The following is a 57,671-nucleotide window of genomic DNA, read 5'->3' on the forward strand; positions in this document are numbered from 1 at the left end:
AATAGAGAAATCCGAATTTGAATGAATTCAAATTCGGATTTCTCACTAATTGAAGCTAGTTATGTCCCAGCCTCTTTCATGTTGATTAAGTATTGCTCTTTGCAAAACGAGTGGTTGATTTCCATTCCGACTGAGCGCTTTGTAGCTGCCGCTACGCTTTCGCACAGTTAAAACATTTGCCGCTGACGCTTCGCTTTCGCGCAGAAAAAACATTTGCTGTTGCTGTCGCTACGCTTTCGCACAGAGCAGAGTTTCCTGGGGGCGTCCGGTGAGCCGCTTGGGCCGACACGATGTTGGTCACGAAGGCGTTATCACAGGACGTGATGGTTTTAGCCTTCGTTCCTCTAACGCTAATCCCCGAGGAGTCGCTCAGTCTCCACTTCAATTAAGGTGAGTAGCCATAGCCTTCGCTGCATAAAATTTATAAAAATTCTACGCTAACGCTGACTTGTTCCTTAAATGTTCCTTCTTCTGTATTTTTAAATAGCGTCTACTATTTATTAAACATATCAAATAAACCGCCGATGCCACCTTCGCCTTTAGATTGACCGCCACCGCCTTGTGAAATTGGTGCTGCAGCGAAGACGCGGCTTGCTAATCGGCTAAATGGTAAGGATTGAACCCATACTTTACCCGGCCCCTTTAACGTAGCGAAGAAGATACCTTCACCACCGAACAATGCTGTTTTTACGCCCCCAACCATTTCGATATCGTATTGTACATCAGATGTCATGGCTACTAAACAGCCTGTATCCACACGCAATACTTCGCCATGTTGTAAAACCTTTTCGTGAATAGCGCCACCTGCATGTACAAATGCCATGCCGTCTCCTTCAAGTTTTTGCATAATGAAGCCTTCACCACCGAAGAAGCCAACGCCGATTTTCTTTTGGAATTCAACGCCAACTGAAACTCCTTTTGCAGCAGCTAAAAAAGCATCTTTTTGACAAATAATTTTCCCGTTTAATTGACTTAAATCCATTGGAATAATCTTACCTGGGTAAGGAGAAGCAAAATAGACGTGACGTTTACCTGAACCAACGTTCGTAAATGTCGTCATAAATAAACTTTCACCAGTAATTAGGCGTTTTCCGGCTCCAAATAATTTACCCATAAGACCACTTTCTAGGCTTCCTTTCGAACCATCGCCAAAGATTGTTTCCATATGGATAGCATCATCCATCATCATTAAAGCACCAGCTTCAGCTACTACTGTTTCTTGCGGGTCAAGCTCGACTTGCACATATTGCATATCGTCGCCATGTAATTTGTAGTCAATTTCGTGATTATTCATTATGGGATTCCTCCAAAATTCAATTTAGTATTATATACGATTATATGTTATGTAAGTTTCAATGAATAATTATTTATTTAAGAAAAAAAAGGAATAAGATAGAAAATGTCGAATATAAAAAACTAGTATGAGTATTTTTTATTTTCTTTCAGCTGAAAATTTGTGATTGTTTTTTCAATGATCACAAAAGATTTTCATTTGTAACGTAGCTAAAAGGAAATAAAATCTCTGGTGATTGTCACCAATATCATTGTACCAAAAGCATGCTTTACAGATTGTTATATATTGAAGATTCGGAATTTTGACATATTTGATTCTGCATAGAGATTAATAGATGACAGCTGTCTAAAAGCGATGCGACTGGTAACGATGATATAGAGGCAACATAGATACTTCAGGGGGTGTTTGTAGTGGAAATCAAAAACTATATCGGTGGTAAATGGGCAACATATTCCCATTTACAAAGTATAGTAGTGACCAATCCTGCAAATGGGGAGCAGCTAGCTACGATTCCGCGTTCTACGGCAAGTGAGGTAGATGAAGCGGTAGCGGTTGCAAAACAGGCACAAAGAAGCTGGGCATTAGTACCTGCGCCTAAACGTGCTGACTATTTATATGCCATCGGTCAAAAAATGAAGGAGAAGAAGGAGCATTTAGCGACCGTTTTAACAAAAGAGATGGGAAAGGTTATTGAAGAAGCTAGAGGTGAAGTACAGGAAGGAATCGATATGGCCTATTATATGGCTGGTGAAGGGCGACGGTTATTCGGGGAGACAACACCGTCTGAGCTAGCCAATAAATTTGCCATGAGTGTACGGGCACCTATTGGCGTAGTAGCTTTAATAACTCCGTGGAATTTCCCTGTAGCGATTGCCACTTGGAAGTCGTTCCCGGCGATTGTTGCTGGCAATACGTTCATTTGGAAGCCGTCGAATGAAACACCGATGATGGCGTATGAAATGGGTAAAATTTTTGAAGAGGTTGGCTTACCAGATGGAGTAGCAAATATCGTCTTCGGTACAGGGCCAACAGTTGGAACAGCATTAATTGAACATCCAGGCGTTAAGGTCATTTCGTTTACTGGCTCTACAACAACAGGAAGTAAAGTAGCGGAGCTAGGTGGTAAACACCTGAAGAAAATTTCATTAGAGATGGGCGGAAAAAATGCAGTCATCGTAATGGATGATGCCGATCTACAACTAGCGACTGAAGGAATCCTATGGAGTGCATTTGGAACTGCAGGTCAAAGATGTACAGCATGTAGTCGCGTGATCGTGCATAAAGATGTAAGAGAGGAACTAGAAAAACGTCTATTAGACGAAATGCATAAGCTAACAATTGGTGACGGTCTAGATGAAAGTGTGAAAATCGGACCTGTCATTAATAAAGCTGCATTGGAAAAGATTAATCACTATGTGCAAATCGGTAAACAGGAAGGGGCAACGTTGTTAGCTGGAGGTAGAATTTTAGCTGAGCCTCCTTATGACAAAGGGTTTTATTATGAGCCTACACTATTTACGAATGTGAAGCCTGACATGATTATTGCACAGGAAGAAATCTTTGGTCCGGTCGTTTCTCTTATTGAAGTAGCAAGTTTGGATGAAGCAATCGAAGTAAACAATGGCGTAAAATTTGGCTTATCCAGTTCAATTTTCTCACAAGATGTGAATACGATTTTCCGCGCACAACGAGATTTAGATACAGGTATTGTTTATGTGAATGCTGGCACAACAGGTGCTGAAATCCATTTACCATTTGGTGGGACAAAGGGTACGGGGAATGGTCACCGTGACTCGGGTGTAGCTGCCTTAGATGTCTATACAGAGTGGAAAAGTATTTATGTGGACTATAGCGGGAAATTACAAAGAGCACAAATCGATACAGAATAACAGATCAATGAAAGGGGATGTTCTTGATGAAAGTTGTTGTATTAGGTGCAGGTTTAATGGGTAAAGAGGTAGCTCGCGATTTAATAAAAAATAACAAAGTGGAGTGTGTATTTTTAGGGGATATTGACGTAAAAATAGCGCAGGACTTTGTAGACTCGTTAAACACAGATAAAATTCAGGTTGTAGAGCTTCATGCTGAGCGCGATGACTCGTTAATGGAGGTTATTTCAAAGGGCGACGTAGTCGTTAATGCATTGTTTTATGCCTTTAATGAGCGTGTAGCAAGAGCAGCCATCGCGGCGGGTGTTCATTCTGTGGATTTAGGTGGTCATATTGGCGGCGTCACAGAAAAAATATTAAATCTCGACGAAGAAGCAAAAGCAAAAGGTGTAACTATTATTCCGGATTTGGGTGTTGCTCCTGGTATGGTCAACATTTTAGCGGGTTATGGTGCTTCGAAATTAGATGAGGTTGAATCTATTAAACTATTTGTAGGCGGTATTCCTACAGAGCCGAAGCCACCTCTTCACTATACACGCGTATTTTCTTTAGATGGTGTCTTTGATCATTATACGGAGCCATCAAAAGTTATTCTAAAAGGTAAACTTCAAGAAGTTCCGTCATTATCAGGCGTTGAACCTATTTATTTCAAAGATTTTGGTGTGCTTGAGGCATTTTATACATCTGGCGGTATATCGACGTTGGATAAGACATTCCCAAATGTCCAAACATTAGAATATAAAACAATTCGTTATAAAGGCCATGCAGAGAAATTTAAGCTATTAGCAGATTTAGGATTCCTCGATGCTAGCAATAAGGTAGAGGTAGAAAATCAAGAGGTTTCTGTACGTCCAGTTGTTCGTGAAGCGCTTAAAAAGAAACTTGAGCTTGGTACAAAACCAGATGCCGTGCTATTGCGTGTTATTGTAGCGGGTGAAAAGGCACAGCAACAAGTGACGTATGAGTACGAAATGGTCGTAACTAAAGATATGACGATTAATGAAACAGCTATGGCTCGCTCAACAGCCAATACAATTTCTGTCGTTGCTCAAATGATTGGAGAAAATAAAATTACAGAGCGCGGTGTATTTGCACCTGAATCAATTGTACCGGGCGACATTTATATTGAAGAAATGGCTAAACGTGGTGTAGTTATTAAAGAAACGTCTCATACGTCTGCAATGATCGTGAAATGGTAGGTGCTCGGTCATGAATTTCGAATTTACCACTGAGCAGGAAATGTTACGTAAAACAGTACGGAAGTTTGTGGATGATGAAATACTTCCATATATTGCGAAGTGGGATGCTGAAGGTGGCTTCGATCCGAAGATTTGGTTAAGACTAGCTGAGCTTGGCTTAATGGGCGTTTGTGTCCCAGAACAATACGGTGGCAGTGGTATGGATTACAATGCACTCGCCATCGTTTGTGAAGAGCTTGAACGTGGAGATACAGCATTTCGTACAGCTGTTTCCGTTCATACAGGCCTGAATAGTATGACCTTAATGCAATGGGGAACAGAGGTTCAAAAACAGCGATATCTTATTCCGCAGGCGAAAGGTGTTCGGATTGGTGCGTTCGGTTTAACAGAGCCTGGAGCGGGGTCAGATGTAGCTGCTATGTCTACGACCGCTATAAGGGATGGAGACTTTTACGTATTAAATGGGCAGAAAACATGGATTTCCTTATGTGATATAGCTGACCATTTTATCGTTTTTGCCTACACGGATAAATCGAAGAAGCATCATGGCATTAGTGCATTTATCGTAGAGCGTTCTATGGCGGGCTTTACGTCGAAAGCGATTAAAGGTAAATACGGTATTCGTGCTGGTAACACTGGTGAGCTCTTTTTTGAAAATCTACGTATACCTGTAGAGAATCGTCTAGGAGAAGAAGGAGAAGGCTTTAAAATTGCAATGTCCGCGTTAGATAATGGACGTTTTACCGTAGCTGCTGGCGCTGTTGGTCTCATTCAAGCGTGTCTCGAGGCGAGTGTTAAATACTGTCATGAACGCGAAACATTTGGAAAGCCTATCGGTGAGCACCAGCTAGTAGGGCAAATGGTTGCCAAAATGGAGGCGGGCTATCAAATGAGCCGCTTGCTTGTCTATCGTGTTGGAGAATTAAAAAACAAAGGTGTACGTAATACGCGAGAGACATCATTAGCAAAGTGGCAGGCTTGTGATTTTGCCAATAAAGCTGCGGATGATGCCATGCAAATTTATGGAGCATATGGTTATTCGGATGAATATCCAGTCGCCCGTTATTTGCGTAATTCGAAAGCACCTGTTATTTATGAAGGCACGCGGGAGATTCATACAATTATGCAGGCGGACTATGTATTAGGAACTCGCCAAGATAAGCCATTAGCGAAAATGCTACCAAAATGGCCATTTGAAGAGTAAGTGTTTTATTAAAAATTAAACAAAAAAAGAATCCGAATTTCGGGTTCTTTTTTTATGTCCAAGTAAAATATTCCATTTAGTTACAATCGTACCTATTTTCATGCTCCAATTGTGTCCTAATGTTCAAATTATACTAGAAAATATTGTTATAATATAACATTTAATGTTGCTTTGCTCTCATAATATGGTATTTTTAAAAAGGTGATATAGTTCTAAATAATCAACGTATTACCGAGTTGTTAATATAGTACAATAGGAGGATTTGTTATGAAGAAAAAATTAAAACTAAATCAAGTGTTACTTGGAGTAAGTACAATGGCACTGTCGTTCGGAGCGTTACAAGCAGAGGCATCAGCAGCAGAAAAAACGCCTTATAATGTATTACAAATGAAGCCTGCCGGCATAGTGACTTCGAATGATGAAGTTACACATTCTACAACGGCTGATGAAACATTGTCATTTGAAAAACGATTGGAAATTGGCGATTTTTCGGATCAACCAGCTCCAACTATAAAGCTTGCTGAAACGAAGCAATTGCAAGAGCAGTACTCAATGGCAGAGCTTAATAAAATGAGCGATAGTGAGTTAATTGATACGCTAGGAAATATTCGCTGGAATCAAATTACAGACTTATTCCAATTCAATGAGGACTCAAAAGCTTTTTATCAAAATAAAGAACGTATGCAAGTGATCATCGATGAATTAGGGAAAAGAGGAAGTTCATTTACGAAAGATGATTCAAAAGGTATTGAAACATTTGTTGAGCTATTGCGTTCAGCTTTTTATGTAGGCTTTTATAATAACGAACTAGGTTATTTAAACGAGAGAAGTTTCCAGGATAAGTGTTTACCAGCATTAAAAGAAATAGCTAATAATCCGAACTTTAAACTTGGTACAGGTGAACAAGATAAAGTAGTATCCGCCTATGGTAAATTAATAGGTAATGCTTCTAGTGATGCGGAAACAGTTCAAAATGCTACGAAGATTTTAAAACAGTATAATGAAAATCTTTCTACATATGAACGCGAGTATTCAAAAGGACAAGCTATATATGATTTAATGCATGGGATAGATTTTGACTTGCAGTCGTATTTGCATGATGAACGTAAAGAAGCTAATACGTCGATATGGTATGGAAAGATTGATGGTTTCATAAATGAAGTGAATAAAATTGCACTTTTACATAATATGACAGATGACAATGGTTGGTTAATCAATAATGGCATTTATTATGCAGGGCGTTTAGGAAAATTCCATAGCAATCCGAATAAAGGTTTAGAAGTTGTTACACAAGCGATGCATATGTATCCATATTTAAGTGAAGCTTATTTTGTGGCAGCAGAACAAATCACTACAAATTATGATGGAAAAGACAATAATGGAAATACAGTAGATTTACAAAAAGTACGTGAAGAAGGAAAGAAGGAGTATTTACCGAAAACATATACATTTGATAATGGATCAATTGTATTTAAGACGGGAGATCAAGTAACAGAAGACAAAATTCAAAGATTATACTGGGCTGCAAAAGAAGTAAAAGCACAATATCACCGTGTCATTGGAAATGATAAAGCATTAGAACCAGGCAACCCTGACGATATATTAACAGTTGTCATTTATAACTCTCCAGATCAATATTCATTAAACCGTCAATTGTACGGATATGAAACAAATAATGGTGGTATTTATATTGAAGAGACTGGAACATTCTTTACATATGAACGTACGCCAGAGCAAAGTATTTATAGTTTAGAAGAGTTGTTCCGCCATGAATTTACTCATTATTTACAGGCAAGATTCGAGGTTCCTGGTTTATTCGGAAGAGGAGATATGTACCAAAATGAGCGACTAACATGGTTCCAGGAAGGAAATGCAGAATTCTTTGCAGGATCAACGCGAACAAATGATGTTGTTCCACGTAAGAGTATTATTAGTGGATTATCAGATGACCCATCACAACGTTATACAGCAAAACAGACATTGTTTGCTAAATATGGATCATGTGATTTCTATAATTACTCATTTGCGCTACAGTCTTATATGTATACTCATCAATTTGATACATTTGATAGAATTCAAGATTTAATTCGTGCGAACGATGTGAAAAATTATGATGTGTATCGTGACTCTTTAAGTAATGATCCGCAACTGAATGCGGATTACCAAGCCTATATGCAGCAATTGATTGATAATCAAGAAAAATACGAGGTGCCACAAGTAGCAGAAGATTATTTAATGGAACATGCACCAAAACCGTTAAACGAAGTGGAACAAGAAATTGTCGATGTTGCTAACGTAAAAGATGTAAAAATGACAAAACATAAGTCCCAATTCTTTAATACATTTACACTCGAAGGTACGTATGTAGGTAGTGAAACACAAGGTGAATCTCAAGATTGGAAAACGATGAGTAAGCAAGTGAACCAAGTACTAGAGAAACTGTCGCAAAAAGAGTGGAGCGGCTATAAAACAGTGACAGCGTATTTTGTAAACTACCGTGTGAACGCGGAAAACCAGTTTGAATATGATATTGTTTTCCACGGCGTTGCGACGGATGAAGGAGATCATCAAGCACCTATTGTAAATATCAATGGTCCATATGCTGGGGTCGAAAATGAAGAAATCCAGTTCAAGAGTGATGGTTCAAAAGATAAGGATGGAGAAATTGTTTCTTACCTTTGGGATTTTGGTGATGGTAAAACAAGTGACGAGGCAAACCCTACTCATGTATACGAAAAAGAAGGCACATATAATGTGACATTAACAGTGAAAAATGATAAGGGAATAGAAAGTAAAGATCGTACAATTGTATCTGTACGGAAAGGCGCACAAACAGAGAATCCTCAACCAGAAGAAGCGAAGAACATTCCATTTAATACGCCTCTAAAAGGTGATTTGGTTGGTGATGATGATTCGGATGCATACACATTCGAAGTTACGTCTCCAGAAGAAATCGATATTTCTGTCTTAAATGAAAATCAAATCGGCATGACATGGGTGCTTTATCATGAGTCTGATAAGCAAAATTATGTAGCATATGGACAGGAAGATGGAAATAGTATAGAAGGCAAACTTCATGCAGAGCCAGGAAAGTATTATTTATATATTTATAAATTTGATAAAGAAAATGGGACATATACAGTAAACGTACAAAATAGTGCACAAACAGAGCTAGAACCAAATAATCGTCCAGAAGAAGCGAATATGATTCCATTTAATAAGTCTTTAAAAGGTAGCTTGATGGATGATGATCATACGGATGTATACACATTCGATGTTACGTCTCCAAAAGAAATCGATATTTCTGTCCTGAATGAAAATCAAATTGGCATGACATGGGTGCTTTGTCATGAGTCTGATATGCGAAATTACGTAGCATATGGACAGGAAGACGGAAATAGTATAGAAGGTAAATATAATGCGAAACCAGGCAAATATTATTTATACATTTATAAATATGATAATGAAAATGGTGCATATTCAGTAACAGTACAATAGTAGAAGCTAATTTGAAAACGAGAGGGATTCACGTCCTCTCGTTTTTTATTAAGAAAAAATTTCAGAATAATGTAACTCTTCTGCTCTTAAGTAGTCTAAATAATAAACAACTTTATGAAAGGTAGGAAAAATAATGAAAAGTAAGTGGCTAGCATTGCTAATCATCTTCTTACTAGCTATTTTGCCAGGAATTTTTACGCTCATGTCGACCCCAAAAGTGGAGGCACGGACTGCAAGTGAAAGTAATACAACTCATAGCTGGCAAGTATCCTTTACGAAGGCACTAAAGGCAAGCAAAATAACGGAAGACAATGTTTACGTAACAAATAGCAAAAATCAAAAGGTAACAGCAACTGTCTCATTGGCAGAGGATAACAAGACAGTTCTCATTAGCGATTTAGTACCCGGTAGCTATAAATTACATGTGAAGAAAGAAGCTTTTGTACTAGGTGGTCCTAAAATAGCATCGCAAGAAATAGCGTTCACCATCATTGAAAAACTGGAAGCCATCAAATCAGAAAAAGAACTACAACAATATTTTGAAACACTTTTAGCTAATTCAAAAAAAGAGCGGGAATATGAAGTAACTACAGAAGTTTCGGCGAAAGATGAGAAATCTAGTGCGAACGACTCCTCGACAACGAATAATCAGGTCGAAGGCGTGGAGGAGGGTGATATAGTCGTTGTCAAAGATGGCTATATTTACGCTGTCAAAGATCAGAACATTACGGTAGTGGATGCTAAAGATCCGAAAAATTTAAAGCTAGCAACAACGATCAAGATGAAGGAAACTCAATATATTTCGAAGCTAGCAGTATACGACCATTTATTAATAGCAATCAGCGATGAATATTTAGAAAAAATAGGCACGAGCATGACGAAAGCCTCTTTATATGATATTTCAAATCCAAAAAATCCAAAGCTTATACGTGAAGTGGGGCAAGAGGGGTATTTACAAGATATTCGAATTACAAATGACACATTATATTTAATCGGTAATATGCATCCGAATTATTGGATGCTTAGAGAGGAAAAAGCGCCAGATTTAAAACCGAAAACATATGATAGTGTAGAAGGAAAAGAATATAAAAGTTTACCTCTAGAGAAAATTTCTATTTTACCAAATACAATGGATGGAACATATAGCTTAATGACAGCGTTGGACTTAAAAAATGGTGCTCAGAAAACGGCGAATACGAAAGGATACTTAGGTGGTAGTAGTGGACTTTATATGTCGGAGAATGCACTTTATTTAACAACACCTATTTATGACGGAAATATCGTGCCTGCTGCTGGCATCCTTATGGATAGAATCTGGATGCCAAGAACAACGAATACCCAAGTTTTTAAATGGAATGTTGATGGAACTGACATGAATTTTGTAGGTACTACGGAAGTAAAAGGATCCGTGTTAAATCAATACTCGATGGATGAATATAAAGGTAATTTCCGTATCGTTACAACGGAAGGAAATGCATGGGATGAACAACAAATATCAAAAAATCACCTATTTATTTTAGATAATAAATTACAGCAGCTCGGTGCTGTAAAAGATTTAGCTCCTGGTGAAAAAGTGTATTCTGCACGCTTTATAAGCGAAAAAGCATATGTCGTAACATTCAAGCAAGTGGATCCACTGTTTGTAATTGATGTAGCAAACCCGAAAAAGCCAACTGTGCTAGGAGAGCTAAAAATTCCAGGCTTTAGTAACTATTTACACCCATTAGACGATACCCATTTAATCGGCATTGGTTATGATACGGAGCAACGCTATGATGCCTATACGAAACGTAATTTTACGGTGACAACAAATATGAAAATGTCATTATTTGATGTCTCAGATTTCAAACATCCAAAGGAACAATCAACCGTAAAAATCGGTGGCAAAGGCTCGTACTCCGATGTTCAATACAACCCTAAAGCGTTATTCCGCAACAAGGAATACAATTACTTTGGTTTCCCAGTTGTCCTGTATGATGCAGGAAAGGGCGATGAAATTGTCTACAAAGGTCAAGGCGCACAAATCTATGAAATCACTGCAGATAAAGGCATCGATCTTAAAGGAAATATCATTAATAAAAGTAAGGGCGATCCATATGAAAACTGGGAGCAGCTTGTACAGCGAGTAGTCTATATAGACGACGCGCTTTACACAGTAGCTCGCAATGAAGTAAAGAGTTACCAACTAAAAGACTTCAAACCGCTTGATACATTAACAATTAAATAATGAAAAGAGTCCAATAAACTTAAGGTGAGTTTATTGGACTTTTCATGTTGTTGAAAAACTAGTAGAAAAAACTGAAATTGTTCCGATAAAATGAGATTTTGTTCCGATAAATCTTCGATGTATTCATATAAACATTCCGGCTAGGCGCTTCGCTTTCGCGCAGAAAACATTTGTCGCTGGCGCTTCGGTTCGAGACTTTAGTTTGATTGGGACATTTTCAGGAGTTTTCACCCAACTTTGAAAGTTTATCGACCAACTTTCATGTTTTATCAACTAACTTTTAATTTTTATCGACATCCACCTTCTACAGCTCGCCCCCAGGAAGTTTTGCTCTGTGCGAAAGCGAAGCGTCAGCAACAAAGCGAGTAGCCCGAAATTAACCCCTCGTTTTGCCAAAGAGCCTCACTTTTTATTGAAATTAAGTTTTTCAACACAAAAAAGTCCAATAAACCTTGAGTTCATTGGACTTTTTCTTTAATTATTTTTGGCGGTATGGAAGAATTTCCGATACTGTCACGAATTCATAGCCTTGCCCTTGTAAATAAGCAAGTACGGCATCAAGACCGTCGGCAGTCGATTGATGAATATCATGCATTAAGACAATGGCGTTATTGTGTAAATTATTTTTAACATGAGGTAGAAGCTGTTGCGCATTGCGATGCTTCCAGTCTAATGTATCGATTGACCATAAAACAACAGGAATTGGAATTTGAGCGTTAATCGTATCGTTCGTTGCGCCATACGGTGGTCTAAATACAGTTGGCTTGTGATTAATGGCCTTCTCAATTTCCCCAAATGTAGATGTATATTGATTCACTGCCTGCTCTAGAGACAGTTTTGTTAATACAGGATGGTCCCATGAATGATTACCGATTTCATGTCCCCTTGCAAGTACATCTCTTGCGATATCAGGGTAATATTGTACGCGACTACCAAGCATAAAGAAGGTAGCTTTTGCATTATATTTATCGAGCGTATTTAAAATCTGTTCAGTAACCTTTGGATGTGGACCATCATCAAAAGTTAAGGCAATACGTTTTTTGTTTGGATCACCTACATTAACTGGCTTCGTCGGTTTTTCCATAGCAATCTGGAATTCAGATGCTAACAACGGATTGATTAGTGAAAGGGGAAGCTTCACAGTTTGTGGGCCAGCTGCTCCACTAGCAATCTCATACTCATCAAAATAGAATTGTAACGAATTATCAACGATAGCGAAGCGATGGAAGTTAGACCACTTCGGTTCAGTTGACTTGATTACATCATCCTTGAAAAGCTCTTCCTTTAATTTAGGATTTTGTTGTAAGTCCTTACGTACATAAGTAGCTAATGCAGATAAGTTGTTTTCGTCGTTATTTAACAATGTTTCAATGGAAATTAATTTACCAGTTTCATGATTGATAAAGAATGTTTTTGTTGAAATATCGGGATTGGCTCCACCTGTATACAACGTTTTTGTTAGCACAAAGGAATAGTAGTGCTTCTGGTATGGGAAAGTATTCAAACTAATATTTAGCTCTCCCATGGCCTCTTTATCTTTATTTTTTTTCATAGATGACAGATAGTTTTCTTTTGAATCTGTTATGTACTGTAGTACAGCTTCATTAAAAGCTTTATTATCTGTTTCTGGATAGTGAATAGCAAAAGGAGTTCGCTTATCATTTGAAACATCGGTTACAATACGTATACCTGGAAACGCAGAGCTTTCAGTGGATAGGTTACTCGTTATTGAATCTGAATTTGTCTCTGTCTCTTTTGAGGCACTGATTTTTTGAAACTTAAAGTCATCCTTTGATAGGATAATGACTAAAATAATAGTCGTTAATGAAATGATGAGGCCAATTAATAGGAAATCAATCATTGGGCCGCGTTTTTTTCTGCGTTCCGGCATTTTGATGGATACGCTCCTTTCCTTATTTATTTTTCTATACAATCAGACGTGTTAGTCGTTGAAAAAGTTATACGAATCTACGAAGTTTTGCTATTAATTTGTGGGAATCAATCCTCATGAATAAATGACTCATTAGCTTATCGTTTTCATCATATGAAAGCTAAAATACTTTTGTGTTAATAGTTGAAATTTTAGTTGAGTTTTTATTTGCAGTTCGATACTATTGGCAAGGAACCTTAACTTTTTTCAACAGGTGCCAAACACCGGTTGAAAGAAGTTAAAGCCTCCGGCGGATGTCACGGAATCGCACAAAGCCGATTCTGGACGCAATTATGCCGAGGCATAATTGAGGGAGGTAGTTAACTGTAATGGTTTTACATGAAGTGGATAATGAATTTACGATTGACTGCTTATTGCTTGCGGGGCGAATTATGATTGAAAGTGGTGCAGAAACATATCGTGTGGAGGATACAATGCTACGTATGGCACATTCTCAGAACATGCTAGATGCGCAATGTTATACCACACCCACAGGGATCATTTTTTCGTTAGGCAAGACACAGCCAACGAGAATTACATCGATTTCCAACAGGGTAACAGATTTACAAAAAATAGCCTTGGTAAATTCAGTATCTCGGAGACTCACATCTCACATGATAACATTAGAAGAAGCTTATGACGAGCTAAAGTCGATACAAAAAACAAATTATTTTTTACCCACATATATTCAAGTCATATCAGCGGCTCTTGCGAGTGGTTGTTTCCTTATAATGTTTAAGGGGGGATGGTCTGATTTCCTTTTTGCCTGTTTGGCAGGGGGGGTAGGCTTCCTAGTGCTTTTATTGATAAATGACTTAACAAAAGTGAAATTTTTCGCAGAATTTACAGCTTCATTAGTAGTAGGAACGATTGCTGTCTTTTCAGTGAAATATGGCCATGGTACGGAAATAGATAAAATTGTTATTAGTTCCGTTATGCCACTAGTACCAGGTATTTTGATTACGAATGCAGTTCGAGATTTAATAGCAGGTCATTTTATGTCAGGGATGGCGAAGGGTGTAGAAGCCTTTTTAACAGCTTTTGCAATCGGTGCAGCTATTGCCGTCACTCTATCGTTTTAGGAGGCAGTCGACATGGATTATATCATACAGTTGATTCTTAGCTTTTTTGCGACAGCGGGTATCGGAGTTATTTTTAATGTTCCTAGAAAAAACCTCATTTATTGTGGTTTTGTTGGGGTAGTAGGCTGGATGATTTACTTCGTCCTAACAGAGCATGGAATGGATGTAGTAAATGCCTCATTCTTTAGCGCTTTCGTCATTGCAATCGTTTCCCATTTGTATGCTCGGCGCTTCAAAATGCCAATGATTATTTTTATTGTCGGTGGGATTATTCCGTTAGTTCCGGGAGGCATGGCTTATAATGCAATGAGAAATGTTGTAGAAGCTGATTATATACAAGGGCTACAGTATGGATTTAAGGCATTTTTAATTACAGGTGCCATCGTGATTGGACTTGTATTTGCAGAGGTGCTGATACAGCTTATTTTCCGTTCTGTCCGTACTAGTAAGGCGACATTCAAAAAGGTCTATAAGAAATAAGGCTTTACATCAAATGTAAGGAACAGCATGCTAGATATAACAAATAAAAAGAAGGAGGTTACGTTTTACACGTAACCTCCTTTTTAAATTAACTATTTTACGAATAATGCTTCAATTTCCTCAGCATGAATTGGCTTACTAATATAGTAACCTTGAATCGCATCACAGCCATAAGAAATCAAAAGATCTGCTTGTTCAGCTGTTTCGACACCTTCTGCGACAACTTTAAGTTCCATAGATTTTCCGAGTTGCACCATACCGTTCATAAGCTTTTGGGTTTTCTCAGATTTTAATAGAGAGCTTGTAAATGTTTTATCGATTTTTAACGTATCAATTGGTAGAATTTGCATATATCTAAATGAGCCATATCCGGTACCGAAATCATCTAGAATAAAGGCGATTCCTTCATTTTCAAGCTTACGCATTTGCTGTGTAATAAAGCTAGCAGCTTCTGCTTCGAGGGCAAATTTTTCGGTAATTTCGATTTGAATAAGGTTCGCTGGACAGCCAGTTTTCGCTAACGTGTCAAGAACTGATTTTGCCATGTTTTTATCACGGAATTCGCGTACAGAAGAGTTAATAGATACTTTTAAATTAAGACCAGCTTTTTTCCAGATGAGTGCCTGTTCACAAGCTTTTTCTAGCATAAAGGAACCGATGTTATTAATAAGACCTGTTTCCTCCGCAATTGGAATAAGCTCATCTGGTGAGACAACGCCTATTACTTCATCTTCCCAACGAACTAATGCTTCTACAGCTGTGATTTTACCAGAAGTAACATCAATTTGCGGCTGATAGAGGACTTTTAGGTTTTTTTGGTCAAGAGCCTGAAGTAAACGTTTTTCAATTAAAGCTTTACGATTTAATGCTTTATGTGTTGCTTTTGATAGGGAGACGATTTTATCGCCACCGGCCTCACGGACAGTTGTAATAGTAGCAATAGATGCTTTCATTAGTTGGGAGAATGTAGTTTGATCCTCTGGATAACGTGTAATCCCGCCACTAATAGAAATAGGGACAGCTACATTACTGTTATAAATTGGATGTTGTTGTAAGTAAGACAGGAAGCCTTGAATGAACCATTCACTTAATGGTGTAATCACGACAAAATCATTTTCGTTAATACGTGCCATTGTGCTATCTTGGAAGTACATTTTTATACGATTTGTAAACTCTACAATAAGACTTGGATCAATTTGCTGATCATGTAATTCTTTTAATGTATAAAATTTATCAATACTTAAATAGACGAAAGAGAAGTTTCTTTCATCCTCAATCATGTTGGAAATCACTTTTTCGAGACGATGTGCATTCATAAGACCTGTTTCAGTATCGATATAAGCAATTTTTTCAAGCTGATGTTGGATGGACTTAGACTTCGTGATATCCTTTTCGATCAATAAAAATTGTTGTTCATTTGTTTCGATATCAAATGTTGGGATAGCTGTGAGTAGTACCCAATAAGATTGGCCAGTTTTTGTAACTTTTTCGATTTCGCCTTGCCACGTTTGGCCATTGTTTAAATTACGCCAAATGGTAGTTGTAATCTTTTCACTTTCTTTATTATCAGGGAACAGTTGCCAGAACGTTTTACCAATTACACGTTTTGGTGTCCACTGACTCGTTTTTAGAAATTCAGCATTACATTCTAAAATGAACCCATCATGATCTAGTACTACTGTCATAAACGTAGAGTCTAAACCTTGTTTTAATTTTGCGAGAGTACCGCAGTTTGAGACAGAATTAATCATTAATTCTGGTAGCATAAACATCATAAGGATGAAACGCTCTCCTTGTTCAATAAATGGTTTAGCTAGAAGCGCTGAGTTAATTTCTTCGTTTGTATACGTTTTCAGTTGAATTTGATTGATATACGTACTGTCATCATTTTGTAAAATGGTTTGAAACTTTTCTAATGAAAGTTGATGTAGTAAATTTTCGTGAATGAATGAAGCGGTATGTTCTTTAACAGTAGTAGCTGAAAAACCAAATAGCTGTTCAGTAAGCTTTCCCAAATGAATAATTTGTCCATCTTGATTCAGGACAATTGCAGGAAAAGGAAGTGAATTTAAATAATGTTCATCAATGGTAAATAATTTATGCATATGACTCATGATTATTCGATCTCCTTGAGTAATCTATATATACTATTATTATAGTTAATTATCAGGAATTAGTCATTATGAATATGATTGTAAATATTTGATAATAAAAAATATAGGGACTTTTTTAGCGAAAAACATGGAAAGATTTGAAGATAAATAACATTTTTTAGTATATATATAGGGAGTGAGTAATGTGTGTGGCATTTAAAAGAGATAGTATTTATTGGCTCTAGTGCATGTTATAGGTAGCGGTGGGCCTTTTTTATGTTTTATCGGTTACAGGTATTATATTATTTACATAGTAATTGTTAACTAGAAAAGATGTTTCGGCATTTGGCTACAACCAACGGAAGTATTGCTGTTTCGCTACATTGTTACAATTTTTGGTACTTGTAGTTGTCATTGCTTATGTCTCTCTTAGTTTAAAGAAATGGTCACCAAAATATCAAGTAATAGGGATTATGGATACGTTGATAGGTCTGTTCCTCCTACTAACGAATGCTTCAATTACCGTTTTGTTAGTTAGTAGCAAAGTCTTATTCTGGTAAGGTAGCAGTTCTTTGATAGATCCGATCAGTTTCACCTTGGACTTGAGCTACTAGTCTCACGTTTACCTTCTACACGTTGTATCCTAGACAATTGAGTGTAACATGGCTTTCTATAGGTGAAGGGAAAGCAAAAAATACAGTATGGTAGTTCCTTGCTCATTTATGGAACTCCCTTATAGAGAAGAAGGGGGAAGAATATGAAAGAAGTTTTTTCCTATGTAAAGCCTTATAAATGGACAGCATTCATCGCGTTTAGTTTAATGCTGTTGGAATTATTTGTGGAGCTCGCGCAGCCATTGGTTATGGCGAAAATCATAGATGATGGAGTACAAGCTCAAAATCAAGGGATGATTTGGCAATGGGGAATTGTGTTACTGGCCTTATCTTTCGTTGCATTTATAGCTGGTGTCGTAAATTCCTATTTTTCATCGCATACAGCACAGAGTTTCTCCTATGATTTACGAAATGCGCTGTTTGAAAAAATACAATCCTTTACATTAGCTACTTATCAAAAATTTTCAACGGCTTCTCTTATAACAAGGTTAACGAATGATGTGACGCAAGTTCAGACGGTGCTGTTTATGAGTTTACGTATTATGCTTCGTGCACCACTTGCCGTTATTGGCAGCATCATTATGGCTTTTGTTGTAAACGCTAAACTAGCATTATTTCTAGTGATTGGCGCACCGATTATTTTCATTTTTCTTATTGTAATGGTGGCAAAAGGTGTGTCTTATTTTGGACGTGTGCAAAAGAGAGTAGATCGTTTGAATCGGGTACTACAGGAAAATTTACAGGCTATTCGATTGGTGAAAGCTTATTTACGTGGTGCCTATGAAGCCTCTCGTTTTGATGAAGTTGCCTCCCGATTAAAAATAGATACTGTAAAAGCTCTACGCACAATGGAGTATATTATGCCTGTATTGTTATTCATCATGAATATGAGTTTACTCGCGGTGCTGTGGTTTGGGACAAAACAAATAGCTTCTGGTACAACACCACTTGGAGATGTAGTGGCCATTGTCAATTATGCCATGCGTATGACAGGCTCGTTTTCGATGTTTGCCTTTATTATTATTTTTTATGCGCGTGCAAAAGCTTCAGCAGAGCGCATGGCAGAAGTCCTTTCGACTGAAAATGAGATTGAACTACCATCAACTTCAGAGAAAACAACGAATGATTTGAACTTCGGAGAATTAGCGTTTGAGCATGTAAGCTTTACGTATCCTGGGGGAGACGCACCTGTACTTTCCGATGTAAGCTTCCGAGTGAAATCGGGTGAAAAGCTGGCCATTATGGGGGCAACCGGTTCAGGGAAATCAACGCTATTACAGCTTATCCCACGTTTCTATGATGCGACAGAAGGTAAAATCGTAGTTGAGGGGAAAGATGTACAGCAATGGGATTTACAAGAGCTGCGCGAAACGATCGGCTATGTTCCGCAACAGTCTTTATTATTTACAGGAAGCATTGCTGATAATGTTCGTTGGGGCGATGCAGAGGCTGACATGGATGCAGTGCTACACGCGACCATGCAAGCACAAATCCATGCTTCTGTGGAAGATTTCCCGAATGGGTACGAGACAAGAGTCGGTCAGAAGGGTGTCAATCTTTCGGGTGGTCAAAAACAAAGATTATCGATTGCAAGAGCGTTATTAAGAAAAGGACATATATTGATGCTTGATGATAGTACAAGTGCGCTTGATGTGAAAACGGAGCAGGCATTATGGGAGGCGTTAAGTGAAGAACAAGCAACAATGTTAGTCGTCACTCAAAAAATTCGCACAGCGAAAGGTGCACATCGTATTTTACTCATCGATGCAGGAAAAGTAGTCGCATACGGGACGCATGAAGAGCTTCTGCAAACGTCAGCGCTCTATAAAAAAATCGCAATCTCTCAACAGGAGGTGGAGGAATAATGGGATTTATCCAAAAACCTTTTGGCTATGAGCCGATTTTGACGAAGGATGATGTGAAGCAAACGGTTAAGAAAAAGAAGGGACCTCGTGCGACAAATTGGAAAAGTACGCTACTACGTTTATGGAAAATAGTTGATGAACAACGCGTACTACTACTGATCGTACTGTTACTTGTTTTTGTGAGTTCCATGTTGGCTCTTCTTGGGCCGTATGTAATCGGTAAAATGATTGACATGTACGTAACGCATGGAGAGCCTGCAGGACTAGAGAAGGGGATACTGCTGTTAATCGGCATTTATGCTTTATTAGCCGTATCGTTATTTTTGCAAAACTATTGGATGATTGGTATTGCCCAACAAACCATCTATAGATTAAGGACGAGTGTATTTGAGCATTTTCAAAAACTGCCGATTGCCTTTTTCGATCGTCGTCAGCATGGAGAATTAATGAGTCGAATGACGAATGATATTGAAGCTGTTAGCTCCACATTAAATAGCTCCTTTATCCAAGTGTTTTCGAGTGTATTAACACTGACGGGAACAGTCATCATCATGCTAAGTTTAAGCCCCTTACTAACGGTATTAACGATGACGATTATACCAGTTATGTTTTTGGCGATGCGTTGGATCACACGGAGAACAGCACCATTATTTAAGGAACAGCAGGCGGCTATTGGAGCTTTGAATGGCATGATTGAAGAAACGATTTCGGGCCAGAGAATTGTGAAAGCTTTTTCACAAGAAGAACGAATGAAAGAGGAGTTTCGTGAAAAAAGTGTACGATTAAAAAGAACAGGCTTTTGGGCACAAACATACTCTGGCTATATTCCGAAGGTCATGAACTTTTTAAACAATATGAGTTTTACAATTGTGGCTGGTATTGGCGGTTTACTTGCTCTTTATGGGCATGTGTCCATCGGCGTCATTGTTATTTTTACTGAATACGCAAGGCAATTCACACGACCGTTAAATGATTTAGCCAATCAATTTAATACTGTTTTATCAGCAATTGCTGGTGCAGAGCGTGTATTTGCGCTACTGGATGAAATGCCTGAAGAGGAGGCAGCTTCAGCGCAAAAGCATAAGCTAGAAGGACAGGTAAGCTTTCAGCATGTGTATTTTAAATATGAACAAAAAGAGGAAGCTTACACATTAAAGGACATTCATTTTAATGTGGAGCCCGGTCAAACGGTCGCTCTTGTTGGAGCAACCGGAGCAGGCAAAACAACGATTTTGCAGCTGATTGCTAGATTTTATGAAGTATCAAAGGGCGAGGTTTTATTTGATGGTGTCAACGTACAGCAAATAGAACGACAAGCATTGCGCTCACAAATGGCCTTTGTGTTGCAGGATCCGTTTTTGTTTGAGGCAACTGTACGTGAAAATATTCGTTATGGTCGATTAGATGCTAGTGATGAGGAGATCGAGGAAGCAGCAAAGCGTGCAAACGCCCATGAATTTATCATGTCGCTAAAGGATGGCTATGACACAATACTTGCCGCAGATGGCAGTGGTATTTCGCAAGGCCAAAAGCAATTATTGTCCATTGCACGAGCATTAATTGCAGACCCGAAAGTTTTATTATTGGATGAGGCGACAAGTAGTATTGATACCGTTACGGAGCTTGCGATTCAAGAGGCTCTCGATCTGTTAATGCAGGGACGCACAAGCTTTGTGATAGCTCACCGTTTGAATACTGTGCACAATGCCGACATGGTACTTGTAATGCACAAAGGTGAGTTAGTTGAGGCGGGCTCTCAACAGGAATTAATGGAATCCGGTGGCATTTATGCGCAGATGCTACAATCTTCGTCCCATCATCTTGAAGAGTAGGGTGAACGAAAGATGTATGTATAAATTTCATTCCTCAAACATAAGTAAGAGTAATTCCGAAATTTTTGGGATTGCTCTTTTTTTAGTTGGAATATAGCATAGCATTTTAAATTTTAAATGTAATTTATTTATAAAAATAGTATAATTATGGATAATGACGAAATGGAAAATAGAGGCTTATTATTGAATAATAGAGGATTTATTGATGATATTTTGCTTAGGTAAGGGAGCGACTAGACATCCATTCGCAGTGGAAATCGGATCTTCAGATAAATGGGGTGTGTACAAACACACACGTGATTATAGTAACTTTCAGTCATTATAACCGTCAATAATCATAGTAACTTTTTAATTTCACTAAATTTGAAAAGAATTGTTAATAATTAGAAGTGTCAAATTTATTTTGTTGCAAGACTATTTTCTTTCTTGCTACAATAGGGCGATAGTTTGATACAAGAACGGAGTAAATGATGAATATTTCAGTGATGACAGTGTCTTTTCCGTTAGATGGGGAAACATTAAATGAATTAAAATTATTGTGTGAAGAAGCGACTACAAATGACTATCGCGTCTATGAAACGGCTATGGGTTTGCCTATGGCGAGTTCCTTTGAAACGAAGGGCTTTATGGTACTTGCTTATGAAGATGACAAAGATGTCTTAGTGGGTGCAGCTAGTGCAATAGATTTAATGGGGCTTCATACTTATGAATGGTCTTTAGTTGTAACACCTACGTACCGTCAAAAAGGAATTGGAACTGCTTTAGTAGATGTCTTACAGGCAGGCCTCGAGGAGCGTGGGGCAGAGGGGCAATTGGCGGTAGTGATCGATGGCTCACCTTTTGGACATACGTTTATTGAAAATAAGGGCTTTACATATAGCTTTTCAGAAGCCACTTTAGAAACAAAAGCAGAGTCAGTAGAATTAAAGGATGATATCGAAATTATTCCTTATACAGATGAACAGGCAGAGCTGATTGCTATTTATAGTGCGGCGTTTGGAGATCTACCTGAAGAGTCTGAAGAGCTCATCGCTTTTAATACGTCAACGACTGGCAGAAAACTATGGGTAGCACGTAAAGACGGAAAAGTTGTTGGAACCGTGACAACTGCCCAGGAAAATGAAATTCAATGGGTAACAGCATTGGCAGTGCATCCAACTTGTGAGGGGCAAGGGATAGGTACTGCAATGCTTTCGTTTTCCAAAGATTATGCGTGCAAAATTGGTGCGAAATGCGTCATGCTGGATGTAGAGATTGACAATAGAAAGGCGCTTTCTGTTTATGAGAAGGCCGGTTTTATGAAGGCTCAGCAAATAGACTATTTTGTAAAACAATAAGTGAAAGTGAGGAGTGTGCTTTAAGCATCGCTCCTCACTTTTTTGTGTTTATATGAAGTTCAAACACTTGAGATAAGAAAGCGGAGAATTTTCAGATGGAGAATAGTCGAACTACATAAAAGCTTTCTTTCAAAGGAAGGAAATATCATTTGACCCCATAATATAAGGTTGAAAATAATTCCATAATTATGCAAATAAACAGTTTATCAATTTTTGCTCAAAAGTGAACAAAAGTTGATTTGTATTCTTTTCTGGGAGGTTTTATGGCTTAATAAGCCAGATCAAAAGATAAAAGGATGCCTTTTTTGTTTTTCGGAAGTGGAATAATTTTATATAAAGAGTTGAAAAAAGGTTATTGATGATTCGACAGTTGCAAGTAATACAGAAGTGTTACCACCACAAGCTTTAGGGTCGTCATGTCATACATAAAACCTAAATAGTGTTAATAGGTTTTACGACAAACTCATTGAAAATCATGCAAATAAAGTTAAAATTTCGAAACTTCGTTGATTTAAAATCACTTTTATCAAATTATGCAGGAAAAGCAACAAAAGTTGATTTTTATTTTTTTGTAAACTGCATTACAGTTGGTAGCTGTAACAGAATGGGAAGTAAAAAGAGAGAAAATATGTTTAAAGACTTTCAGTTTGAGGTATAGGTTAAGTATAAAAAGTAAATAATTCTGTATTTGTATTAATAGTAATGAAGTTTCTAAGTATTTCTTTTTAATTAAAGCTGAATTTCAAGCTTATCCAAGTAAGAGGAAGTTAACCTTTTGTTAAAAGTATGCTAACTGATTCGGAAGTGATCTGAGTTCGGAAGATGCCTCTAACTTTAGGAATAATAATTTTAGGAGTGTTATTAACCGTATCAGAATTTTATCTGATACGTAAATATAAATAAAATACAAGCTGAGAGAATGATTCTAACATGAAGAAGATGTCCTTTTTTGATTAATGAATGTAATAATATTACAAAAAAGACAAAAACTTTATCCTTCGTATGGTTGTTGTAAGTAATCCACAAAAAGGGAGATCATTTAAGAGTGTTATTTACCGTATCAGAATTTTATCTGATACGTAAATATAAAAAAATACAAATAAGAGAGGAGGTTAACGTATGAATAACAAGGCAATACAAGTTGCAGTTATTACTGCGATGCTAAGTGAATGGTTATCTTACCGTAATTTGCTTCAGCAGATATCAAAGGAGGTACTTATAAATACTTAGTAACGGTGGAATTTACTCCAAATTCAGATCCACAAGGTCCGGTAAATCCAACTGATCCAGACCCCGGATGGCCAGTGGATCCAGTAGATCCTAATCCAGGAACCGGTGGACCGCTAAGTATTGATTATGCATCAAGTCTCGATGTTGATATTAATAAAATATCAAATAAAGATATGATTTACTATGCGAGTGTACAGGAGTTGCATTTTGATGAGAAAAGTACATATGTACCGAACTATGTACAAATTTCAGATAATCGTGGAACAAATGTGGGCTGGATATTAACTGTTAAACAAAATGGTCAGTTTTCTAATGCTACAACACAACATAAAAAATTAGCTGGCTCGTAAATCAAATTTGTTAATTCAACTGTCACAGGTAAAACAGTGGTGACACTGCCAATGGTTGCTGAGGTAATTGCATTAGATCCAAGTGGGGCTGATTCACTTGTCATGTCAGCAAAACCAACTAAAGGGGCTGGCCTTTGGGTGAACTATTGGGGGAAAGTAGATGAGATGACTGGTACCCAAGGTGAAAAAGTTCAAAAAAATAAAGCGATTTCCCTTACCATTCCAGGGAAAACGCCAAAAGATGCTGTTAAATATAGCACAAAATTAACATGGAACTTATCGGATGTTCCAAGTAACAAATAATAATAAAGGGTGATGAAAAGTGAAAATCAATAAAAATTTAAAAACACTAGGTGTGGCAACTACAATGCTAACATGTTTTGTATTAGGAGGGAGCGTAACTTCTTATGCAGCAGATGGTGGCGAGTATCAATCTAATGCAATTATCGAATTCGAGGCAGCTACTGACATAATAACACCACCAGTAGATCCAACAGATCCAGGAACACCAGTAGACCCTGTAGATCCAACTGACCCAAACGGTCCTAAGCCAGGAACACCTGGTCCATTAAGTATTGACTATGCTTCTAGCTTAGACTTTGGTAAGCAAAAAATTACTTCTACCAACCAAGTATACAAAGCAAAAGCACAAAAATTTAAAAAACGTGGCGACGGTCCGAACTATGTTCAAGTTACAGATAATCGTGGAACAGAAAAAGGTTGGTCATTGCAAGTGAAGCAAAATGGTCAATTCAAGAGCGCTTCGGGTAATGTACTAACGGGTGCTGAAATTACTTTTAATAATGGTAGTGTGAATACAGCTTCTGCATCTCCTAAACCATCTATTGCAAAATCTACATTTAGTTTAAAACCGGATGGAACTGGTGTAGCTGAAAATATTATGGCTGCTAAAGCAGGAGAAGGCTCCGGTACTTACGTCTTAGCTTTTGGTGATGACAATACAGCGGCAGATAGTATTGAACTTTCAATCCCAGGTGCGACTACAAAGTATGCAGAAAAATATTCAACGACATTAACATGGACACTGGCAGATGTACCTGAAGAAGATGGAGAAAAAGAACAAGGAAATGAATAAGGATAATCATGGTGGGGTACTGTCATAAAGCAAAAATGGTATCCTATCATGTCATTTCAAGATTTAAATAGTCAGGTAAAAACCTATGTAAACTCCTGTTAATCCTATTTGCGACAAAGCATGAGTGAAACGTAGCGCCAGATAGTAATGCAGCTCGCACATTGCTAGCAGAAAGTACAATTGGTTTTTACCATAATAAGAAATAATTTAGTAGCTTAGAAGACTTGTTAGCCAGTCTCTCTAGTAGTAAGGATGGTAGAAATTATGAGGAAAAATACGTTATGTACCTTATTTGGAATATTGATAGTAAGCCTTATATGGTTAACGCCATTTGCTTCTGCATCTCAATTTAATTTTGGTGTGTATACTGTCATTCCAGATAACCAAATTGATAAACAAAAATCTTATTTCAATCTGAAAATGAAACCTAATCAAAAGCAGACATTAACGATTCAACTGAAAAATGACACGGAAGATGATGTTGTCATTGAGCCAATCATTCACTCCGCTACAACGAACATTAATGGGGTTGTGGAGTACGGCCCTACAAATGCTGTACGCGATTCTTCATTGCTATATGAATTAGGGGATTTAATTAAAACAGATAAGGAGATTACGATTCCTGCTAAAGGGAGTAAAGATTTATATTTAAATGTAACGATGCCAGAAGAAGAATTTGATGGTATTTTAGCAGGCGGTATTACATTAGAAGAGAAGAAGGCATCGTCAAAAAATACCGAGGAAACAAATAAAGGTGTAAACATTGAAAATAAATATGCTTATGTAGTAGGAATTACTCTACAAGAGACTGATGAAGTAGTGAAACAAGATTTACAATTACATGATGTCAAAGCTGGACAAGTGAATGCACGCAATGTCATTAATGCTACACTTCAAAATCCAACGGCAACTTATCTAAATCGTTTTGAAGTGGATGCGGTTATTACGAAAAAGGGAAAAAAAGAAGAACTGTATAAATCCCAAAAACAAGATATGCAAATGGCTCCGAATTCCAACTTTGATTATCCGATTTCTTTGAATGGCGAAAAGTTCAAATCTGGAAACTATACTTTACATTTAAAGGCTAAGTCAAGCGAAGAATCATGGGAATTTGAGAAGGATTTTACAATCGAAGGTGAAGTAGCAAGTAAATTCAATAAACTAGATGTATCGATTGAAGATCCAAATTATATATGGTATATCGTAGGGTTGCTGTTTGCGCTATTAGCAGGATTACTATCGTTTTTGTTTTGGAAGAAAAAACAACAAGTAACTAATAATTAGTAGAAAAAATACGCCTTTGTACTGGAAGTAGCTTGGGATAATTTCTTGTTTTCTTATCGTTTATTTTGCTAGCCTTTCATTTTGGATAAATTATAATCCAATCTTAAGTTACTAAGAATCAGGATAGAGGCGATTATCGGTTGATGCTGATTGCTTATAGACAAGGTGTTTAATCGCGATTGGTTTTTTTAACAAGTGAATCAATAATAAGATTGATGAATCACTTGTTAAAATTAAAAAGATTAATTCGAAGAAATGAGAAGGCACAAAGCTATCGTTATGCAATTAACTTCATTATTAATATGAGAAATGTTGGAATGAAACTGTTTAACATGTAAGAGGGTCGGTGAAAAGAAAAAATGAGGAAACTAATAATTTCGATGATTGTCATTCTTCTAGTCTTTTCTGAGCTGAATGTATCAATAGCGGAAATGTCTATTGGTGATGCTACAGAACCGGAAGCCGAATGTGAGGAACAGCTAGAGTCTGACAGTGAAGAAAATCTAGCAACTGAAGATGTGGAGCTGCAAGAGTCTGACAGCGAAGAGAAACTAGCAACTCGATGTGAGGAACAGTCAGAGCTTGATAGCGAGGGAAATTCAGTAACTGAAGGAGAGGAACAGCTAGAGCCTGATAACGAGGGAAATTCAGTAACTGAAGGAGAGGGACAGCTAGAGCCTGAAATCGAGGAAAATCTAACAACTGAAGGAGAGGAACAGCCAGAGTCAGAAATTGAGGAAGATCTAACAACAGAACGGGAAGAACAGGCAGAATCTGAAAATGAAGAGAATCTAGCGAATGCCTGTGAGACTCAGCAAGGGGCGGAAAGTGAAGAAGAGCCAGTAACCGAAGGAGAGGAACAGCTAGAGTCTGACAGTGAAGAAAATCTTGCAACCGAAGCTGAGGAACAGTCAAAGTCTGACGTTGAGGAAAAAGTAATTGACTGTGAGGAAGAGGAAGAGCCTGAAAGTGAAGAAAATTTAGAAATTGACTGTGTAGAAAAGTTTGATAGTGAAGGTGAGCTAGAAATTGAAGGTAAGGGACAGCCAGAGTCTAACAGCAAAGAAGAACTAGTAACTGAAGGTGAGGAGCAGGAGGAGTTAGACAGCGAGGAAAAATCAGCACCTAAATGTAAAAGGGATATTCGTAAAGCAGGAATGCCGATAAGTAGTGTCGGTAAAATCGGCAATATAGATTTTTCACAGTTGGATGATTCTCCTAATGATTTAAATGGATTTACACAAATAACAAAAAATGAAGGAATGGAACTCCATACAAAAGATAGTAAAGGTAGAAAATACTACATGTACTTCGGAGACCTATATAATGGTCGTAGTGTGGAATCTTTGAATAATTCGTCTAGTTATTTACAGCACAATGATGACTGGTTCCGTCCATTGCCTAGTATGAATGAGACACTCCAAGATGTTGTGTATAAGGGCAAATATACAAATGCGAGTTTTATGCAGATAGCAACTGCTTTAGCTATAAATCCGTATCTAGAAAACGGTGTCGTTACGTATTATTATTATGAGGGACGTGCTAGTAAAGATGGGCGTGGTAACGGATTGACGATTGCTAGCGGGGATAGTCCAAGTTCTTCTGCACAGAATACTACTACTCAAATGCCAATTTTGAAACTATATAAAAATGAAGAAACACATGAATTGATTGCTTATGCAGCTGTAGTTTATATTGGTGCTACTTATGATTACTTACTAGGATATATTAAAATTAAAATGAGTCCGGTAAGTAACATTGGACGTATTAATGTGAATATGAAATATTTGAAAAAAGAAAATATGTATCCCTATACAAATTTAGCATATGCGGCACATTTGGATATAGGTAAGCGACATACGAATAGTAGGATGTATTCGTTAGGAGATAATAAAGGAATGTATCTTCATGAGAAGGGAATGGGAGACGGTCAAGATTATGTTCTTTATTTTTTACGTGATGGTTATGCAAACTCTCCGGTAGCATTTAGAGGGAATGACAATCCAAATGAAACGCCTGCATTCAGTCTTGATACCTTTCCTCAATTGAATACAATGGGGATCAAAGATCCTGGTAAGGATGTTATGTATCCCTATCAAACTCACCCAGGCTGGGCATTCCGATGGGAGCCTATGCTGCAAGAGCCTAACAAGGTCAGGGAAGAAAATTTACAAATTGCAGTAACAGATAAACCAGTTCCACCGGATCCACCGGTTACATCGTTTCCACCGGTTATCCAATTAGATAATGAAGGTGAATTTACAAAAAGTGGTTATCACATAAAAGGAACATGGAAAGATGCAGACAGTGATTATGTCACTCTTTTTTATAAAATAGGTGATAATAATGGGCAAATAGGAGTATATAAAAATCCGAATCTAAATACAGATGTACCGTGGGAGTTCACAATTCCAATTGCGCAAATAGAAAAGGGGCTAGATCAAGTGATTATGGTATATGCGTATGATGGAACAAATATATCCAATTTTGAAACCAAAAAAATATCCCCAAAACTAACCATTACAGAACAAGTATTTAGTAAAGATGGTACAGTACCTACAGAAATCGCACCGAATGAAACTTTAAAATTTGAGATTTTAGTAGATTCAGGTTATATTACGAAAGATAAAGGTACATATGGTGAGCTCACGATTATACACAAATATGATACACACTTAGAACCACCAACAGACCTTAAAATAATCGACGTAAATGGCCGTGAAATTGGTACCACAATATATAATGCTTCCTCAAATACGATTTTAGCAATCGCAAATACTAACTTGCCACGTTCAACGAAAGTAAAAGTCACTTTTAATGCTAAAGTGAAAGAAAATGCGGCAAAAGGAGAGTTCGTTACAGGTTGGGCGGTAGCAACAGGGAAATACAGTACAGGTGATGAAATCAATCAGGTATCAAATAATGTGAAAATTATCATTACTGGTGTGATTGGCGTGTTGGAATTCGTTTCTGCGCCTCAGGCGATCAGTTTTGGAGATAAACTGACGATTTCATCACGAAATAAGACGTACCATCCTATCAACCTTGATGCGCCTTTAGCAGTAAAAGATAATCGTTCGCTGTCTAAAAAACCTTCTTGGGCGATGACAGCTAGACTAGATCAACCACTAACAGGGAAGAAGACGCGTTCTACATTGGATAGCTTACATTACCGCTATGGTGGAAATGTTTCAATCCTTACTGAAGATGCTTCCGTACAGATTTATAAAAAGGAAACAACTAACGGTGAAGTAGTCAATATCTCAGATACATGGAATCCAGACGGGGACGGACTTTACTTAGAAGTGACAGCTGGAACCGCAAAGGCTGATGCTTATGAAGGAACGATAAGGTGGGTACTTCAGGATGTACCGTTGAATAAATAAATTAGCACATTTTGATAAGCTAGGCTACATCAAGAAGAGGATTTATTTCTGATTAGATAGATGGCGAAGAGTTAAAGCTTAATGTGTGGCCTGCTCATGAAAGTTCAGAAACGGCACTTAATCCTGCTGTTATCTACATGAATGATAAAAACTAGAAATAAAAGTGAACCTACTTTATTTCTAGTTTTTTATTTGTGAAGTGGGGGGAGAGGGATGTATCGTAATTAGATACATCTCTTTTTCGGTTTTAATAAGTAAAAAGAAAAGAGGCTTTACACTATGATTTACTAGGATAGCGTAGGTGAGGAGTGATATGTTATCATTCCTCACTTATTCTATTCCTTTTCAAATTGAAAAATATCTTGATTGATCATTGCATGAAAGTAGCTATCCATTTCCTTTGCTGAAACATCTTTTCTATTTTGTAACCACCATGCACTTAACGTTGTAATGACACCTGAGTGGAATTCGATAACCAACTCAGATGGTATCGTGTGATTTTTACAAATTCGTTGTAATTCTTCATTCTCTTGTTTCTTCATTTCACGAGTTTGATAAGTCATAAAGTTGATAAATTGTTCATCATCCATTTGCGCCTCTAATATTTTACCAATCTCATTATGACGTAAGAATTGTTCTATCACTTGAAATGGCTTCGTTAATCGATCTAAAAGTGGTACGGTCAATGCTTCTTCTTGATTTTGTCTAAGTCCAAATGCCAATAATGCATTTTTATCCTCAAAATGTTGATAAAAAGTTGTTCGATGAACCATGGCACGATCACAAATTTGGTTAATAGTAATGGAACTATATTTCTGTTTTGGTTGGGTCATTAATTCAAATAAAGCTTCCCACAATAATTTATGTGTACGTCTAATACGTAAATCCAGCTGCCTCTCATTACTTTTCATCTACACTTCTCCTGTTCTGTAGTTTATTTATATAACTATTGAAAATTGATTCTGCCTTTTTAATCTACGCATGTATATTATATTACGTGTGTTCTTTTGTATACACATGTATTAATAGTCAAGACAGCAGGAGGAAAGTTAACAAATGAATATGACGACTACTAGTTCTACAAGTAGCAAAGTTGATCTTTCTACTATTAGACAAAAACCAATAATAATCGCATTAATGTTAGGTGCAATGGTCGCGCTTTTAAACGAAACACTACTTGGTAATGCTTTAACTGTACTAATGAGAGAGTTTGATGTAACAGCTTCAACCATTCAATGGCTTTCTACAGCTTACATGTTAGTTGTGGGCGTTTTAGTGCCAATCACAGCATTACTTCAACAATGGCTCACAACAAGACAGATGTTCTTAACCGCCATGTTTACATTTTTAGTCGGTACATTAATTGCTGGGGTTGCACCGACATTTAGCGTTTTATTAATTGGTCGTATTGTCCAAGCAATCGCCACTGGATTAATTTCGCCATTACTAATGAATACAATTTTAATAATTTGTCCTCCTGAAAAACGTGGTGCCACAATGGGATTAATTGCACTTGTTATGATGTCTGCTCCAGCGATTGGCCCGACATTATCGGGAATCATTGTCGATTCAATTGGATGGAGATGGTTATTTTACCTTGTTATACCTATAGCTATCATTTCGATTTTAATTGGAATGCAGTATCTTCAAAATGTCTCTGAGATAACACGACCAAAAGTGGATTATATATCAATTCTTTTATCAACATTAGGGTTCGGTGGTATTGTGTATAGCTTTAGTTCTTCTGGTGATTTAGGATGGTCAGATCCGGAAGTTTATGTCACTTTAATGATTGGGGTTATAGCGTTAGTCATTTTTGTTGTTCGTCAATTAAAAATAGATCATCCAATTTTAGACCTACGCGCCTTTAAGTTTCCAATGTTTATTTTATCAGTTGGGTTAATATTCATCGTCATGATGTCCTTGTTCTCAACGATGACATTATTACCGATGTTCTTACAAATGGTTTTACTTGTTACAGCTTTTAAATCAGGGCTCATCATGCTACCAGGAAGTATTATTAGCGGCATCATGGGGCCAGTTGCAGGTATACTATTTGATAAATTAAGCCCAAAGATTATTATCATTCCAGGTATTGGGCTAGTAGCCTTTGCGATGTGGTTGTTCAGTGGTATTAACGCAGAAACAACATTAACGCAAATTATTTTGATGCATAGCGTATTAATGGTTGGACTCATGTTTGTCATGACAGCCCAAACATATGGCTTAAATCAATTGACACCGGAGCTTTATCCACACGGTACAGCGATCTTTAATACGTTATCGCAAGTAGCTGGCGCAATTGGCACAGCAATATTTATATCGAAAATGACAACAGGTACAACGAAATATATGGAAAGCTCGGAAAATCCAATGGAACCAGTTGAAAAGTTAAATGGCTTGACATCCGGTTTCCAAGGGGCATTTACGCTTGGGTTAGTCTTTATAATTGTTGCCCTCGTTGTATCATTTTTCTTAAAAGGACAGAAAAAGAAAGTAAAAGCCACTCAGCTTTTAGAAAATTAAAAGGTTGTAAACGCTGTATTCGTGGGCGAGTGGATATATTGCCACATTGGCGATGGAAACGGTCATTTTACAATTAGTTTATAAAATATGAAAAAGAGAGATGTATCGTATGTTTGATACATCTCTCTTTCTGTTTTCAGATAAGTGTGAAGAAAATGTTTTTTATTCTATTTATTGGTAAAAAATACTAGAAGTCCTAAAGTTAATTGTGTAAGCTATCATTAGGAAACCGTTTATCATAAATTTGTAACTATCTTCATATAGTAATAGCAAGCCTATGAAAGGAGTCGTTACCATGCGCATGCCGGCACTACCTAAAAAGAAGTCTCCTCCAAGGGAAGCACCAAGGTCATGGTGGAAAGTTGTAAAAGCGTATTTATCCAGAGGAAGGTTTTACCGCATACCGCCTCGGAAATGATAGATGGGCATTGAATGTTCGATGCAAAAAAAAGTCGCTATGAAGGCGACTTTTTTTTACATCTGTTCATTTTCTAATAGAAAAGTATTTTTGGTTGGACCAATTAAATACAGCTCATGCATGGCTCGAGTGAGTGCCACATAAAGTAGTTTGCGATCCACCTTCGTATCGTAGAAAGGTGTATCGAAGGCAGCTACGATCACAGCATCAAATTCAAGACCTTTTGCTAAATGACTCGGAACAACGAGCAGTAAATCCTGATTAATAGACTCGTTTTCAGTTAATAGCTGAGAAGCAATTTTTTTATCTTTTAATGCTTGCTGCATTGTTTTTGCCTCTGCAGTCGTTTTACAAATTAAAGCAATGGAATGATGTCCATTAGCTCGAATGGCCTCAAAAATTTCTTGTATTTGCAGGGCATCGAATGATGGAGCTTCTATATAGGTAGGGACATTGCCATGACGAACTACCGGCTCTACTAATGGGAGCTGTTCATCCATTTGTGCTAAAACCTTGTTCGCTACTTCCATAATTTCAATGGTCGTTCGATAGCTTTTTTGAAGTGTTCTAAAGCTTGCTCTAGGAAATAAATCTTGGACAGGTTCCCAGGCAGTAAGGGAACGATAACTGTGAATTCCTTGCGCTAAATCACCGACCATCGTAAACATATCTGTCTCCAGACCTGTTTTTAAAGCAGCAAGCTGAAATAAACTATAGTCCTGTACTTCATCGATGAAGACGACGCGCATTTTCCATTCATCAGGAATGCCTTTTAAGCGAGCTTGTAAATAATAAAGGGCAGCTAAATCTTCAAGCACCCACTGTTCTTTAGCATGTGCCTGTAAAAATTGCTGTTGCTCAAGATAATGCCATTCAGGTGCAAGCTCTGCTAATAGCTCAGCATTTGTTAAAAGGGAACGATAGAGAGTCTTGATGTTATGTTTAGAAAAGCGTCGCATATAAACAGTGGCTGTTGACTTTGCCTCTTTTTCAATGGCAGGAATGCGTTCGTCACGCTCATCAATAAACTTCGTGACAACTCGACGACGTTTTTCATCATCACGGAATCCATCAAGTGCTCTGCCAAGTGCTGCATCATATTTTTTATGGAGAGTAATTAAAATAGCTTGTTTCTTTTGACGGGCATGGCTTGCTAGCACTTTTTTAATATGTGCCAGTCGTTTTTCAATCGGCATATAAGAAAATTCATATAAAAATAGCTTCTTTAAATGGGAGGCACGCATAATGCAATATTTTTCAATGAATACATCCTCAAATTGGTTAGCAATTTCCTGCTCAATCTTTTGCACGTAGCGCTCGATGACATCACGGTAATAAAGGGAGCCCTTCATTTCAGATATCCAAGAAGCTACTTGTTGGGGTTCACCTGCAACAAGCGATTCTAACTGCTCATTAGGGTTTTGGAGTTTCAGTTTTAGCTTAGTCGTAGCTAGAACGTAATCGGTAAAGGTTGTTTGACAAATTTTATCGACACCAAGCTCTGGCAAAACATCTCCAATATAATCGATAAATAACTTATTCGGTGCTAAAATCATGAGTTGCTCAGGGTTAAAATGCTCGCCCATTGTATAGAGGAAGTACGATATTCGGTGTAGGGCAATGGTTGTTTTTCCACTACCAGCAGCACCTTGAACGATAATCGGTTGACGAAGATGTGCTCGTATAATTTCATTTTGTTCTTTTTGAATGGTGGAGACGATTTCTGTCAAACGCACATCGGCTTTTCCAGCTAACGCTTCTTGCAGTAACTCATCGTTTGTCGTTAAATCAATATCTCGAATATCAAGCAATTCACCATCTTGGATTTTATATTGTCGCTTGGCAAATAGGTGTCCTTTATGGATTTCTCCACGGACATCATATTCCATATCCCCGAGGCGACCATCATAATAAACATTCGCTACCGGTGAACGCCAATCGACGATAATCGGCTCATGCGTTTCTCGATGAAACAAAGATGTTTTTCCGATATAAAGAAATTCTTCAGGATCGCCAGTCTTTTGAAAATGAATTCGGGCAAAGTATGGTTTTTTTTGAATAGCCTCTAAGCCTTCCTTTTGGTTTCGAGCCATTTCAAAAAAACGAGCATTTGCCAAAATGTTATTATAGCCCAAACTTGAATCTAAATAATCAAGATCCGCCATCGACTTACGAATATTCTCCTGAGCAGATTGCAAACCTCTTTGCGATTCATTTAAAATTTGCTGCATGTAATTTTTAGTGTAAGCAAGCCGCTCTACTTCAGCCTTAAAATCTGGATGTTGTGCAGTCATTTTTAGCACCTCCTAATTACTTATGATGTTTTAATAAAATTTTTTGAAGAGAAAAGTAGACCCTAGCTCAAAGACGAATCCGGACGCGATGATGCCTAGGTATAAATAATGTAGATTCTCATACTACTATATATAATATTTACCAGCAAGTGAAATTGTAATAGGCTTATTTAGGGAAGAACAAGAGAACTTGAATGATAGAAAATCGCTCCACCACCTAAAGGTGAGTGAACTAGGAGGTTATTAGATTGGAAATTTTTGCTCATAGAGGCGTTTCGGCACAATACCCTGAAAATACGATGGCTGCTTTTACAGCCGCATCAAAGCTTCAGATTACAGGCATTGAACTAGATGTTCATTTAACAGCAGATAGGGAGTTAGTCGTTATTCATGACGAAACAATCGACCGTACATCAAATGGCTCTGGCTACGTAAAGGACTACACGCTACAAGAGCTTCGAGCATTTGATTTTGGCTCATGGTTTTCAGCTGCATTTGAAGATGAAAGCATTCCGACTTTAGGAGACGTATTAGAGCTGTTTGCAGGCACAAATCATCGCATTAATATTGAACTCAAAACCGATGTATTTCCATATGACGGGATAGAAGCCCTTGTTATTAGGGAGATCGCTGCCTATCAAATGACAGAAAGAGTGATTATATCCTCCTTCAATCATGAGTCTATTCAAATCATCTCCCAAAGAGCCCCATATATAGAAAAAGCGGCGCTATTTGCAGAAATTTTAGTTGACTTTACCGGCTATACATCTCAAATCCCGGCAAATGCTATACACGTCAATTTACCTACAGCATTTCGGAGATCGGTTCAAGAAGCTCTTAATGAAGGAACGACTGTCCGAGTGTATACAGTAAATGATGTCGAGGACGCAAAACAATTACAGCAGCTTGGAGTAAAAGGAATATTTACAGATGACCCGGAGAAGATCGTAGCTGCGTTAGTAGGGTAGAATGACTGGAGCGTGGATTGGGTGGAGTGGCGTGGCGTGGCGTGGCGGAAAGAAGAGCTAGGGTGAAGGAAGGAAAAAAGAGTCGAATTGACGGATAGAGAAGGCAAAGTATTAGAACCGGCAAGGTGATGGATAGAACCGTTAAAGTCGTGGATAGAACCGCTCATATCGTGGATAGACTCGTCAAAGTCGTGGATAAAACCGCTCGTATCGTGGATAGACTCGTCAAAGTCGTGGATAGAACCGTTCGTATCGTGGATAGAACCGCCAAAGCGATGGAAAGAAGAGCCAAGGTGACGGATAGAAATTAAAGCGACGGAAAGAAAGGCGAAAGCGGTGGATAAAAAGGTCAGAGCGACGGAAAGAAGAACCAAGGTGACGGATAAAAATCAGAGTGACGGAAAGAAAAGTCGAATCGACGGATAGAAGGGCGAGAGCGACGGAAAGAAGAGCCGAAGCGACGGATAGAAAGACGAGAGCGAAGGAAAGAAGAGTCGAATCGACGGAAAGAAATCAGAGCGACGGAAAGAAGAGTCGAAGTGACGGATAGAAAGACGAGAGCGACGGAAAGAAGAGTCGAATCGACGGAAAGAAGAGTCGAATCGACGGATAGAAATCAGAGTGACGGAAAGAAAAGTCGAAGCGACGGATAGAAAGACGAGAGCGACGGAAAGAAGAGGCAAAGCGACGGAAAGAAATCAGAGCGACGGATAGACTCGCCGAAATCGTGGAAAGCCCCGCCAAAAACGTGGATAGAGCCATCAAAATCCTGGAAAGCTCCAACGTAAATCGACGGAAAGCCCCGCCAAAACTCATAGATAGCCCCACGAAAATCCGCAGAAAGCCTTTATTCATAGGCTTTTCGGATTTAACGCGCTGAGGGAGCGCAATTCAGTGCGTTAAATCTCCGTATGAAAAGAATAGAGTTATTACCACTTAACGCGATTCTCTTCGATACTGCCTAACATTTGCTTGATGACAAGTGTTTCGCCGTTGTCTAGTAATACGGTACCGTCGTAGTAGCCAAACATTTGGTGTACTTCAGATTTTACGAGGCCAGCTTTTGTGACGGCAACACGCTCGTAGAATGGGGAGAATGTTAATGAAACTTGGTTAGTGAATTTAGTTTTAATTTTCCACCGTTGCATTAAATCCTCTTGATTATAATTAAATAGTACATCTTCATGTATTTTTGTCATTTTGCCTTCAACGAAAACAGCATTTTCGGTCATTCCAGTTCCGTCTGTCCATTTACCGCCTAAGTTGAGTCCGATTCGTCTGCCTCGAACTCGTTGTGAGGCCATTCCCCAAGTCCATGTGGATTGGCGCGGCCAAACGCCACGACTGTATTCTAGTACAGCGAAGTTTTCCTCAGGAGAAAATGTAAAGCGGCGAGTACCAATTGACACAAAACCAGAAGTAGGAAGTGTGTGATGCTTCCCTGTAAATTGGAAAGTTTTACGGTTCCAAGGGATGACTACATTCAATGACTCGTCTGTAGGCGGATGTTGAATGATAAGCTTTGCACATAAAGTATCTCCATCAAAGTCTGGGATCGAAACGGATAGATGAGTTTCGTTTTGTACATAGGTCATATCGATCATCATTTCACTATTTTTGAAGGTTACTGAATCTAGCACCTGTGTAGGCATTTTTAATTTTCCACCCAATGGAACTATAATTGTTTTTTCAAAGTAGCGCTGTGTTTCATATTCAAGGAAATAGACGAAGCAGACCGCTGCATAGTCTAGATGACTAATAGTAGCTGAGAAGATGATCTCATCACCGTAGACACACCAATAATTCCATTTCTTTTTGCGCATGATATGGCCACTTAAATTGCTGTTTATAAGAGGCTTGCGTGCAAATCCGATGGCAGCTGGATTTAAATTGCCTTTTTTATCGCATAAAAGAGTAGGTTGTATAATTTCTTTCTCAGCATGCTGCTTCACATTCAACATCCCTTCTGATCATAAAATAAATATTTATAATTCCTTACCCTTATTGTAGCAAAAACTAGCAAAGATAGTGCCAAATAAGACCACTTTCGACATTTTTATGAATAAGTACCTAGCTAATAGAAATATCTCTTTATACATATGTTGAAAATAAGGAGGGGTAGTGTGGCAAAAATGTATAACAGACAGGCTGCTGTGCAGTATGCGAATTTGTGGTGGAACAGGCGTAATCCAGCGTTTCCGAATTTCACTGTTGATTGTACGAACTATATATCTCAATGTTTACTTGCTGGGGGAGCACCTATGCGGGGGGCTCCAAACAGAGGGAAAGGTTGGTGGCTTCAGCATGGGAATTGGAGCTTTAGCTGGTCTGTTGCACATTCCCTTAGATGGTATTTGGAAGGCTCAACGACTGGGTTAAAGGGAAGGCGGGTTCAGTCTGCCGAAGAATTAGAGCTTGGAGATATTATTTTTTATGATTTTCAAGGGGATGGGAGAGTTGACCATTCTGTCATTGTGACTAGTATTCAAAATGGTATTCCTTATGTTAATGCACACACTTCAGATAGTATTAACCGACCCTATTTTTATGAAGATTCAACAGCCTATACGCCAAGCATGACTTATTATTACATTCATATTGATGATAGTTTTGCTTAAAGGGATAGTAGTTTTAAAGCTCATCATTTTGTGATAATGTGAGGGATAGAAGATAAATTTTAACTTCATTCAGCAAACAGCCGCTGAATGAAGTTAAAGCCTCCGGCGGATGTCACGGAATCGGAAAGGAGTTCTTAGGGGATGTTAGCCTAAAATCATCGCATCCATGCGATAACGGATAACTGACCTGCGTCGTGCAGGCCTAAGCACAAAGCCGATTCCGGACGCAATTATGCCGAGGCATAATTGATAAATATATTGTAGTGTTATAGAAGGAGATATGAGTATATGAGTGAACAAGTTTTATCTGTAAGGGATGCGATTATTGAGCGTCGTTCTATTAAAAAATTTAATGGTCAGCCAGTAGAGCGTGAAGATTTAATGGCTATTATTGACGATGCGGTATGGGCGCCGAATCACGGTAATCGTGAGCCTTGGCGTTTAGTCGTTGCTTGTGGTGAGGAGTTATCGGCTCTTCATAATTTATTGCGTGATATAGCGATACCGAAATGGCAGGAGCTTTCAAGTGAAGATTTAGCGAAGCAAATGACGAAATTCACATTGCCAGGTGGTTATGCTTTTGTCATCGTTCCAGAGGATGCACGACAAAAAGAGCGATTAGAAGATTTCGGAGCGGCAAGTATTTTTATTCAAAACATTCAATTGCTAGCTTGGGATAAAGGAATCGGCTCATGCTGGAAAACACCTGGGTTCCTAGATAACCCTAAATTCCGTGAAGCTCTAAAGGTTCAGCCGGGTGAGCGCGTGATTGCGATGCTACAAGTTGGTTATTTTGATGAAGCACCAAAAGGGAAAGAACGTAAAAAATCAGCAGATATCGTTACGATTTTTGGAAAATAAGTTAGCAAAATCCCCTCGTTAAAATAGACGAGGGGATTTCTTTATTTTATTTTTGTAATTCAGCAACCTCAAATAAATAATCACTTAAAACACGTAATCCTTTATCGAAGTTTTCTAAATGGAAGTGCTCATTTGGTGCATGGAAGTTTTCACTTGATAAGCCGAAGCCCATTAGCACTACTGGTAATTCTAAAATTTCATCAAAGGCAGCGACGATAGGGATGGATCCTCCGCCACGTGTGTAAGCAGTTGGTACATTATATACTTTTTCGTATGAGCGACCAGCAGCTTGGATAAATGGATGATCAAATGGTGTTAAGAATGGACGTCCTTTATCAAATTCAGAGATCGTCACTTCAACGCCAGTTGGTTTATGTTTTTCAATATGTGCTTTTAAAAGTGCTACAATTTCATCTGGCTCTTGATTTGGCACAAGACGGCATGTGATTTTTGCGCTAGCCTCAGCAGGAAGCACTGTTTTAATGCCTTCGCCAGAGAAGCCTCCAAACACACCATTGACCTCTAATGTTGGGCGCGCCCAAGTGCGTTCTAAATAGGAATAACCAGCTTCACCGAATAATTCCTTCACGCCAACTTCTTCCTTCACGGATTCTTCATCAAAGCCAAGTGCACGGTAAGCTTCGCGTTCTTCTTCCGTTAATGGTAAAACGTTGTCGTAGAAGCCTTCCACTTGAATTGTTCCATGCTCATCACGGAAAGAGGCTAAAATGTCAGCTAATGCATGAATAGCGTTTTGTACACCGCCACCGTATAGACCAGAGTGAAGGTCGCCTTTAGCACCATGGACATCAATTTGAACCCCTGTTAAGCCGCGTAATCCATAGCATACAGCAGGTTTACCAGGACCATATAAACCTGTATCAGAAATCAAAATTAAGTCTGCAGCAAGTTTCTCTTTATGTTCTTCAACATAGGCAGGAAGGTTAGGACTACCAATCTCTTCTTCACCTTCATAGATGAATTTCACGTTCACTGGTAAAGTGCCAGTTGTCGCAAATAAGGCTTCAATCATTTTCAAGTGCATAAACACTTGTCCTTTATCGTCACTAGCACCGCGAGCAAACAGTTTGTTGTCACGAATCGTAGGGTTGAATGGCTCTGTTTCCCATAAATTTAATGGGTCAACAGGCTGTACATCATAATGACCATAAAATAGAATAGTTGGTTTACCCTCAGCATGTAGCCAATCAGCATAAACAACAGGGTGACCTGCAGTTTGCGTAATAGAGACGTTCTCAAGATTTAGCTTTTTAAATGCGTTCGCTAGCCACTCTGCGGCATTTTGTATATCGCCCTTATGTTCAGATAAAGAACTAATACTTGGAATACGTAAAAATTCATTTAATTCATTTAAGTGTGCCTCGCGATGTTCTGTGAAATACGCATCTAACTGCTGTACATTTGTCATCTAGCATCCCTCTTTTCAAATATTTCGATAATAGAAATAGTATAGCATAATGTGGTTGGGGAATCTTGCTATAGCAATGGTTTCTTCCATATTTAGCCCAACTGCCAACTACCTGTAAATTTCTTGCTGGATGCTTGTCACTCACATACTTTCATTACTGTTCTTTTCTATTATAAAAAAGCAATGTCCTCCAAATGCATTCAAGGACATTGCTAAAATCGATTGTACAACCGATAAATTATTTATTGAAGCGTACAAGGCGCTCAATTGGAAGACGTGAAGAACCATAAGCTGGTCCAGCTGCCTCGCCAATCGCTAGTAATAAAATTGGCACTTCGTTCGATGGTAATTCCATATATTCAGCAAATTTTGATTTGTCGAAGCCTCCCATTGGGACTGTATCATAGCCCATTTCCTTCGCTAATAGCATAATTTGCATTGAAATTAAGCCTGCGTCAAAGTGAACGATATTTAATAGCGCTTCTTTTGGAATCGAACTATACATTGCTAGAGAATCCTTGCCAAGCTTACTTGCAATTTCTTCAGGCATATAGCCTAGCTCAACGTTTTTTGCATAGATTTCCTCTGCGTTTAGATACATTTCTGTATCTCCAATGACAGCGATAATGGCGGATGCTGTTTCGATTTGTTCTTGATTAAATGAAAAAATATTAATGTTCTGTTGGATTTCTTTATCATCGATGACGATAAAGCGCCATGGTTGCATATTACTTGAAGATGGAGATGAAGTAGCATCTTCTAATAGTTGCATAATCGTTTCACGAGAAATCGTTGTGTTAGCATTGTATTTACGAACCGATTTACGCTCGTGCATGATTTGTTTTACTGGTGTAATTTTTGTCATTTTATTCCCTCTTTTACTAAAATAAATTAAACCGCTTTAATTGTTACGTTGATATTGCCCATTGTCGCTTTTGAATATGGACAAACAGTATGTGTAATTTCTAATAATTGTTGTGCTTCTTCAATCGATAAGCCTTCAATATGTCCTTCAATGTCAACAGCAAGCACGTAGTCAAAGGAGGCTTGCTCGATTAGTTTAACCGTTGCTTTAATTGTTGATGCCCCTCGAATTTTCTTTTGACGTTTAATTAAATCTAACGCGCTATTAAAGCAAGCGCTATAACCTGCTGCAAATAGTTGTTCTGGGTTTGTAACATCCTCTAATTTCGAGCCAGGTGGTGCAATATTTAATGATAACGATTGATCCTCTGCATACGATTTACCATTTCGGCCACCGTCATTAATCATTGTTGTTGTATATAATTCTTTCATTAGATAAAACTCCTATTCTGCGGCACTAAACAATTAGATTGTGCACAATTTAATTTTACAAAATCGATTGTACACAATTCAATTGTGTTTGACAAGTAGAAACTTTATTTTTAGTATTAATAGTATTAGAAGTACTTAAAGAGGGGGTTCCTATGCCGAATCATTTAGATAATCAACTATGCTTTCTTTTGTATGCAACTTCAAAGGAAATCATTCGACAATATACATCTTTATTAAAGCCATACGATTTAACTTATACAGGTTATATTGCCCTACTAGCCTTAGAGGATGATGAGCAAATTACGGTGAAGGAATTGGGACAACGTTTATTTTTAGATTCTGGTACATTAACACCAGTACTAAAAAAGTTAGAGGCAACAGGCTACGTCTGTCGTGAGCGTTCTAAAGAAGATGAGCGACAAATGAAAATCTATTTAACAAAAGTAGGAATTGAAGTACGCCAAAAGCTACCTGAAGTGTCACGTCAAGTAATGAAGCAAACGAACATTTCAGAACACCAGTATATGCAGCTAAAAATAGTCCTTCAAGATATTTTACAATGTGACTTGCCAATCAAGGATGAAAAGCTAGAAAAATAAACTGATTTTTGAGTCTCTCCCGGAACTATTGAATCATTCACATATCACAATATGTTAACGCCAGCTATCAAGTTGGCGGTTTTTTATTTTATATAATAAAAACAGGGATAATTAAAGATAATGTAATTGCCCCCAATCCTATAGATTTTATAGCACTACTTTTTATCCCCACTAGCCTGCAAAGTTTGACTGAATACCGAAACATTTTTTTCCTCTAACTCCTTTAGAACATGATCATGAATTTAGTAAAACATCCGCACATATCATTTTATTAGATTAGAAAGATGAGGTGGATTATTGGAGGTTAAATTTTATGAATCAGAGGATCTTTTAGGATTAGAAAAGAAAGTGAATGATGCCATTAAAAATGCAAAAAGTCACGAAATTAACAATATAGTATTCAGTTATCATCAACCTACAGAAACAGCAAATGAATTATATATTGTGATGATAGTATTCGACTGTTGAATTGGTAACTTCTTTTTGTAATGACAATAGGTTCCATTTAGCCTATTATATATATAGGTATTTTGGAGGTGTTATTAATTTTTGAGATGAACTATGTTGAGGTGAAAATTTTAGAAGAAGTTAAAAATGGAAGAACAGAAATTCTTTTTACGAAGAAAACTAAAGATATACCGAAAGAAGAAATACAAGGGACATTTATGTTGAAAAGCTTCGGGTATATACATGGAGAAGACTATTCAGATGAAGACAAACTTGGGTTTGTGAATGTAAAGTTTACAGATAAAGGTAAATGTTGTTTTATGGCCGAGGAAGAAATTAAAGTTTCAGCAAAGTTGAAGAATACATAAAACATAAGAGGGAGAATTTAATATGGAAGAAACACCACATAAAAAACGTCCAGTTTATGATAATAACGTGAATAAAAAAGGAATAGTTATTGCTAGCATTATATTATGTTACAGTGTAATTGCTGTTATCTATTCGTTTTTCTTATATGAAAAAATAGAGTGGTCTCTATTGTTTTTAGCATTATGTATGATTTGTGTAATAGAAGTTGCTAAAAACAATAATAAATTAATTAAAAAGAACTTTAATAAACAAATATGAAGGCATATTCCAATGAGGATATGCTTTTTTTGTGGTGTAAATACTTTGCGACCATATTTTAAATAATGCCTCTTTATGCAAGTGAGAGCAATACGCCAGCTAAGGACGTTTCTTGTAACGTAAGTGAAACGCCAGTTACACAAAGTGTGCCACCTCTGAGATGAGTAAGGGTTTAAGTTACTTCAAAAAATAATTCAAATCTTTAATTTTTATGTATTTGCGCAAGTATTCTAATCAAGAGGTGATAGTATAGTCTATATATGAAAATTACCACAGGGGATAGAGCATTTCCTAATGGACTAGATTCCTTCATTATGAAATTTTATTTTAAGTCACATCCAATAAGGTGTGGCTTTTATTATGCACAAAAAGGCGATAGAAGGTAAAAGTTTTTGTGACAATTTAATAGGTAAAGTAAATACTGTTATCTTTGTAGTTTGTCTTTATTGACTCAAATCTAGAACCCAGATTAGATGTTATATTTTTACCTAGATGGGCATTTTACATAGGTTTATTATTCAAGTACACATATAGATAACAAGACAATACTATTAGGAGGCTAAAAGAATGAATAAAGATCTTCTGCTTACGTTAATGAATAAAGTTATAAGAGTGGATAGGGGAGGCCCTGAATCACGTATAGGGAAGTTAATGGCTGCTGAAGACGATCATTTTGTATTATTAACAGAAAAAGATGGGATTGTTTATTACAAAACACAGCATATTAAAAGCATTACGCTAAATTCAAGAGATGGGATGGAATTTAGTGTTGAAGATCCTGCAACAGACTCGTACTTACTTGCACCAGATTTTAAAACAGTGGTAAGTAGTCTACGACATCATTGGGTTAAAGTGAATCGTGGTGGTCCAGAAATGTTAGAAGGCATAATGGATGAAGTGACGGACGATTATATTTCTATCTTCTCTAAAGAAGAAATTATTCGTCTGGCAATGTATCATGTTCGCAATATTAGTTTAGGAACAACTAGTGAAAAAGCTAATGAAGGAAAGAATAATCAAGAAAATAAAAATGAAAATAAAAATGAAGATAAAAATAAAGATGATAGTAATGAAAGTTCTAACAAGATGACAAATGAAAAAGCGGCGAATGATCGAGGAAGAAATACTAGAAATAGAAGAAGATGACGGTTTTATAGACTTATAAAACATAAGGCGGCCAATAGGAATGTTGGATAGTTCGATTACGAAATGATTCGATGTACGCATTGTCATATGGACATTCTTTTTGGCTAAATGACGGAATCATTTCGTATTTCTGTAGCGCTGGTCAAAAGCTTCACTTGTATATTTCAGAGCCTCAATCCGTGTACAATATGTGTTGGTGCCGGATTTTGCCTGTACTTTTTTTGACTCATTTCGGACACGTCCTCTCTTATGCTCATTCTATAGATTAAACTGAGGTATGCCTATTCAACTATAATACATCCATAAAACAGAATGTCTTATATAATATGTGACATTTTAATAAGTGATTTAAAGCTGAACTAATAATTAGTTCAGCTTTTACTTATGATTGAAGATGAATCGAAATATTTAGATGTTTCAACTCTACATTGTGCTACTGACGCTACGCTTTCGTGCAAAGAATATCTATAGACCTAAGCACAAAGCCGATTAGTGCAAAAACTTCAACAAATAGTTTCAATCTTTCCTAAATCAACGCCCCAGTTACTTCGATAAAAGGAAACTAAAAACAATTTCTCTACTCATAATCAAGTCTTAATTGTGGTTTACATTGCATAGTAGGGGGCGTTTTAACAAAAAATAATCAGAAAAGGGGACTTAGAAAAACCTCCTTTTCTGAATAGATACATCTTATACTTGATGAACAGTTTGAATATGTGAAAGGTTAAAATAAGTTGAACTCGATTTTCCATTTTGTATCTCAATAATTTGATCATTTACGTTTATTACTCTACCTATATGGGAAAAATCTTTTCCAAGATTTAATACAACAAGTTGATTTCTAAGTTGGTTAATTTGAGACTCAAATGTATTGTTTAGGGACTGATTCTTAATAGCTGATAGACTTAAAAATTCATTTTCACTTAGTCCGTAAGGAAGCTGATCCTTAGAGTATGGTACGAGCCACTTTAAATGTTTTGTTAAAATGAACATTGTTTTGTAAATGGGAGACTCAAATACAAAATAGTCATTCATAACAGACGTTATAACCCCATGTAGCGCTAGGTTTTTTGTTACAGAAATCTCCACATGTATTCCTTTTGCTTGTGAAAGTATATTTGTAAGAGTTAGGTCTTTATTAGACACTTGAGAATTAAATGTCGGTCTTTCTGAAGGTTGTTGAACATTATCTTCATTGTCATAATCTATTTCTAAAGTTTGAATATGGTCTATTGGTATATAGACAAACATATTTCCATTATAAATCACCATAATGTCACTACTCGAATCAATCACTGAACCTTTTAATATCTTTCGTCCCGAGAGTTCAATTACAACGATTTCTTTATTTAGATTTTGCAACATAATCAAATTTACCTCCCTTTCTTTTCAAGTACTAAAATATCCACAAATCCTAACTAATTAAATTAATCATTAAGCTAATTTAATTAATTTCCCGTGTTATTGAAAATGAACATCGACATTAGTGTCGCTAGGGAACAAACAGGTGTCGATAATGCACCTGGTATCTCCTCTAATTACATGTGCGAGACTTGTAACTTGTAAAAGTAACGGTTCTAATTCCAAAACCATAATCGCAACAAACCAATCATCTCAACTTATTCATTTGAAATTGCTTTTATGTCCGAATTTTTTAATGGCTTTACGGTGCTAAAGCGCATCACTCCTATAGGTCAACTACTTTATAGTTTCTTTATCAATAAAAAAAGCGTTCATCCTATTCGGATAAACATCTCTGATCGTTTAAAATGAACTATTTTGCTCGGTTGAAATTAGGAAACTAACTACTATTGTAGCAATCTCTTTAACCAAAGTTTTTTTGAAAATACGTGGCATGAGATCAGATCTTGCTTGAACTCATAATTTTTTTATATTCGCCTTCAACACCACAACAGTAAATCTTGTCTATTCTTTACAGAATACTATTTTAATATTTGAGTAATTTACTATAAATATTAGAGAAAATAGGTGTAAAACTAAAGGAGTTTTAACTTTTTACATATTTATACTATGACAGCATCGCTAACCTAATGAATGAGAGGTAAGGGCCTATTATTTTAATAACAAGTTATTTTCAGAATTAAATAATACTGCATGAAGGTGAAAATACTATGCAAACATTCGAAATAATAACGATACTGACCTTTTTAGTTACTCTTGGTTTCATTTTTTGGAGACCTAGAAATATGAATGAGGCTATTCCTGCATTGGTAGGTGCGATTATAGTAATACTTTGCGGTAGTGTGACCATGACAGACCTTTTCACGATTATACAAACTATCAGTGATGCTGCGATTACCATTATAGCTACAATTGTTATGGCGATTGTATTAGAAAGCTTCGGGTTCTTTAACTGGGTTGCAGAGCTGCTTGCTGAGAAAGCAAATGGATCTGGCATTCGATTATTCTGGTATGTCAATCTCTTATGCTTTCTCATGACACTCTTCGTGAATAATGATGGTAGTATTTTAATCGCAATACCAATTCTAATTATGTTATTAAACAATATGGGATTAGAAAATCATCAAAAGATTCCATATTTACTTTCTGGAGGTTTAATTGCAACAGCATCCAGTGCTCCAATCGGGGTAAGTAACATCGTAAATTTAATTGCATTAAAAATTGTCGATATGAGTTTGTATTCACATACAGCAATGATGTTTGTTCCTGCAACAATGGGTTTATTACTACTTGCTGGATTACTGTTTTTATATTTCAAAAAAAACATACCTAAAACTGTTCCGACAAATGTAACAGGGATGTCACTGCCTTCTTATCATCCACTTAAACAAACTGCTCTAGGAGATTCGAAGAAAAAGCGTACTAGGTTTATGCTAAACGTACTTCTATTTGTATTTGGCGTTCGGATAAGTCTGTTCCTTGCCTCGTTTTTAGGAATTCCAGTTTCTGTTGTGGCGGTAATTGGATCTCTCGTTCTTTTAGGATGGAGATGGGCTTATTTAAAAATACCACCAGGTGATATGTTGAAAAAAACACCTTGGTATATTATCGTTTTTGCATTTGGTATGTACGTCATCATCTATGGTCTCAATAATATTGGCTTAACGGAATGGTTAATTCAATTTATGCGTCCATTGGTTTCGGAAAACCTACTCAATACGAGTGTCTTAATGGGCGGATTACTTTCAGTGCTTTCCAATATCTTCAATAACCATCCAGCGCTTATGGTAGGAACTATTACGTTAACCAATATGGGGCTTGACCCTATTTCCTTGAAAGTCGCTTATTTAGCAAACATTATTGGAAGTGACATAGGTGCACTGTTACTTCCTATGGGTACCCTTGCAACACTAATGTGGATGCACATCGTAAGGAACGGTAAGGTAAAAATCACATGGTGGGAATACATTAAAGTTACTATCATCGTGATTCCTCCTACAGTCATCTTTACATTAGTCATTTTATACTATTGGGTAACATGGCTCTTTTATTAACACGGTGGAAAAGCAAACCTAGATTAAATATATGATTATCCAAAGAAAATTGTTATAACACGATTACAATTTATTTGTTAGCAACCAAATAGTTGGGATAAATAACCACTTTGATTTGTAAACCAACGGCACTTTAGAATCGGTTTTTTAAGCTTTTGCAATTGTGGTAAAAAGGTGACTTTGAATCATACATTAGGTGCTGAGTATTAAAAATGAGAGTCTACAATTTTTGTAGACTCTCTACACCTTTGTTAACTTTTTTAAACTGATCTTGAGTTTAACCTGTAACAGTAGTTGGAGGGAGGAAATGTAAAGAGACTACTATTTTATTCTAGTATTCAAGCCTACTCTTAGCAGGAGGAAGGCTTTTTCTTTTATGGATCAGAAAACATGTTGAAAGAAGTTAAAAAAGATCACCTATAAATAGATGATCCTCTTACTACTTACCAAATGAAAGGGATTAGTTTTTTAGTTGTCTGTTTATAGAATGTAAATTGTTCTCCGTACTTGTTTTGAAGGTAATCATCAGATTTTGGAATATAGCCAAAAATAAATACTAAAAATAAACCTAGAGGGATAAGCAAACTATACATATTGTTAGAGATTAGCGCTAAGCCTAGTACCCAAAGGCAATCTCCGAGATAATTGATATGAATCGCATATTTAAATAAACCGCCTGTATATAGTTTACCTTTGTTTACAGGATTGTCTTTAAACGGTTTTCTAAGTAACTCTGAAACCGTGTTTAACATACTGCCCCCTAAAAATAATATCCAGCCTACAATAAGTACTGTTAAGTTTGGATCCTGATTACTAGTAATCATTAAAATGGGGAAACCTAAATAATAAATCCCGAAAGCTAGACTATTCATGATGGCTTCTTGCCATGCAATACCCCTAGGCAACCATATAAACATCATAGCTGTTAATCGTAAAGCTGTAATAATTAAGGCAATAAAAAGCCCAAGTGAAATGCCTGATTTGTCATATGTAATGAAAAGTAAATAATAGGCAATGATTAAATAGATAATCTCAGCAACTAAAATCAAAATTTTTTCTTTTATCGTTGACTTGTTAATACCATACATTTAGGACGCTCCTTCATTTTTTATTTAATGGGGAAGTATACCTCTGTAATATTATTCTCCTCAGGTGTGCTATAGGGGTCCGTTTGATAAACTTCAAACGGAGCACCGTTCAGTTTATAGTTACTTTCATCAATCCAAACATGCAGCTTTGTATGAATCGAAGGTAACTCATCGTAAGAGCCAATAAGCGTAGCCATTGCGCAAAGACCGGGTTTAAACACTTTTGTTTTATTTGTGGCCATTGCAAGGGGAATCGCAATTTCTACATCATAATTTTCAGGTTCATATTCTGAACTATGGAAAATAGCAAGTGGTTTGGCAATAGGTGATAAATTTTCAAACGAAATTTTACTAAACAACTCATTAAAGTGTATTAGAAAATCAGCGGTATTTATTTGTTTACGTTGAGATATTATATGGTAGGCTAAGTGATCAACAAGTCTAACCTCAATCTGATCTAAATAACCCATAATATTTGCCCTTTCTTCTAATAGCTGAATATCATGCTTTAACTTTTTTGATAACGAAGAATAAAATGTAATCTGTTGTGTCAGATTTTCTTGTTTGGCTTTCATTTTAGAGTTAAGAAGTTCGGTATCCTCCCAATTAGCTAAAATATCCTTAATTTCTTCCAACGAAAATAAATAGCCTTTTAAGCGTGCAATCAATAAAGCTGTTTCTAATTGAGAAATATTATAATAGCGATAGTTGTTTTTAGCGTCTATGAAAGCAGGTTTTAAAAGTCCAATTTCATCATAGTAGCGAAGAGTCTTCAATGTGAGATGTGATATCTTTGAAAACTCACCAATTGTAAGCATTACAATCACCTCCTGTTCTAAATATAATGCTTCCTGTAAGGGGAGGGTCAATCAATGTAGCTAAATTTTTTTTATGGTATACGAGGTATTGGATAGAAGTAGGGGTTACATAACATGGGTGCTTGGGGCAATAGATGTTTTATGTTCGAAAGCGCAGCGAGCCAAAGTATGTTTGGCACGAAGAAGTCGCCCAATCGTTTGAACTGAACTCATTAAGAAAATAAATTCTAATAAAAAGCTGAATGAGAAATATCATTCAGCTTTTCATATGCTTATTCGCGAATAACCAATAGTACGCCACTAAAGATTAATACAGTGCCAACCCAAAAGGATACGCCGATTTGTTCGCCTAGTAATAGCCATCCTAGGAAGGTGCCGACGATTGGTTGAAAGAAGAAAAATAGACCGCCACTTGCGGCATTGAGCATCTGTAATCCGCGATTCCACAGTAAGAAGCCGCACGCTGTAGAGATAACGCCTAAGTAGAGTAGACCACCCCAGATGGATGGTTCTGCCATAGCGTGAAAGTCTAAATGTATTAATCGCGGAATGGCTAAAGGTGTTAAAACAATGATAGCGACAAGTGTTCCGTAGCTTGTGACAACGATTGGTGAATACTGCTCCGGTACCCGTTTAATAAGAACGGACATTAATGACCAGGTGAGGGCAGCAATTAGTAGAGCAACCCCACCTAATTGGTGGGAGGAATCGATATGTGCACTGCCTACGATCATGTAGACGCCGAATGTCGCTAGAATAATAGAAACAGCTTTTTTTAACGTGATTTTTTCTTTTAAAATGAATCTCGCAAATACAACCATAAATGCCGGTGTCGTTGCTGTAATGATGGCGCCCATTTGAGCAGTAGACAGCATAGTACCTATTTCTTGAGCAACGATAGAAATTGTATTTCCGATGAGCCCAATCATAAAGATTAACAGCCAGTCCCGTTTGTCAATTCGCCATGATTGTTTTGTCATTGTGCCAATGATGAACAAAGCGATGATGGCAATCATATAGCGCAGCCATACTAATTCTAAAGGTGGTATAGTATCGACAACTACTTTAACTACTACATACATGCCGCCCCAAATACTAGCAGCAAGTGATAAATATAAGGAACCTAATAAGGTTTTTTTCATGTTTTCCCCTCCGTTATCTGTAGACAATGCTTGTCCTTAACGGAGAAATGATGATTCTCCGTTAAGGGAGAATCACTTCAGGTACATCGTGTTCAAATAATGGTGAGAAGATCATCATATAGCCAGCTCCTTTTTATAGTATTTCATTTATCATATAACATTTTTTAGAATATGATTAGAAAAAAATGGTCTGTATCCAGTAAATTACCGAATTCAGACCATGTTAAATCAATTTCACTATATGTAATTTTGCTTGTCGCTTTGATAAATAAGGTGGATTATTGAGCTGTATAGCCGCCATCAACGAGAAGGGTAGTACCATTGACAAAGCTTGCATCATCGCTAGCTAAAAATAGCACAGCTTTTGCAATTTCCTCTGGTTTACCAAGTCTGCCTTGTGGATGAAGTGAAGCTAAATATTCTTTCTTTTGAGCATCTACTTCAGAGAGTAGGGGAGTGTCAATGTAACCCGGACATACTGCATTAACACGAATGCCTTCTTTTGCATAAGCAGTACATAAATTTTGTGTTAACAGTTTTACGCCACCTTTTGCAGAGGAGTAGGCTGTTGGTGCTGGCAAGGAAACAAAACTATGAATGGAACCAGCGTTAACGATAACACCGCCTGTACCTTGTTTAAGAAACTGTTCAATGGCATATTTATCAGAAAGAAATACACCTGACAAATTAATATCAATCGTTCTTTTCCATTTTTCGTAGGATAATTCATGTGCTGGAGCATCATCAGCTATACCAGCGTTTGCATACATAATATTTAGCTTACCGTATTTATTGACCGTTTCATTAATCATGTTTTGGATGTCTTCTTCTTTAGTTACGTCTGTTTTGACGAAAAGAGTATCATATCCATTACTATTTAATTCTTCTGAGATGCTTTGTCCACGATCCGAGAAATCAGCAATGACCACTTTTGCTCCTTCTTCAACAAATAGGCGAACAGTCGCTTCACCAATGCCACTTGCGCCACCTGTTACGATTGCTACTTTATCTTTTAGTTTCATATTTAATCCCGCCTTTTATTTTAATGTTGGTATATATAGTGATACTTCCATCATACTCGTTTCACTCTAAAATACTATCCTATAAGATGCTGTATAATATTGTGTATATATCGTCCATTTATAGGGTAATAGATTGTGAAGGAGCAGGATTTATATGACTAAATTATATGAAGAAGTTACATTTCAAGAATTCGTCTTGTTCATTAAAATCTATAGCAAACAGATAGAAGAAAATATAAATATCTATCTTAATCTAGAACCTTCTATTTCTGAGTCAGATCGAAAAAGGACTATGATGCTGTTGGATTCGTTTATTCTCCTGTTAACTCATATTGATATTGAAGAAATAAATGAAGAATATGAAAGTTATTTAGATACGTGGCTTCAGTCACAATTATCCACTATAGATATGAAAAGCTTTAACCTGTTTCAATTAATGTTTGAGAAGTCCTTGATTACCTTTATGATGCAACAGAAGCATAGCCGAATGAACGCAATAGTCATGTTTTTACTATCGATTTTCACTTCTCTTGTTCAATGTTATAACACATGTGAGAAAAAGGATAAGACACATTCTGAATCACAAGAAAGTTCGGAACTGAAAAACCTCCTATTGTTAGATCGATTAAATAAGTTATTGATTCGTTGTTCCGGTTATCAAGATTTAGCCTATATATTAAAAAAATGTGAAGAATATTTTCACTATAAAAGATGTGTCTTTTATGCATATGTTCCATGGTCAAATCAATTTTACGGAGTTATTGGAGCGGAGCTTTCAAAAGTACAGAGTATGAAGGGGCAGTTGACTGAACAAGATTTAGTCTTTAGCTCAAAGAAACCAATTTATTTAAAAGATCCTAAAAATTATGTAAAAGAAGAGCATATCAACTTATTTAATTTGTCCTCGGTTATCTTTATACCGATTATTCATGAAGATCAATTGTTTGGGTGGCTTACATTTGATCAGCTAGGAGAAGAATTTGATTGCACGAAAGATGAATTACAGTTACTTGAACAAGTTGGGAAACGCTTAGGGTTATTTTTATCAAGAAAAGGTGAAAAGAAAACCTCTGAGTTTCACTTAACGGAAAGGGAATCTATGATTTTGGGCTTATTAGCGGAAGGGTATGACAATAAAAAAATAGGAAGCCTACTGTTTTTAAGCGAGCACACAGTAAGAGATTATGTAAGTAGCTTAATGACTAAGCTAAAAGCAAAAAATCGCACACAGGTTGTCGCTTCCGCCTTTCGATTAGGGTTGTTGAATTAACTCTGAATTATTTAAGGTTCATCACCAAAATTTGTGGATGATTTTTTTTAAAACGTCTACTTTGTAAATAAGTTGATTGGAGTGGAGGCTGGGCGACTCCTTTTGGATTAGCAATAGAGGAACGAAGGCTAAAATCATCACATCCTGTGATAACGCCTTCGTGACCAACATCGTGTTGACCCGAGACCCTGGAGCGAGCAAAAAGGGGAACGAAGGCTAAGAGCATCACGTCCTGTGATAACGCCTTCGTAACCAACTTCATGTTGGGCCCAAGCGGCTCATCGGACGCCCCCAGGAAAGCGCCCAGTCGGAACGGAAATCAACCACACGTTTTGGTGATGATCCTAAATTAGGGGTACCAGTTTGTTAGAGAATATAAGGAAATGTTTTTAGGGGTGCAATAAAAACAAAGTAGAAGGAGCGCGCTATGTAGCTTTCCTCCGCAAATTAAGTATTGTAATAAAACATTATTTACGAATATTACAAGTGAAAGGATTTAAGCTTACATGATTGTAATGTAATTGAAAGCCAATACGATAGAGTGTAATACATTATTTTGCGAGAATGTATATAGAAGCAAGAACAAGAAGCGGAGGAATACAAAATGAATGAAAAATTAGAAGGCGTATATGAGGAATTTAATCGTTACATATACCACTTATGTTTAAAACTTACTCGCAATACTGTAGAAGCTGAAGATTTAATGCAAGAAGTATGGGTAAAGGTTGTACGCTATGAGAATAGCGTTGCCGAGGTGGAGCATATTAAAGCTTGGCTTACAACAATTACAATGAATACATTTAGAGATCGCTATCGTAAAACAACACGACGTAGTAAATACATGATGAACCAACCTGAAACATTAGACGTACCGATATTAGATTTGGTTCCCAATAATGACATTTCAACTGAAGAAAAAATAGAAAAAGATATTGTTACTCAATTAGTACAAGATAAAATGGGCGAACTAGATGGAATCTATCGTAAAACTTTATGGTATTTCTACATAGACCAATATTCACTTGCTGAAATCTCTACAATTATGAAAGTTTCCATTGGTACTGTGAAATCTCGTTTATTCCGTGCGAAAGCTCGTTTGAAAGAAATGCTAATGGCCGATGTAGCTATCGTAGAGTCAGTGCTACCAGCATGATGAAATGCATTGGTCGCACTAGCAGTATTACTTAGACGGAAGTATTCGTTCGGCCAATCCCAAAAAAGATGCATTGCAAAATTACTTTGCGATGCATCTTTTTTTGATGGGGATTTTGATTGATGGAAGAAATTAAAGTCACTCACTTAAATGCAAGGCTAAATGAATTTCTAAATAATGTGCTGGGTTGTGTAGATCTCGATTTAACAATTGCTCGATTTTTTCGAGTCGATGATATAGCGTATTTTGGTGAATGTGTAAGGTGGAAGCCGTTTTCGAAATGGAACGATCTTGATGAGTGTAACAACGAAGTGTTGTCAGTAAAGTTTCATCCTTTAGCTTGTATAACGGAGCGAGTATATCATGGACAAATTGTCCAAGCTCTTCTTCGCTTTGCTTGCTGAACAGTCGATTAATACCTAAATCCTCATAACCGAAAATGGTTACTGCCTCTTCTTTTTGTGTGTGGCGCAGAGCTTGTCGGAGTGCTTGTTTACTTTCTTCTGCACTTTGAGCGACCATTAGTAAGTGATCATGTACATCTCCAATGCCTATTGCCACCTGTTGATGATAAAACTGGACCCAACTAATGATGGCCTGCGTTAATTGTTGTTTTATTTTTTGGCGAAAGGCTGTATCTCCTTGTAGTGTCCAAACGACCGTTTCGCGTTTTGTAAATATAAAATGTTGATCTTTGAAATACTGCTGCACATGTTGAATAAATTGCATACTATTTTTGTGGGAAAATTGTTTTAGCTTAAATTTCACGACGAATGTTGGTTTCTTAATATCAAGTCCTAATTCATCATAACGAGAATCAACGAGGGGGGCGCGTCCAGAAATAAGTTGTTGGAAAAGCTCAAAACGTTCTTTAAAAATCGTTTGTCCAGCTGCCTGTATTTGTAATGATTTTAACGTTAAGCTCATCGCCGCATTTTCAATAATCATACGTTGCTGACTCGTTAATTTCTCCAATTGTTGAATAATTAAATAACCGAATGTTTCTTTTTCATTTCCAATAGGGAAGACATAGCCGATATCAATTAATTGGTCCTTTTTAATGGCTGAGAGCTTGTTCATTTCTGCTAGCTGTAAAAATGTTTTACGATCTGCTAAATTTACATATTGAACGTCTAATTGTAATAATTCCTTCGTTGTTTGAATGATTTTTAGTTCTTGCACATTTTGCAGGGAAAGTTTAAGAAAGATTTGATGAATGTCGTGTTGCTTTATAAAGTAAGCATTTAACCGTTCTATTTCTTCATAAGCTTCCGCATTTCTTATAGCAACGGCAGCCTGCGATGCGAAGCTTTCTAGGAGTCTTAAATCACTTTGTTGAAAAGCACGTTTATTCGTATATTGATGGACAATCATAATACCAAGCTTTCTTTCATGAAAGGTAATCGGAACAGCCATCGATGTATTATTCTCGATTCTTCCCAAATGTGCAGCTTCCATTAATGCGTCTAGATTAAGCTTTGTGACGTTGCTCATAATCTCTAATGTTTCTTGGTAGTTGTAAATGCCCGATACACCTGTTTGGAATGTATAGCCTGCCATTCCCTCGCCTAATTGAGGAGCGTAATCAAAAATACGCTCTGTTACACCCGCACTAGCTACCGTATATAAACGCTCCATTTCAGGATTGAATAACATTAAAAATCCACGGTCAATGACTGGAATTGCTAAAATGGCAAAATCCATAATCGTTTGTAATAGCGTTTTTATTTTCAACGTTGAGTTCATAGCGCCCATGAGCTGTATAATAGCTAACTTTTGCTCGCGTTGCCGTATAAGGGTTTTCTGATAAAAGGTCTTTTCTAGCTGCCAAACTAAAAATTTCTCATCATAATCTGTAAAGTCTCCAAAGATAATACCTTGGACAATGCACTCATTTGGCTCCGGTATGTATAACATTGCACTGAAGCGTTGCTGTTTTTTATTCCAATGTACTCCTTTTAAATTAGGTTGTATTTCACAAGGTCGCCCATAAAATAAAGACCATTCCTTTGTTGCACCATAAATATAAAAGCTACAATTGTCGTCGTTCAATATAAGTTCTGTATGCTTCTCTAGAAACACTGTTATTTCGACTCCTTTCCTTTCATTTCGGAATTTATTCTAATGAAACTTTATAAACATTGTAAGATATTCTAATGATTTCGTCCTTTATTTTTCTTAATATTTAGATAATTATTGAGGGGGTGGAGGTATGAATGTCGAACTAAAAAACCGCAGTCATTTGATTTTAGGCGTTTTATTCTTTGGATGGATGGTTTCATACATTGATAGAACTGCTATTAGCCTAGCTTTAATCAATATTGGAAATGACCTATCTTTAACAGCTACGGAACTAGGATTTGTTTTAAGTGCCTTCTTCTTTGGCTATGCTGCTATGCAAATTCCTGGAGGATGGTTAACGGATAAGTATGGAACGAAGAAATTATTAATTGGTGCCGTTATTTTTTGGTCCATTTTCACAGCGTTTACAGGGTTAGCTTGGTCACTCACTTCATTGCTCTTCATTCGATTTTTATTTGGTATTGGAGAAGGCGGATATCCTGCCGCAAGTACAAAAGCAAT

The 57,671-nt window shown here is 37.1% G+C and carries 43 protein-coding genes and 1 pseudogene (1 of these 44 running past the window's edge); 28 read left to right on the plus strand and 16 right to left on the minus strand.

Going from position 1 to position 57,671, the window contains the following annotated elements:
* Nucleotides 1-493 precede the first annotated feature (493 nt).
* Nucleotides 494-1,294: a TIGR00266 family protein gene (locus ABNX05_RS21175; protein WP_349661527.1), complete on the minus strand. Its 801-nt coding sequence runs from the start codon at nucleotides 1,292-1,294 to the stop codon at nucleotides 494-496.
* 410 nt (nucleotides 1,295-1,704) lie between these two features.
* On the opposite strand from ABNX05_RS21175, the gene ABNX05_RS21180 reads away from it, so the two are divergent.
* From ABNX05_RS21180 to ABNX05_RS21200, 5 genes are all read left to right on the plus strand, one after another.
* The gene (locus tag ABNX05_RS21180) at nucleotides 1,705-3,183 is read left to right on the plus strand and encodes an aldehyde dehydrogenase family protein (protein WP_349661528.1); all 1,479 of its coding nucleotides are present in this window, start codon (nucleotides 1,705-1,707) and stop codon (nucleotides 3,181-3,183) included.
* Nucleotides 3,184-3,209: 26 nt separating this feature from the next.
* On the plus strand, nucleotides 3,210-4,382 hold the full coding sequence (locus tag ABNX05_RS21185; protein WP_349661529.1) for a saccharopine dehydrogenase family protein: 1,173 nt from the start codon (nucleotides 3,210-3,212) through the stop codon (nucleotides 4,380-4,382).
* A 10-nt stretch (nucleotides 4,383-4,392) separates the two neighbouring features.
* On the plus strand, nucleotides 4,393-5,586 hold the full coding sequence (locus ABNX05_RS21190) for an acyl-CoA dehydrogenase family protein (protein ID WP_349661530.1): 1,194 nt from the start codon (nucleotides 4,393-4,395) through the stop codon (nucleotides 5,584-5,586).
* A 267-nt stretch (nucleotides 5,587-5,853) separates the two neighbouring features.
* Nucleotides 5,854-9,084, plus strand: a complete 3,231-nt coding sequence (locus tag ABNX05_RS21195) for a collagenase (protein ID WP_349661531.1) — start codon at nucleotides 5,854-5,856, stop codon at nucleotides 9,082-9,084.
* Between the two features lie 133 nt (nucleotides 9,085-9,217).
* On the plus strand, nucleotides 9,218-11,311 hold the full coding sequence (locus tag ABNX05_RS21200; protein WP_349661532.1) for a beta-propeller domain-containing protein: 2,094 nt from the start codon (nucleotides 9,218-9,220) through the stop codon (nucleotides 11,309-11,311).
* A gap of 478 nt (nucleotides 11,312-11,789) precedes the next feature.
* On the opposite strand, the gene ABNX05_RS21205 is transcribed toward ABNX05_RS21200, so the two are convergent.
* Entirely contained in the window at nucleotides 11,790-13,202 is a 1,413-nt protein-coding gene (locus ABNX05_RS21205; protein ID WP_349661533.1) for a polysaccharide deacetylase family protein, read from the minus strand.
* A 368-nt stretch (nucleotides 13,203-13,570) separates the two neighbouring features.
* Here ABNX05_RS21205 and ABNX05_RS21210 point away from each other — a divergent pair, with 368 nt between their 5' ends.
* Nucleotides 13,571-14,323, plus strand: a complete 753-nt coding sequence (locus ABNX05_RS21210) for a threonine/serine exporter family protein (protein ID WP_349661534.1) — start codon at nucleotides 13,571-13,573, stop codon at nucleotides 14,321-14,323.
* A 12-nt stretch (nucleotides 14,324-14,335) separates the two neighbouring features.
* Entirely contained in the window at nucleotides 14,336-14,803 is a 468-nt protein-coding gene (locus tag ABNX05_RS21215) for a threonine/serine exporter family protein (RefSeq protein ID WP_349661535.1), read from the plus strand.
* 92 nt (nucleotides 14,804-14,895) lie between these two features.
* On the opposite strand, the gene ABNX05_RS21220 is transcribed toward ABNX05_RS21215, so the two are convergent.
* Nucleotides 14,896-16,917 carry an EAL domain-containing protein gene (locus ABNX05_RS21220; protein ID WP_349661536.1) on the minus strand — a complete coding sequence of 674 codons (2,022 nt, stop codon included), beginning with the start codon at nucleotides 16,915-16,917 and terminating at the stop codon, nucleotides 14,896-14,898.
* A gap of 296 nt (nucleotides 16,918-17,213) precedes the next feature.
* Here ABNX05_RS21220 and ABNX05_RS21225 point away from each other — a divergent pair, with 296 nt between their 5' ends.
* From ABNX05_RS21225 to ABNX05_RS21260, 8 genes and pseudogenes are all read left to right on the plus strand, one after another.
* Nucleotides 17,214-17,456 carry a hypothetical protein gene (locus tag ABNX05_RS21225; RefSeq protein WP_349661537.1) on the plus strand — a complete coding sequence of 81 codons (243 nt, stop codon included), beginning with the start codon at nucleotides 17,214-17,216 and terminating at the stop codon, nucleotides 17,454-17,456.
* Nucleotides 17,457-17,653: 197 nt separating this feature from the next.
* On the plus strand, nucleotides 17,654-19,375 hold the full coding sequence (locus ABNX05_RS21230) for an ABC transporter ATP-binding protein (RefSeq protein ID WP_349661538.1): 1,722 nt from the start codon (nucleotides 17,654-17,656) through the stop codon (nucleotides 19,373-19,375).
* A complete protein-coding gene (locus ABNX05_RS21235; RefSeq protein WP_349661539.1) occupies nucleotides 19,375-21,207 on the plus strand; it encodes an ABC transporter ATP-binding protein in 1,833 nt (610 codons plus the stop codon). The genes ABNX05_RS21230 and ABNX05_RS21235 overlap by 1 nt, the downstream gene beginning before the upstream one ends.
* A 467-nt stretch (nucleotides 21,208-21,674) precedes the next feature.
* Nucleotides 21,675-22,544: a GNAT family N-acetyltransferase gene (locus tag ABNX05_RS21240; protein WP_349661540.1), complete on the plus strand. Its 870-nt coding sequence runs from the start codon at nucleotides 21,675-21,677 to the stop codon at nucleotides 22,542-22,544.
* 1,235 nt (nucleotides 22,545-23,779) lie between these two features.
* Nucleotides 23,780-24,427: pseudogene (locus ABNX05_RS21245) on the plus strand (WxL domain-containing protein).
* Nucleotides 24,428-24,446: 19 nt separating this feature from the next.
* Nucleotides 24,447-25,220: a WxL domain-containing protein gene (locus ABNX05_RS21250; RefSeq protein WP_349661541.1), complete on the plus strand. Its 774-nt coding sequence runs from the start codon at nucleotides 24,447-24,449 to the stop codon at nucleotides 25,218-25,220.
* Between the two features lie 264 nt (nucleotides 25,221-25,484).
* Nucleotides 25,485-26,504 (plus strand): WxLIP family cell surface protein, encoded by a 1,020-nt coding sequence (locus ABNX05_RS21255; protein WP_349661542.1) that lies wholly within the window; start codon nucleotides 25,485-25,487, stop codon nucleotides 26,502-26,504.
* 359 nt (nucleotides 26,505-26,863) lie between these two features.
* The gene (locus ABNX05_RS21260; RefSeq protein WP_349661543.1) at nucleotides 26,864-29,890 is read left to right on the plus strand and encodes a hypothetical protein; all 3,027 of its coding nucleotides are present in this window, start codon (nucleotides 26,864-26,866) and stop codon (nucleotides 29,888-29,890) included.
* Between the two features lie 335 nt (nucleotides 29,891-30,225).
* Here ABNX05_RS21260 and ABNX05_RS21265 read toward each other — a convergent pair whose 3' ends face one another.
* Nucleotides 30,226-30,801 carry a TetR/AcrR family transcriptional regulator gene (locus ABNX05_RS21265; protein WP_349661544.1) on the minus strand — a complete coding sequence of 192 codons (576 nt, stop codon included), beginning with the start codon at nucleotides 30,799-30,801 and terminating at the stop codon, nucleotides 30,226-30,228.
* Between the two features lie 145 nt (nucleotides 30,802-30,946).
* Here ABNX05_RS21265 and ABNX05_RS21270 point away from each other — a divergent pair, with 145 nt between their 5' ends.
* On the plus strand, nucleotides 30,947-32,416 hold the full coding sequence (locus ABNX05_RS21270) for an MDR family MFS transporter (protein ID WP_349661545.1): 1,470 nt from the start codon (nucleotides 30,947-30,949) through the stop codon (nucleotides 32,414-32,416).
* 474 nt (nucleotides 32,417-32,890) lie between these two features.
* Here ABNX05_RS21270 and helD read toward each other — a convergent pair whose 3' ends face one another.
* A complete protein-coding gene (gene helD, locus ABNX05_RS21275; RefSeq protein WP_349661546.1) occupies nucleotides 32,891-35,128 on the minus strand; it encodes an RNA polymerase recycling motor HelD in 2,238 nt (745 codons plus the stop codon).
* Nucleotides 35,129-35,376: 248 nt separating this feature from the next.
* Between helD and ABNX05_RS21280 the strand changes: the two genes are divergently transcribed.
* On the plus strand, nucleotides 35,377-36,096 hold the full coding sequence (locus ABNX05_RS21280; protein WP_349661547.1) for a glycerophosphodiester phosphodiesterase: 720 nt from the start codon (nucleotides 35,377-35,379) through the stop codon (nucleotides 36,094-36,096).
* A gap of 929 nt (nucleotides 36,097-37,025) precedes the next feature.
* Here the strand turns inward: ABNX05_RS21280 and ABNX05_RS21285 are convergent.
* Nucleotides 37,026-38,048 carry a DUF2804 domain-containing protein gene (locus ABNX05_RS21285; protein WP_349661548.1) on the minus strand — a complete coding sequence of 341 codons (1,023 nt, stop codon included), beginning with the start codon at nucleotides 38,046-38,048 and terminating at the stop codon, nucleotides 37,026-37,028.
* Between the two features lie 171 nt (nucleotides 38,049-38,219).
* On the opposite strand from ABNX05_RS21285, the gene ABNX05_RS21290 reads away from it, so the two are divergent.
* Both ABNX05_RS21290 and ABNX05_RS21295 read left to right on the plus strand, forming a co-directional pair.
* Entirely contained in the window at nucleotides 38,220-38,714 is a 495-nt protein-coding gene (locus ABNX05_RS21290) for an amidase domain-containing protein (protein WP_349661549.1), read from the plus strand.
* A gap of 288 nt (nucleotides 38,715-39,002) precedes the next feature.
* Complete coding sequence (locus tag ABNX05_RS21295) at nucleotides 39,003-39,575, plus strand: nitroreductase family protein (protein WP_349661550.1); 573 nt, start codon at nucleotides 39,003-39,005, stop codon at nucleotides 39,573-39,575.
* 46 nt (nucleotides 39,576-39,621) lie between these two features.
* Here ABNX05_RS21295 and ABNX05_RS21300 read toward each other — a convergent pair whose 3' ends face one another.
* The 3 genes from ABNX05_RS21300 to ABNX05_RS21310 all read right to left on the minus strand — a co-directional run bounded on the left by ABNX05_RS21300 (nucleotide 39,622) and on the right by ABNX05_RS21310 (nucleotide 42,300).
* A complete protein-coding gene (locus tag ABNX05_RS21300) occupies nucleotides 39,622-41,004 on the minus strand; it encodes a dipeptidase (protein WP_349661551.1) in 1,383 nt (460 codons plus the stop codon).
* A 238-nt stretch (nucleotides 41,005-41,242) separates the two neighbouring features.
* Nucleotides 41,243-41,869, minus strand: coding sequence for a nitroreductase family protein (locus ABNX05_RS21305; RefSeq protein WP_349661552.1), 627 nt, complete (start codon nucleotides 41,867-41,869; stop codon nucleotides 41,243-41,245).
* A 26-nt stretch (nucleotides 41,870-41,895) separates the two neighbouring features.
* Nucleotides 41,896-42,300, minus strand: a complete 405-nt coding sequence (locus ABNX05_RS21310; RefSeq protein WP_349661553.1) for an Ohr family peroxiredoxin — start codon at nucleotides 42,298-42,300, stop codon at nucleotides 41,896-41,898.
* A 152-nt stretch (nucleotides 42,301-42,452) separates the two neighbouring features.
* Here ABNX05_RS21310 and ABNX05_RS21315 point away from each other — a divergent pair, with 152 nt between their 5' ends.
* From ABNX05_RS21315 to ABNX05_RS21335, 5 genes are all read left to right on the plus strand, one after another.
* Nucleotides 42,453-42,899: a MarR family winged helix-turn-helix transcriptional regulator gene (locus ABNX05_RS21315; RefSeq protein WP_349661554.1), complete on the plus strand. Its 447-nt coding sequence runs from the start codon at nucleotides 42,453-42,455 to the stop codon at nucleotides 42,897-42,899.
* Nucleotides 42,900-43,196: 297 nt separating this feature from the next.
* Nucleotides 43,197-43,367, plus strand: coding sequence for a hypothetical protein (locus ABNX05_RS21320; RefSeq protein WP_349661555.1), 171 nt, complete (start codon nucleotides 43,197-43,199; stop codon nucleotides 43,365-43,367).
* Nucleotides 43,368-43,453: 86 nt separating this feature from the next.
* Nucleotides 43,454-43,714 carry a hypothetical protein gene (locus ABNX05_RS21325; RefSeq protein ID WP_349661556.1) on the plus strand — a complete coding sequence of 87 codons (261 nt, stop codon included), beginning with the start codon at nucleotides 43,454-43,456 and terminating at the stop codon, nucleotides 43,712-43,714.
* Nucleotides 43,715-43,736: 22 nt separating this feature from the next.
* Nucleotides 43,737-43,973 (plus strand): hypothetical protein, encoded by a 237-nt coding sequence (locus tag ABNX05_RS21330; protein ID WP_349661557.1) that lies wholly within the window; start codon nucleotides 43,737-43,739, stop codon nucleotides 43,971-43,973.
* 567 nt (nucleotides 43,974-44,540) lie between these two features.
* The gene (locus ABNX05_RS21335; RefSeq protein ID WP_349661558.1) at nucleotides 44,541-45,119 is read left to right on the plus strand and encodes a hypothetical protein; all 579 of its coding nucleotides are present in this window, start codon (nucleotides 44,541-44,543) and stop codon (nucleotides 45,117-45,119) included.
* Nucleotides 45,120-45,809: 690 nt separating this feature from the next.
* Here ABNX05_RS21335 and ABNX05_RS21340 read toward each other — a convergent pair.
* Nucleotides 45,810-46,484, minus strand: a complete 675-nt coding sequence (locus ABNX05_RS21340; protein ID WP_349661559.1) for a DUF2642 domain-containing protein — start codon at nucleotides 46,482-46,484, stop codon at nucleotides 45,810-45,812.
* Nucleotides 46,485-47,251: 767 nt separating this feature from the next.
* On the opposite strand from ABNX05_RS21340, the gene ABNX05_RS21345 reads away from it, so the two are divergent.
* Nucleotides 47,252-48,595 (plus strand): arsenic transporter, encoded by a 1,344-nt coding sequence (locus tag ABNX05_RS21345; protein ID WP_349661560.1) that lies wholly within the window; start codon nucleotides 47,252-47,254, stop codon nucleotides 48,593-48,595.
* A gap of 443 nt (nucleotides 48,596-49,038) precedes the next feature.
* On the opposite strand, the gene ABNX05_RS21350 is transcribed toward ABNX05_RS21345, so the two are convergent.
* The 4 genes from ABNX05_RS21350 to ABNX05_RS21365 form a co-directional block, all read right to left on the minus strand.
* Nucleotides 49,039-49,683 carry a methyltransferase family protein gene (locus ABNX05_RS21350; protein WP_349661561.1) on the minus strand — a complete coding sequence of 215 codons (645 nt, stop codon included), beginning with the start codon at nucleotides 49,681-49,683 and terminating at the stop codon, nucleotides 49,039-49,041.
* A gap of 20 nt (nucleotides 49,684-49,703) precedes the next feature.
* Nucleotides 49,704-50,501: a MerR family transcriptional regulator gene (locus ABNX05_RS21355; RefSeq protein WP_349661562.1), complete on the minus strand. Its 798-nt coding sequence runs from the start codon at nucleotides 50,499-50,501 to the stop codon at nucleotides 49,704-49,706.
* 272 nt (nucleotides 50,502-50,773) lie between these two features.
* On the minus strand, nucleotides 50,774-51,643 hold the full coding sequence (locus tag ABNX05_RS21360; protein ID WP_349661563.1) for a DMT family transporter: 870 nt from the start codon (nucleotides 51,641-51,643) through the stop codon (nucleotides 50,774-50,776).
* Nucleotides 51,644-51,921: 278 nt separating this feature from the next.
* Complete coding sequence (locus ABNX05_RS21365; RefSeq protein WP_349661564.1) at nucleotides 51,922-52,665, minus strand: SDR family NAD(P)-dependent oxidoreductase; 744 nt, start codon at nucleotides 52,663-52,665, stop codon at nucleotides 51,922-51,924.
* A gap of 154 nt (nucleotides 52,666-52,819) precedes the next feature.
* Between ABNX05_RS21365 and ABNX05_RS21370 the strand changes: the two genes are divergently transcribed.
* Nucleotides 52,820-53,935 (plus strand): LuxR C-terminal-related transcriptional regulator, encoded by a 1,116-nt coding sequence (locus ABNX05_RS21370; protein ID WP_349661565.1) that lies wholly within the window; start codon nucleotides 52,820-52,822, stop codon nucleotides 53,933-53,935.
* 7 nt (nucleotides 53,936-53,942) lie between these two features.
* Here ABNX05_RS21370 and ABNX05_RS21375 read toward each other — a convergent pair whose 3' ends face one another.
* Nucleotides 53,943-54,197 (minus strand): hypothetical protein, encoded by a 255-nt coding sequence (locus tag ABNX05_RS21375; protein ID WP_349661566.1) that lies wholly within the window; start codon nucleotides 54,195-54,197, stop codon nucleotides 53,943-53,945.
* A 342-nt stretch (nucleotides 54,198-54,539) separates the two neighbouring features.
* On the opposite strand from ABNX05_RS21375, the gene ABNX05_RS21380 reads away from it, so the two are divergent.
* Nucleotides 54,540-55,088 (plus strand): RNA polymerase sigma factor, encoded by a 549-nt coding sequence (locus tag ABNX05_RS21380; RefSeq protein WP_349661567.1) that lies wholly within the window; start codon nucleotides 54,540-54,542, stop codon nucleotides 55,086-55,088.
* 138 nt (nucleotides 55,089-55,226) lie between these two features.
* Here the strand turns inward: ABNX05_RS21380 and ABNX05_RS21385 are convergent, their stop codons facing one another.
* On the minus strand, nucleotides 55,227-57,170 hold the full coding sequence (locus ABNX05_RS21385) for a helix-turn-helix domain-containing protein (protein WP_349661568.1): 1,944 nt from the start codon (nucleotides 57,168-57,170) through the stop codon (nucleotides 55,227-55,229).
* 130 nt (nucleotides 57,171-57,300) lie between these two features.
* Here ABNX05_RS21385 and ABNX05_RS21390 point away from each other — a divergent pair, with 130 nt between their 5' ends.
* A protein-coding gene (locus tag ABNX05_RS21390) for an MFS transporter (RefSeq protein WP_349661569.1) crosses the window boundary here: on the plus strand, nucleotides 57,301-57,671 show its beginning. 862 nt of this gene lie beyond the right edge of the window; the window shows 371 of its 1,233 coding nt (coding positions 1-371); its start codon is at nucleotides 57,301-57,303; its stop codon lies beyond the right edge, outside the window.

The sequence above is a fragment of the Lysinibacillus zambalensis genome (assembly GCF_040183165.1).
Taxonomy (GTDB): Bacteria; Bacillota; Bacilli; order Bacillales_A; family Planococcaceae; genus Lysinibacillus; species Lysinibacillus zambalensis.

What these genes read in the sequence shown, in the direction of transcription:
- ABNX05_RS21175 (WP_349661527.1), bottom strand. Translation starts at nt 1,294, where the DNA reads ATGAATAATCACGAAATTGACTACAAATTACATGGCGACGATATGCAA.
- ABNX05_RS21185 (WP_349661529.1), top strand. Translation starts at nt 3,210, where the DNA reads ATGAAAGTTGTTGTATTAGGTGCAGGTTTAATGGGTAAAGAGGTAGCT.
- ABNX05_RS21190 (WP_349661530.1), top strand. Translation starts at nt 4,393, where the DNA reads ATGAATTTCGAATTTACCACTGAGCAGGAAATGTTACGTAAAACAGTA.
- ABNX05_RS21195 (WP_349661531.1), top strand. Translation starts at nt 5,854, where the DNA reads ATGAAGAAAAAATTAAAACTAAATCAAGTGTTACTTGGAGTAAGTACA.
- ABNX05_RS21200 (WP_349661532.1), top strand. Translation starts at nt 9,218, where the DNA reads ATGAAAAGTAAGTGGCTAGCATTGCTAATCATCTTCTTACTAGCTATT.
- ABNX05_RS21205 (WP_349661533.1), bottom strand. Translation starts at nt 13,202, where the DNA reads ATGCCGGAACGCAGAAAAAAACGCGGCCCAATGATTGATTTCCTATTA.
- ABNX05_RS21210 (WP_349661534.1), top strand. Translation starts at nt 13,571, where the DNA reads ATGGTTTTACATGAAGTGGATAATGAATTTACGATTGACTGCTTATTG.
- ABNX05_RS21215 (WP_349661535.1), top strand. Translation starts at nt 14,336, where the DNA reads ATGGATTATATCATACAGTTGATTCTTAGCTTTTTTGCGACAGCGGGT.
- ABNX05_RS21220 (WP_349661536.1), bottom strand. Translation starts at nt 16,917, where the DNA reads ATGAGTCATATGCATAAATTATTTACCATTGATGAACATTATTTAAAT.
- ABNX05_RS21230 (WP_349661538.1), top strand. Translation starts at nt 17,654, where the DNA reads ATGAAAGAAGTTTTTTCCTATGTAAAGCCTTATAAATGGACAGCATTC.
- ABNX05_RS21235 (WP_349661539.1), top strand. Translation starts at nt 19,375, where the DNA reads ATGGGATTTATCCAAAAACCTTTTGGCTATGAGCCGATTTTGACGAAG.
- ABNX05_RS21240 (WP_349661540.1), top strand. Translation starts at nt 21,675, where the DNA reads ATGATGAATATTTCAGTGATGACAGTGTCTTTTCCGTTAGATGGGGAA.
- ABNX05_RS21255 (WP_349661542.1), top strand. Translation starts at nt 25,485, where the DNA reads ATGAGGAAAAATACGTTATGTACCTTATTTGGAATATTGATAGTAAGC.
- ABNX05_RS21260 (WP_349661543.1), top strand. Translation starts at nt 26,864, where the DNA reads ATGAGGAAACTAATAATTTCGATGATTGTCATTCTTCTAGTCTTTTCT.
- ABNX05_RS21265 (WP_349661544.1), bottom strand. Translation starts at nt 30,801, where the DNA reads ATGAAAAGTAATGAGAGGCAGCTGGATTTACGTATTAGACGTACACAT.
- ABNX05_RS21270 (WP_349661545.1), top strand. Translation starts at nt 30,947, where the DNA reads ATGAATATGACGACTACTAGTTCTACAAGTAGCAAAGTTGATCTTTCT.
- helD (WP_349661546.1), bottom strand. Translation starts at nt 35,128, where the DNA reads ATGACTGCACAACATCCAGATTTTAAGGCTGAAGTAGAGCGGCTTGCT.
- ABNX05_RS21295 (WP_349661550.1), top strand. Translation starts at nt 39,003, where the DNA reads ATGAGTGAACAAGTTTTATCTGTAAGGGATGCGATTATTGAGCGTCGT.
- ABNX05_RS21300 (WP_349661551.1), bottom strand. Translation starts at nt 41,004, where the DNA reads ATGACAAATGTACAGCAGTTAGATGCGTATTTCACAGAACATCGCGAG.
- ABNX05_RS21305 (WP_349661552.1), bottom strand. Translation starts at nt 41,869, where the DNA reads ATGACAAAAATTACACCAGTAAAACAAATCATGCACGAGCGTAAATCG.
- ABNX05_RS21310 (WP_349661553.1), bottom strand. Translation starts at nt 42,300, where the DNA reads ATGAAAGAATTATATACAACAACAATGATTAATGACGGTGGCCGAAAT.
- ABNX05_RS21315 (WP_349661554.1), top strand. Translation starts at nt 42,453, where the DNA reads ATGCCGAATCATTTAGATAATCAACTATGCTTTCTTTTGTATGCAACT.
- ABNX05_RS21325 (WP_349661556.1), top strand. Translation starts at nt 43,454, where the DNA reads ATGAACTATGTTGAGGTGAAAATTTTAGAAGAAGTTAAAAATGGAAGA.
- ABNX05_RS21330 (WP_349661557.1), top strand. Translation starts at nt 43,737, where the DNA reads ATGGAAGAAACACCACATAAAAAACGTCCAGTTTATGATAATAACGTG.
- ABNX05_RS21335 (WP_349661558.1), top strand. Translation starts at nt 44,541, where the DNA reads ATGAATAAAGATCTTCTGCTTACGTTAATGAATAAAGTTATAAGAGTG.
- ABNX05_RS21340 (WP_349661559.1), bottom strand. Translation starts at nt 46,484, where the DNA reads ATGTTGCAAAATCTAAATAAAGAAATCGTTGTAATTGAACTCTCGGGA.
- ABNX05_RS21345 (WP_349661560.1), top strand. Translation starts at nt 47,252, where the DNA reads ATGCAAACATTCGAAATAATAACGATACTGACCTTTTTAGTTACTCTT.
- ABNX05_RS21350 (WP_349661561.1), bottom strand. Translation starts at nt 49,683, where the DNA reads ATGTATGGTATTAACAAGTCAACGATAAAAGAAAAAATTTTGATTTTA.
- ABNX05_RS21355 (WP_349661562.1), bottom strand. Translation starts at nt 50,501, where the DNA reads ATGCTTACAATTGGTGAGTTTTCAAAGATATCACATCTCACATTGAAG.
- ABNX05_RS21360 (WP_349661563.1), bottom strand. Translation starts at nt 51,643, where the DNA reads ATGAAAAAAACCTTATTAGGTTCCTTATATTTATCACTTGCTGCTAGT.
- ABNX05_RS21365 (WP_349661564.1), bottom strand. Translation starts at nt 52,665, where the DNA reads ATGAAACTAAAAGATAAAGTAGCAATCGTAACAGGTGGCGCAAGTGGC.
- ABNX05_RS21370 (WP_349661565.1), top strand. Translation starts at nt 52,820, where the DNA reads ATGACTAAATTATATGAAGAAGTTACATTTCAAGAATTCGTCTTGTTC.
- ABNX05_RS21375 (WP_349661566.1), bottom strand. Translation starts at nt 54,197, where the DNA reads ATGAAGTTGGTTACGAAGGCGTTATCACAGGACGTGATGCTCTTAGCC.
- ABNX05_RS21380 (WP_349661567.1), top strand. Translation starts at nt 54,540, where the DNA reads ATGAATGAAAAATTAGAAGGCGTATATGAGGAATTTAATCGTTACATA.